This is a genomic window from Frankia sp. QA3 (genome assembly GCF_000262465.1).
GTDB lineage: Bacteria > Actinomycetota > Actinomycetes > Frankiales > Frankiaceae > Frankia.
In genome coordinates this window covers 6,301,028-6,358,698 of the sequence record NZ_CM001489.1, presented here as the reverse complement: position 1 = coordinate 6,358,698, position 57,671 = coordinate 6,301,028, and the positions used below count along the sequence as shown (strand labels likewise).

47 protein-coding genes (1 of these 47 cut by a window edge) are annotated in these 57,671 nt (G+C 72.5%); 26 read left to right on the top strand and 21 right to left on the bottom strand.

Annotation, left to right across the window (positions count from 1 at the left end):
• Positions 1-76 precede the first annotated feature (76 nt).
• Positions 77-1,153: a redox-regulated ATPase YchF gene (ychF, locus tag FRAQA3DRAFT_RS26050; RefSeq protein ID WP_009742041.1), complete on the bottom strand. Its 1,077-nt coding sequence runs from the start codon at positions 1,151-1,153 to the stop codon at positions 77-79.
• A 130-nt stretch (positions 1,154-1,283) separates the two neighbouring features.
• Between ychF and FRAQA3DRAFT_RS26045 the strand changes: the two genes are divergently transcribed.
• From FRAQA3DRAFT_RS26045 to FRAQA3DRAFT_RS26035, 3 genes are all read left to right on the top strand, one after another.
• Entirely contained in the window at positions 1,284-2,813 is a 1,530-nt protein-coding gene (locus FRAQA3DRAFT_RS26045; protein ID WP_009742040.1) for a DNA recombination protein RmuC, read from the top strand.
• A complete protein-coding gene (locus FRAQA3DRAFT_RS26040) occupies positions 2,813-3,439 on the top strand; it encodes a DUF6542 domain-containing protein (RefSeq protein WP_009742039.1) in 627 nt (208 codons plus the stop codon). Before FRAQA3DRAFT_RS26045 ends, FRAQA3DRAFT_RS26040 begins: the two co-directional genes overlap by 1 nt.
• Before the next feature lie 1,101 nt (positions 3,440-4,540).
• Positions 4,541-5,554 carry a polysaccharide deacetylase family protein gene (locus FRAQA3DRAFT_RS26035; RefSeq protein WP_009742038.1) on the top strand — a complete coding sequence of 338 codons (1,014 nt, stop codon included), beginning with the start codon at positions 4,541-4,543 and terminating at the stop codon, positions 5,552-5,554.
• Here FRAQA3DRAFT_RS26035 and FRAQA3DRAFT_RS26030 read toward each other — a convergent pair.
• Together FRAQA3DRAFT_RS26030 and glpX are read right to left on the bottom strand one after the other, a co-directional pair.
• Positions 5,551-6,267: a sterol desaturase family protein gene (locus tag FRAQA3DRAFT_RS26030; RefSeq protein ID WP_009742037.1), complete on the bottom strand. Its 717-nt coding sequence runs from the start codon at positions 6,265-6,267 to the stop codon at positions 5,551-5,553. The two genes, FRAQA3DRAFT_RS26035 and FRAQA3DRAFT_RS26030, sit on opposite strands and share 4 nt — an antisense overlap.
• A gap of 23 nt (positions 6,268-6,290) precedes the next feature.
• Complete coding sequence (gene glpX, locus FRAQA3DRAFT_RS26025; protein WP_009742036.1) at positions 6,291-7,346, bottom strand: class II fructose-bisphosphatase; 1,056 nt, start codon at positions 7,344-7,346, stop codon at positions 6,291-6,293.
• 408 nt (positions 7,347-7,754) lie between these two features.
• On the opposite strand from glpX, the gene FRAQA3DRAFT_RS26020 reads away from it, so the two are divergent.
• Positions 7,755-8,303: a DUF4245 domain-containing protein gene (locus FRAQA3DRAFT_RS26020; protein WP_035921538.1), complete on the top strand. Its 549-nt coding sequence runs from the start codon at positions 7,755-7,757 to the stop codon at positions 8,301-8,303.
• Between the two features lie 319 nt (positions 8,304-8,622).
• Here the strand turns inward: FRAQA3DRAFT_RS26020 and FRAQA3DRAFT_RS26015 are convergent, their stop codons facing one another.
• The gene (locus FRAQA3DRAFT_RS26015; protein WP_009742034.1) at positions 8,623-8,964 is read right to left on the bottom strand and encodes a hypothetical protein; all 342 of its coding nucleotides are present in this window, start codon (positions 8,962-8,964) and stop codon (positions 8,623-8,625) included.
• A 350-nt stretch (positions 8,965-9,314) separates the two neighbouring features.
• Between FRAQA3DRAFT_RS26015 and FRAQA3DRAFT_RS38975 the strand changes: the two genes are divergently transcribed.
• Positions 9,315-9,656, top strand: a complete 342-nt coding sequence (locus FRAQA3DRAFT_RS38975; RefSeq protein WP_009742033.1) for an exodeoxyribonuclease VII small subunit — start codon at positions 9,315-9,317, stop codon at positions 9,654-9,656.
• A 127-nt stretch (positions 9,657-9,783) separates the two neighbouring features.
• Here the strand turns inward: FRAQA3DRAFT_RS38975 and xseA are convergent, their stop codons facing one another.
• Entirely contained in the window at positions 9,784-10,998 is a 1,215-nt protein-coding gene (xseA, locus tag FRAQA3DRAFT_RS26005) for an exodeoxyribonuclease VII large subunit (protein ID WP_009742032.1), read from the bottom strand.
• 142 nt (positions 10,999-11,140) lie between these two features.
• Here xseA and FRAQA3DRAFT_RS26000 point away from each other — a divergent pair, with 142 nt between their 5' ends.
• The 3 genes from FRAQA3DRAFT_RS26000 (at position 11,141) to sthA (ending at position 16,063) form a co-directional block, all read left to right on the top strand.
• The gene (locus FRAQA3DRAFT_RS26000) at positions 11,141-12,106 is read left to right on the top strand and encodes a 4-hydroxy-3-methylbut-2-enyl diphosphate reductase (protein WP_009742031.1); all 966 of its coding nucleotides are present in this window, start codon (positions 11,141-11,143) and stop codon (positions 12,104-12,106) included.
• Between the two features lie 493 nt (positions 12,107-12,599).
• The gene (locus FRAQA3DRAFT_RS25995) at positions 12,600-13,991 is read left to right on the top strand and encodes a class II fumarate hydratase (RefSeq protein ID WP_009742030.1); all 1,392 of its coding nucleotides are present in this window, start codon (positions 12,600-12,602) and stop codon (positions 13,989-13,991) included.
• A 662-nt stretch (positions 13,992-14,653) separates the two neighbouring features.
• Positions 14,654-16,063: a Si-specific NAD(P)(+) transhydrogenase gene (gene sthA, locus FRAQA3DRAFT_RS25990; protein WP_009742029.1), complete on the top strand. Its 1,410-nt coding sequence runs from the start codon at positions 14,654-14,656 to the stop codon at positions 16,061-16,063.
• A gap of 123 nt (positions 16,064-16,186) precedes the next feature.
• Here the strand turns inward: sthA and FRAQA3DRAFT_RS25985 are convergent, their stop codons facing one another.
• Entirely contained in the window at positions 16,187-17,206 is a 1,020-nt protein-coding gene (locus FRAQA3DRAFT_RS25985; protein ID WP_232291769.1) for a serine hydrolase, read from the bottom strand.
• A gap of 304 nt (positions 17,207-17,510) precedes the next feature.
• Between FRAQA3DRAFT_RS25985 and FRAQA3DRAFT_RS25980 the strand changes: the two genes are divergently transcribed.
• Positions 17,511-18,461 (top strand): PfkB family carbohydrate kinase, encoded by a 951-nt coding sequence (locus tag FRAQA3DRAFT_RS25980; RefSeq protein WP_009742027.1) that lies wholly within the window; start codon positions 17,511-17,513, stop codon positions 18,459-18,461.
• A gap of 44 nt (positions 18,462-18,505) precedes the next feature.
• On the opposite strand, the gene FRAQA3DRAFT_RS25975 is transcribed toward FRAQA3DRAFT_RS25980, so the two are convergent.
• The 3 genes from FRAQA3DRAFT_RS25975 to FRAQA3DRAFT_RS25965 are packed head-to-tail and all read right to left on the bottom strand — an operon-like array spanning position 18,506 to position 20,061.
• Positions 18,506-19,204, bottom strand: coding sequence for a nucleoside/nucleotide kinase family protein (locus tag FRAQA3DRAFT_RS25975; protein WP_009742026.1), 699 nt, complete (start codon positions 19,202-19,204; stop codon positions 18,506-18,508).
• A 30-nt stretch (positions 19,205-19,234) separates the two neighbouring features.
• Positions 19,235-19,417 carry a hypothetical protein gene (locus FRAQA3DRAFT_RS25970; RefSeq protein WP_009742025.1) on the bottom strand — a complete coding sequence of 61 codons (183 nt, stop codon included), beginning with the start codon at positions 19,415-19,417 and terminating at the stop codon, positions 19,235-19,237.
• 38 nt (positions 19,418-19,455) lie between these two features.
• Positions 19,456-20,061, bottom strand: coding sequence for a TetR/AcrR family transcriptional regulator (locus FRAQA3DRAFT_RS25965; protein ID WP_009742024.1), 606 nt, complete (start codon positions 20,059-20,061; stop codon positions 19,456-19,458).
• A 377-nt stretch (positions 20,062-20,438) separates the two neighbouring features.
• Here FRAQA3DRAFT_RS25965 and FRAQA3DRAFT_RS25960 point away from each other — a divergent pair, with 377 nt between their 5' ends.
• On the top strand, positions 20,439-21,275 hold the full coding sequence (locus tag FRAQA3DRAFT_RS25960) for an MBL fold metallo-hydrolase (RefSeq protein WP_009742023.1): 837 nt from the start codon (positions 20,439-20,441) through the stop codon (positions 21,273-21,275).
• A 137-nt stretch (positions 21,276-21,412) separates the two neighbouring features.
• Positions 21,413-22,843: a serine/threonine-protein kinase gene (locus tag FRAQA3DRAFT_RS31830; protein ID WP_009742022.1), complete on the top strand. Its 1,431-nt coding sequence runs from the start codon at positions 21,413-21,415 to the stop codon at positions 22,841-22,843.
• 27 nt (positions 22,844-22,870) lie between these two features.
• Here the strand turns inward: FRAQA3DRAFT_RS31830 and FRAQA3DRAFT_RS25950 are convergent, their stop codons facing one another.
• Positions 22,871-23,407, bottom strand: a complete 537-nt coding sequence (locus tag FRAQA3DRAFT_RS25950; RefSeq protein WP_035923521.1) for an NUDIX domain-containing protein — start codon at positions 23,405-23,407, stop codon at positions 22,871-22,873.
• Between the two features lie 825 nt (positions 23,408-24,232).
• On the opposite strand from FRAQA3DRAFT_RS25950, the gene FRAQA3DRAFT_RS25945 reads away from it, so the two are divergent.
• Positions 24,233-24,841, top strand: a complete 609-nt coding sequence (locus FRAQA3DRAFT_RS25945) for a hypothetical protein (RefSeq protein ID WP_009742020.1) — start codon at positions 24,233-24,235, stop codon at positions 24,839-24,841.
• A 44-nt stretch (positions 24,842-24,885) separates the two neighbouring features.
• Here the strand turns inward: FRAQA3DRAFT_RS25945 and FRAQA3DRAFT_RS25940 are convergent, their stop codons facing one another.
• On the bottom strand, positions 24,886-25,542 hold the full coding sequence (locus FRAQA3DRAFT_RS25940) for a nucleoside monophosphate kinase (protein WP_009742019.1): 657 nt from the start codon (positions 25,540-25,542) through the stop codon (positions 24,886-24,888).
• A gap of 379 nt (positions 25,543-25,921) precedes the next feature.
• Positions 25,922-26,896 (bottom strand): polyphosphate kinase 2, encoded by a 975-nt coding sequence (ppk2, locus tag FRAQA3DRAFT_RS25935; RefSeq protein ID WP_009742018.1) that lies wholly within the window; start codon positions 26,894-26,896, stop codon positions 25,922-25,924.
• A gap of 286 nt (positions 26,897-27,182) precedes the next feature.
• On the opposite strand from ppk2, the gene FRAQA3DRAFT_RS25930 reads away from it, so the two are divergent.
• Positions 27,183-28,664, top strand: a complete 1,482-nt coding sequence (locus tag FRAQA3DRAFT_RS25930; RefSeq protein ID WP_035921532.1) for a hypothetical protein — start codon at positions 27,183-27,185, stop codon at positions 28,662-28,664.
• A 249-nt stretch (positions 28,665-28,913) separates the two neighbouring features.
• Here FRAQA3DRAFT_RS25930 and FRAQA3DRAFT_RS25925 read toward each other — a convergent pair whose 3' ends face one another.
• Both FRAQA3DRAFT_RS25925 and FRAQA3DRAFT_RS25920 read right to left on the bottom strand, forming a co-directional pair.
• On the bottom strand, positions 28,914-29,636 hold the full coding sequence (locus tag FRAQA3DRAFT_RS25925) for a maleylpyruvate isomerase family mycothiol-dependent enzyme (RefSeq protein WP_035921530.1): 723 nt from the start codon (positions 29,634-29,636) through the stop codon (positions 28,914-28,916).
• A 147-nt stretch (positions 29,637-29,783) separates the two neighbouring features.
• Positions 29,784-30,344, bottom strand: a complete 561-nt coding sequence (locus FRAQA3DRAFT_RS25920) for a hypothetical protein (protein WP_009742015.1) — start codon at positions 30,342-30,344, stop codon at positions 29,784-29,786.
• Between the two features lie 609 nt (positions 30,345-30,953).
• Here FRAQA3DRAFT_RS25920 and FRAQA3DRAFT_RS25915 point away from each other — a divergent pair.
• The 4 genes from FRAQA3DRAFT_RS25915 to FRAQA3DRAFT_RS25900 all read left to right on the top strand — a co-directional run bounded on the left by FRAQA3DRAFT_RS25915 (position 30,954) and on the right by FRAQA3DRAFT_RS25900 (position 34,483).
• Positions 30,954-31,211, top strand: coding sequence for a hypothetical protein (locus tag FRAQA3DRAFT_RS25915; RefSeq protein ID WP_009742014.1), 258 nt, complete (start codon positions 30,954-30,956; stop codon positions 31,209-31,211).
• A gap of 64 nt (positions 31,212-31,275) precedes the next feature.
• A complete protein-coding gene (locus FRAQA3DRAFT_RS25910; protein WP_035921525.1) occupies positions 31,276-32,148 on the top strand; it encodes an HAD-IIA family hydrolase in 873 nt (290 codons plus the stop codon).
• Between the two features lie 392 nt (positions 32,149-32,540).
• Positions 32,541-33,161 carry a SigE family RNA polymerase sigma factor gene (locus tag FRAQA3DRAFT_RS25905; protein ID WP_009742012.1) on the top strand — a complete coding sequence of 207 codons (621 nt, stop codon included), beginning with the start codon at positions 32,541-32,543 and terminating at the stop codon, positions 33,159-33,161.
• Positions 33,158-34,483 (top strand): hypothetical protein, encoded by a 1,326-nt coding sequence (locus FRAQA3DRAFT_RS25900; protein ID WP_009742011.1) that lies wholly within the window; start codon positions 33,158-33,160, stop codon positions 34,481-34,483. Before FRAQA3DRAFT_RS25905 ends, FRAQA3DRAFT_RS25900 begins: the two co-directional genes overlap by 4 nt.
• 101 nt (positions 34,484-34,584) lie before the next feature.
• Here FRAQA3DRAFT_RS25900 and msrA read toward each other — a convergent pair whose 3' ends face one another.
• The 3 genes from msrA to FRAQA3DRAFT_RS25885 all read right to left on the bottom strand — a co-directional run bounded on the left by msrA (position 34,585) and on the right by FRAQA3DRAFT_RS25885 (position 40,395).
• Positions 34,585-35,250, bottom strand: a complete 666-nt coding sequence (msrA, locus tag FRAQA3DRAFT_RS25895; protein WP_009742010.1) for a peptide-methionine (S)-S-oxide reductase MsrA — start codon at positions 35,248-35,250, stop codon at positions 34,585-34,587.
• Positions 35,251-35,473: 223 nt separating this feature from the next.
• Positions 35,474-36,766 (bottom strand): PhoH family protein, encoded by a 1,293-nt coding sequence (locus tag FRAQA3DRAFT_RS25890; RefSeq protein WP_009742009.1) that lies wholly within the window; start codon positions 36,764-36,766, stop codon positions 35,474-35,476.
• 1,805 nt (positions 36,767-38,571) lie between these two features.
• The gene (locus FRAQA3DRAFT_RS25885) at positions 38,572-40,395 is read right to left on the bottom strand and encodes a phosphoenolpyruvate carboxykinase (GTP) (protein ID WP_009742007.1); all 1,824 of its coding nucleotides are present in this window, start codon (positions 40,393-40,395) and stop codon (positions 38,572-38,574) included.
• 234 nt (positions 40,396-40,629) lie between these two features.
• Between FRAQA3DRAFT_RS25885 and FRAQA3DRAFT_RS25880 the strand changes: the two genes are divergently transcribed.
• Entirely contained in the window at positions 40,630-41,373 is a 744-nt protein-coding gene (locus FRAQA3DRAFT_RS25880; RefSeq protein WP_009742006.1) for a hemolysin III family protein, read from the top strand.
• 480 nt (positions 41,374-41,853) lie between these two features.
• Here FRAQA3DRAFT_RS25880 and FRAQA3DRAFT_RS25870 read toward each other — a convergent pair whose 3' ends face one another.
• Both FRAQA3DRAFT_RS25870 and FRAQA3DRAFT_RS25865 read right to left on the bottom strand, forming a co-directional pair.
• Entirely contained in the window at positions 41,854-42,471 is a 618-nt protein-coding gene (locus FRAQA3DRAFT_RS25870; protein ID WP_009742004.1) for a hypothetical protein, read from the bottom strand.
• 147 nt (positions 42,472-42,618) lie between these two features.
• Positions 42,619-44,649, bottom strand: coding sequence for a thioredoxin domain-containing protein (locus FRAQA3DRAFT_RS25865; RefSeq protein WP_009742003.1), 2,031 nt, complete (start codon positions 44,647-44,649; stop codon positions 42,619-42,621).
• Positions 44,650-45,171: 522 nt separating this feature from the next.
• Between FRAQA3DRAFT_RS25865 and FRAQA3DRAFT_RS25860 the strand changes: the two genes are divergently transcribed.
• The 6 genes from FRAQA3DRAFT_RS25860 to FRAQA3DRAFT_RS25835 all read left to right on the top strand — a co-directional run bounded on the left by FRAQA3DRAFT_RS25860 (position 45,172) and on the right by FRAQA3DRAFT_RS25835 (position 54,630).
• Positions 45,172-46,269, top strand: a complete 1,098-nt coding sequence (locus tag FRAQA3DRAFT_RS25860) for an ROK family protein (RefSeq protein ID WP_009742002.1) — start codon at positions 45,172-45,174, stop codon at positions 46,267-46,269.
• Positions 46,270-46,312: 43 nt separating this feature from the next.
• Entirely contained in the window at positions 46,313-47,119 is an 807-nt protein-coding gene (locus FRAQA3DRAFT_RS25855; RefSeq protein ID WP_009742001.1) for a carbohydrate deacetylase, read from the top strand.
• 5 nt (positions 47,120-47,124) lie between these two features.
• Positions 47,125-48,387, top strand: a complete 1,263-nt coding sequence (locus FRAQA3DRAFT_RS31825; RefSeq protein WP_009742000.1) for a pentapeptide repeat-containing protein — start codon at positions 47,125-47,127, stop codon at positions 48,385-48,387.
• Between the two features lie 183 nt (positions 48,388-48,570).
• A complete protein-coding gene (locus FRAQA3DRAFT_RS31820) occupies positions 48,571-49,572 on the top strand; it encodes an ROK family protein (protein WP_157467676.1) in 1,002 nt (333 codons plus the stop codon).
• 79 nt (positions 49,573-49,651) lie between these two features.
• Positions 49,652-51,223: an alpha-amylase family glycosyl hydrolase gene (locus tag FRAQA3DRAFT_RS25840; protein ID WP_009741998.1), complete on the top strand. Its 1,572-nt coding sequence runs from the start codon at positions 49,652-49,654 to the stop codon at positions 51,221-51,223.
• Positions 51,224-51,396: 173 nt separating this feature from the next.
• Positions 51,397-54,630, top strand: coding sequence for a leucine--tRNA ligase (locus FRAQA3DRAFT_RS25835; protein ID WP_009741997.1), 3,234 nt, complete (start codon positions 51,397-51,399; stop codon positions 54,628-54,630).
• Positions 54,631-54,776: 146 nt separating this feature from the next.
• Here FRAQA3DRAFT_RS25835 and FRAQA3DRAFT_RS25830 read toward each other — a convergent pair whose 3' ends face one another.
• Positions 54,777-55,136, bottom strand: coding sequence for a hypothetical protein (locus tag FRAQA3DRAFT_RS25830; protein ID WP_009741996.1), 360 nt, complete (start codon positions 55,134-55,136; stop codon positions 54,777-54,779).
• 203 nt (positions 55,137-55,339) lie between these two features.
• Positions 55,340-56,233 (bottom strand): mycothiol conjugate amidase Mca, encoded by an 894-nt coding sequence (gene mca, locus FRAQA3DRAFT_RS25825; RefSeq protein WP_035921519.1) that lies wholly within the window; start codon positions 56,231-56,233, stop codon positions 55,340-55,342.
• Between the two features lie 445 nt (positions 56,234-56,678).
• Between mca and greA the strand changes: the two genes are divergently transcribed.
• Together greA and FRAQA3DRAFT_RS25815 are read left to right on the top strand one after the other, a co-directional pair.
• The gene (greA, locus tag FRAQA3DRAFT_RS25820; RefSeq protein ID WP_009741994.1) at positions 56,679-57,161 is read left to right on the top strand and encodes a transcription elongation factor GreA; all 483 of its coding nucleotides are present in this window, start codon (positions 56,679-56,681) and stop codon (positions 57,159-57,161) included.
• A 252-nt stretch (positions 57,162-57,413) separates the two neighbouring features.
• On the top strand, positions 57,414-57,671 hold the start of the coding sequence (locus FRAQA3DRAFT_RS25815) for a magnesium chelatase (protein WP_009741993.1). 1,194 nt of this gene lie beyond the right edge of the window; only the first 258 of its 1,452 coding nucleotides appear in the window; its start codon is at positions 57,414-57,416; the stop codon falls past the right edge of the window.

Below are 57,671 nucleotides of genomic sequence, written 5' to 3'. Positions count from 1 at the left end.
CGCAGTCCCCGCGGTCAGCGTCGGGAGGAGGTTGACTCAGGGGGGTCGGCCGTCGACCTGCAGAAGGACCGACCGGTCAGACGTTGAAGCGGAACTCGACGACGTCGCCGTCGGCCATGACGTAGTCCTTGCCCTCCATGCGGACCTTGCCGGCGGCGCGGGCGGCGACCATCGAACCGGCGGCGATGAGCGCGCCGAAGGAGACGATCTCGGCCTTGATGAAGCCGCGCTGGAAGTCGGTGTGGATGGCGCCGGCGGCCTCGGGGGCGGTCGCGCCGGCCCTGATCGTCCAGGCGCGCGATTCCTTCGGCCCGGCGGTGAGGAAGGTCTGCAGGCCGAGGGTGTGGAAGCCGATCCGGGCGAGCTGGGCCAGGCCGCTCTCCCCCTGGCCGAGGGAGGCCAGCAGCTCGGCGGCGTCGGCGTCGTCCAGCTCGGCGAGCTCGGCCTCGACCTTGGCGCACAGCACGATCGCGTCCGCGGGCGCGACCGACTCGACGAGCTCCTTGTGCCGGCCGGGGTCGGCGAGGACGTCCTCGTCGACGTTGAACACGTACAGGAACGGCTTGGCGGTGAGCAGGAACAGCTCGCGCAGCGCGTCGCGGTCGATCTTCGGCTCGGAGGAGATGGTGCGGCCGGCGTCGAGGACCTCGCGGGCGGCCTTCACCGCGGCGAGCAGCGGCTGCTTCGCCTTGTCCGCGCGGGCCTCCTTCTCCAGCTTGGGCAGCCGGGCGTCGAGGGTCTGCAGGTCGGCGAGGATCAGCTCGGTGTTGATCGTCTCGATGTCGTCAGCCGGGTCGACCTTGCCCTCGACGTGCACGACGTCGGGGTCGGAGAACACCCGGACGACCTGGCAGACCGCGTCGGACTCGCGGATGTTCGCGAGGAAGCGGTTACCGAGGCCCTGGCCCTCCGACGCGCCGCGGACGAGGCCGGCGATGTCGACGAAGCTGACCGTCGCCGGCACCACGCGGGCGCTGTCGTACAGCTTCGCCAGCTCGTCGAGCCGCGGGTCGGGGACGCCGACGACGCCGACGTTCGGCTCGATCGTCGCGAACGGGTAGTTCGCGGCGAGCACCTCGTTGTGTGTCAGGGCGTTGAACAACGTGGACTTGCCGACGTTGGGCAGCCCGACGATACCGATCGACAAGCCCATGGCGGATCAGTCTACGGGCCGGCGCCGGAGCGGCCCGCCGCGCCCGGGACCCGGACCGGGTCGGCCGGGGCGCCACGCCGCCGACCGACTTGCCGCGAAACTGTCGGAGGGTCGTGATTGCCTTCGCGCTGTGGACACCACCAGCGCGTTGCTGACTCTCCTCGGGCTGGCTGTCGGGGCCGTGGGCGGCCTGTTCGCCGCCCGCCGGCTGGCCGATCCGCGCTATGCGGCGCTCGCGGCCGCGCATGCGACGGCCCAGCGCGAGCGGGACTCCGCCCGCGCGGCCGCCGCGGCGAGCGCCGAGCGCGCCCAGCTCGCCGAGTCGGACGTCTCCGGCCTGCGCACGGCGCTGGAGTACGAGCGCCGCGCCGCCGCCGAGCGGGTCGCCCTGGTCGAGCAGAGCCAGGAGCGGCTCGCCGAGAGCTTCCGGGCGCTGTCCGCGCAGGCGCTGGAGGGGGCGAGCCGCCAGCTCGTGGAGCTGGCCACCGCCCGGTTGGACGAGGCCGGCGCCCGCGCCCGCGGCGATCTCGACGCCCGCCGCGCGGCGGTGGAGGGCATCGTCACCCCGCTGCGCGACGCCCTGGGGCGGATGGAGAGCCGCCTGAACGAGCTGGAGACGGCCCGCACGGAGGCGTATGCGGCGCTCGTCGAGCAGGTGCGCTTCGCCCGCGAGGCGTCGGAGAGCCTGCGGTCCCAGACGGCGGCGCTGGTCACGGTCCTGCGCCGCCCGCAGGCCCGCGGGGCGTGGGGGGAGATGCAGCTACGCCGGGTCGCCGAGGTGGCCGGCATGCTCAACCGCTGCGACTTCACCGAGCAGATGACCGTCCAGGGCGACGACGGCCCGCTGCGGCCCGACATGGTGGTCCACCTCGCCGGCGGGCGCAACGTCGTCGTCGACGCGAAGGTCCCGCTGGCCGCCTTCCTCGACGCCGCCGAGAGCACCGACGAGGCCTACCGCGCCGGTCGGATGGCCGCCCACGCCCGGCACCTGCGCGCCCACGTCGACGGGCTCGGCGCCAAGTCGTACTGGCGGCGGCTGCCGTCCTCGCCGGAGTTCGTGGTGCTGTTCGTGCCCGCCGAGGCGTTCCTCGCCCCGGCGCTCGACCACGACCCGGGCCTGCTCGAGCACGCCGCCGCAAGGAAGGTCATCATCGCCACCCCGACCACGCTGATCGCGATGCTGCGGACCATCGCGCATGCCTGGACCCAGGAGGCGTTGACCGCACGGACCCGGGAGATCTTCGAGCTCGGCCGGGATCTCTACACACGCCTGGGCACGCTCGGCGAGCACGTCGACCGGCTCGGCCGCTCGCTGGGCCGGGCGGTCGGGGACTTCAACGCGACCGTCGGCTCGCTGGAGAGCCGGGTGCTCACCCCCGCCCGCCGGCTCGCGGCGATGGAGGTCGTCGAGGCGGCGCTGCCGAGCCCTACGCCCGTGCAGACCGGCGTGCGCCCGCTGTCCGCGGCCGAACTACTGGCCCGGCCCGAGCCGGCCGCGGCGACGGCGCCCGGCGGGCCGGGGGATGTCGGATATCGGACCTGGCCGGAAGTGGATGCGAGGACATCGGGGTCAAACAACCAGAAAGACAATGACTGGACGACGCAAAGCAGTGGTTCGACCACCGAAGGTTCCGACACGGGGGCCGATGCCGCGGTCTGATGCATCGTCCTGACGCATTCGAAATCCCCGGGCGGTACCTTGCGTTCGTGAGTGTGCCGCCACATCGGCAGTCAGCCGGGCCGCCGGGCAGATCCGCGCGCGCCGACAGGTTCGACGACCCGTATGTCCGCGGCTCGCGTGGCCGGACGAGTGCACCGCCGCCCACGCTGTTCACCGGGAGCAGGCGGGGCCTCACCGCGCTCGGCACCGGGATCATCGTGCTGGTTATCGGCGGCGTCGGCGCCCTCGTCGACTCCGTCGCCTTCGGCTCGCTGAAGTACGCGTTCGGCACGCTGTTCATCGGCGCCTGCGTGCTCGTCGCGGTACGGGTCCACACCGACGACCTGATCGGTGTCGTGATCATGCCGCCGCTGGTGTACGCGCTCGTCACGATCGGCGTCGGCTATCTTGATCCCTCCACCGGCGATGGCAGTTCCGGGCTGCGGAACAAGGCGATCGACATCGGCTCGGAGATGATCCTGCACGCGCCGATCCTGCTGGCGGCCTTCCTGCTGGTCGCCCTCATCGCGGTTTTCCGTGGCCGGCGCGCGCAGATCGCCCGGCGGGAGCGGCAGCGCTCCCTCGCGCAGTCGGGCGCCGAGCGCCGCCGGCGTCCCGGCCACTAGCCACCCCGGCATCCGCAAAGGCTGCCAGCGTCACGAGAACACGCCCGGCGAGTTCGCGCGGACTGCCCGCCGAAGAGCTCCCCAGCGGCCGCGCACCGGCCCTCTGCCGGGTCCCCGGCGGCGTCCCGCCAGCAGCCACAAGCGGCAGCCACAAGCGGCGTCCACAAGCGGCTTCGACCAACGGCGTCGACCAACGGCTGGGGTGCTGGTCCCGGCGCCGCGGCCACCACGGACCACAGCGCCTGATCGTGTACAGGTAGTGTCACAGGACGGTAACGTTGACGAAGGGAGGCTCCATGGGAGCGATCTCTTCGTGGTGGGATCGGTGCCGCTGCGGCCATAGCCGCGACCTGCACCGGCACTATCGCAAGGGCCATGACTGCGCGCGCTGCGACTGCCGGGCCTTCACCCGGATCCGGCCTCGCCGCTCCGGCGGCGACCCCACGTCCTGACCTTCCCGGAGTCCCCATCCGGCGTCAGGAGACATCCCGGGCGGAAACCGGCGGGCCGCGCCACCCCGACAGCCCGGGCCCGCGACACGGAAACCCGAACCGCGGCACGGCGGCCCGAACCCCGTCGCGCAAGCCCGAAACGCCGCCGCCCAAGCCCAGAATCACAGCGCGGCAGTCGGGACCCACAGCGCAGGAGTCCGCAACCGGGCGCGGTAGTCCGAACCCATCGCGTGGCGGCCACGCCGACCAGCCTCTGGCCCGCTGGCGGCCCGCACCAGGCCTGGCGCGGGCCGCGCCAGGCGGTCACCGGATGCCCCAGTCGCAACTCCCGCACCACATCCGCGCCCCCGGCGATCCACTGATTGCGCGACGACACCTCGCGGAAAAGTTCTGTTTTCTTAATCAGCACAATGATGACGAACGCTGACAGCCGGCCGGCAAGGTACTCGCGTTCCGGGTTCGCCGGCTATTGGGGCCACTCGTGCTACATTCCATGCCGCATCACGGACTCACTCCTCGGACGCACTTCCGCGCAATTACCCGATGCCGCGGTCCATGCCCGCGGCGTTCGCAGGGAGGCCCGCTTGTCGTTCGCTCCGCCCGAACCGCTCGGCGAGCGGGACGCGCGCGGCGCCGTGCTCGGACCGCGATGACGCTCGGTCTACGGACAGCCCGGCGCGGGCAGATGATCCCGGTCCTGCGCTACCGCTCGCTCGACCCCCACACCACCCGGGGCGCACCGCGCCGGCCCATGCCGTTCCCGACCTTCGCGCGGCACTGCCGCCTGATCGCCGCGTCCGGCCGCCACCCGATGACGGTGTCCGGGTACGTCGCCTCCCTCGGCGTCGCCTCCGTCCCGAAGAATCCGGTCGTCATCACCTTTGACGACGGCGGCGCGGTAACAATGAACGCGCTGCGCCGCCTGGCCGAGTGGGGGCTGACGGCAACGGTGTTCGTGACCAGTTCACGCGTCGGCGATCCGGGCTATTTCAATCGGGCTGACCTACATCGCATCCGCGGTCTGGGAATCGAGATCGGCGGGTCCGGACACACCGGTCGACCGCTCAACGAGCTGGCCCGCATGGACGTGATCGCGGAGCTGACCCTGTCCCGGCGCCGCCTCGCCGTCGCGATCGGGGACGAGCCGCGCACGTTCGCCTACCCCGGCGGCGGCTACGACCTGTCCGTCCGCCAGTTGGTGATCTCCGCCGGGTACAGCTCGGCCTGCGCGGTGCGCGACGAGCTGTCCCATCCCACCGACGACCGCTTCGCCCTGGCCCGTCTGACGGTCGACGCGACGACGCCGGACAGCCGGCTGCTCGCCTGGCTGGAGGGGGTCGGCCGGTCGGAGCCGCATCCGGTGCTGCCGCGGGACCGTGCCTTCCGGTTTCGCCGCGTGGCCCGCTCATCCGGCCCGTTCCGCCCCCGCCTCGGACGCTCCGAGCCCCGGCCACCCGGCCCCGCCGCGGGCCCGGGCCCCGGCGGGCCAGGGGGTGGGAGGAGCACCGCCGACGCCGCCACGGCCGGTGTCGGTGCCGAGGCCCAGGCGGTCCCGTCGGCAACGACGCGGGAGGGCGAAACGTCGTCGAGGCCGGTTCCGCCCACGGCGCAGCCCAGCACTGCGCTCACGACGCCGACCGGGCCACCGGACTTGCTCGTCTAATCGCGGGCCGCGGAGGCGGTGGGACCGGTGGCGGCGAGGCCGCGGGCAGTCGGGGAGAGCTCCACGGCGTCCCGCGGCGGGTCCGTGCGCAGGGCCAGATCCCCGAGGGGGCTGGTCACGCCGAGCCAGTAGCGCTCGTTGCGGTAGTGGTGCAGCCGGTGGCCGCGCCACAGCCGCCGGTAGTACGCCGTCCGCGGCGGGACCCGGGTGTGAATGAGGAAGTGCGTCCAGTCGTAGGCGAGCACGCCGACGCCCGCGCACAGCGCCGCAGTCGCCGCCGAGGGCGGTCCGAGCAGCGCCGGCAGGGCCGCCACGGCCGTCCCGGTGATGACCTCGCGGGGGCGCAGGAACATCGTGTCGAGGTCGGTCGGGTCACGGTGGTGCTGCTCGTGGCCGTACCCGGCGAGCTGGTAGCCGACGGCGCCCAGCCGGCTGGCCGGGCGGGCGTGCAGCAGCAGGCGGTGCACGCCCCATTCGACGAATGGCTGGGCGACGGCGGCGGCGACGGCCACGCGGGTGTCCCGCGCCCGCCACGGCCCGCGGGCCGCGCGCACGGCGGCGAGCGTCCCCACACAGCCGAGCAGGACGGGCGGGCGGGGATGGGCGAGGAACCGGCGCGCGGCCGCCGCCAGCGTGCGGACCTCCGCCGCGCTGCCATGCGGCCCAGGCCGGTCGAGCCGGACGAACAACGCCGCGGGAGACAGCCGCGCCACGCGATCGCCTCCCCGCAGTGAGATCAGAACGGAACGGTGGAGTACGCCTGCAGCTTGGTGAGCTGGTGCTGGCTGTCGACCCGGCGGATCGTGCCCGAGCGGGACCGCATCACCAGCGACGACGTGTTGGCACCGCCTGGGCGGTACCGTACCCCTGCCAGCAGCTCACCATCTGTGATCCCGGTCGCGACGAAGAAGACGTTGTCGCTGGCCACCAGGTCCCGCGTGGACAGCACCCGGTCCGGGTCGTGCCCAAGCGCGACGACCTTGTTCCGCTCGGCCTCGTCCTTCGGCCACAGCCGGCCCTGGATCACCCCACCGAGACAGGTCACCGCGCAGGCGGTGATGATCCCCTCCGGCGTGCCGCCGACGCCGAGGAGCAGGTCGACGCCGGTGTCGGCGGACGCGGCCATCACGGCGCCGGCGACGTCACCGTCGGAGATGAGCTTCACCCGAGCGCCGGCGGCGCGGATCTGCTCGACGAGCTCGGCGTGCCGCGGGCGGTCCAGGACGACCACGGTGACGTCGCGCGGGTGGATCGCCTTCGCCTTCGCCACGGCCCGGATGTTGTCCTCGACGGAGGCGGTGATGTCGACGACGCCGGCCGCCTCCGGCCCGGTGACCAGCTTCTCCATGTAGAAGCAGGCGCTCGCGTCGTACATCGAGCCGCGCTCGCTGACCGCCATGACGGACACGGCGTTGTTCATGCCCTTGGAGGTGAGGGTGGTGCCGTCGACGGGGTCGACGGCGACGTCGCACTCCGGACCCTCACCCGAGCCGACCTGCTCCCCGTTGAACAGCATCGGGGCCTCGTCCTTCTCCCCCTCGCCGATGACGACGACGCCGCGCATCGACACGGTGCCGACGAGCCGGCGCATCGCGTCGACGGCGGCCCCGTCGGCGCCGTTCTTGTCGCCGCGGCCGACCCAGCGCGCCGCGGCGAGCGCCGCGGCCTCGGTCACGCGGACGAGTTCGAGGGCGAGGTTGCGGTCCGGGGCCTGCCCCTGCACGGCCAGCGTGTCGGGCACAGCCGAGGAGTCGGAGGACCTGGCGGCGAAGGCATCGGGAGCGGAAGGCACGGCCGTGAGCCTAGTTCGGCTACCCCGCAGGCGCCCGAGATACGCGGCCGGGTGACGGGCTAGGTACACCCCTGCCAACGTAGCCCGGAGCATCGATCATCGTCAGGCAAATCGACGCACCCGGACTGTCGTGCGCCTGACAGGCGAGAAGTCGAAAACTTGCGCGCAACCTTCCGGTGCATGCACGCGTCAAACGCTTCGATCGGGCGGCCGTCACGCGGAGGGGGCGTGACGGCCGCCCGACGACGTTCCGCCCCGTCCGCGGCACCCACTGTGGGCGAGATCCCGACCACACCGGTGCCGTAAGGGGCCGCCCGAACCGGTCCCGGCCCGTCATCGAGCCGCCGAGACCTGGAAGATGGGGGCGTGGCACAACGACAGCGACGCGGCCAGGAAACGATCAGGGACATGATCCTCTCCCTCGCCGTGGTCACGGCGGGCGTCTTGGTCTTCGTCATCTTCGGGATGCCGCGCGGCAGCGACGAGACGGCGGTCAAGGTCGTCGCGACGGCCGAGCCGATGGCGGCCTTCGCCCGGCAGACGCCCTACACCCCGCTCGCTCCCGCCGGGCTGCCCGGGTACTGGAAGTCGACCTCGCTGCGGCTGACCGGCCCCACCGGCAGCTCCGACGGCGGTGACATCGCCGAGGCGACGATCGGATACGTCGTCGACCGGCCCGACCACCGCACGTACGCCCGGCTGCGGGAGAGCAACGCGCCGAACGCGGTGCAGAAGCTGCTCGGCAACCGGCCGGCGCGCGCAACGGTGAACGTCAACGGGGTCCCCTGGGAGCAGCGCCCGGACGACGACGGCCATCTCGCGATCAGCCGGACCGACGAGGGCGTCACGGTGGTCATCGACGACGGCGGCGGGAAGGGCGGCGCGGCCCAGGCGGATCTGGTCGCCCTCGCCGAGTCGCTCCAGCCGGTCCAACCGGTCCAGCCCAGCGGCACCTGACGACCCGCGGGACCGTCCGCGCGGGAGACCGAGCGCAACGCCGAGAGCGATGCGGACTCCGAGGATCCCGACCGACGGCCCCTGCCGGCGCGCGACAAAATAACCGAAAGCGCCTAAATCGCCAAACGCGGGAAGCGCGTCCCGAATTCCGTACCGAAAGGCCCATAGTCCGGGGCGAAATGCCCGAAATTGGCGCCAAATGACCCGAAGTCGGCGCCAGGCGGGACCCGCTCCACGGTGCTGGCTACCCGGACCCGTGGGCCCGGGTAGCCAGCACCGCCGAAATGATCGCCGCGGCGGCGGCCGGACCTCGGCTACCTCAGTGCTGGCTGGCGCCGGCGGCGACGGGAGGCCGCCCGGGCGGCGCGGGATGGCCGCCGTGGGATCCGTGCGAGCCATCCCAGGCGGTGGCCGCCGGGATGAGCACCGCCAGACCGAGGATGAGACCGGCCGCGCGCCGCAGCAGCGGCCCGCCGGCCGGGGTGCGCCGGTTGACCCGGCCACCCCGGCCGCCCTGATCTGTGGGGCTGGCACCGCGAGACGCCGTGCCGGCGAGGTCGTGCCGCAGCAGGACAGGACCTCCCGGGGAGGCGGGGGGAACCCGCTCCCGGGAGCGACCACCGACGGCCGGGCGTCGGAGCGACGGACGTGCGCCGGGCATGTGGTGTACCTCCGGACCGCCCGAAGCGGACGGGCGGTCAGCCGAGTGGGGCCCGCGCATTCGCGGACCACCACCAATCTGGAACGTCCTGCAGCGACCTTGTACTATGGATCTCCGCCAAGCCAACCCGCTTCGGCGACGATTGTCGCCTGATTGATATCACGTCGTGCTGACGGAGTGCGGCATTTCCGGCTCCGCGTGGCGCCCGGCGCGGCGCCGGATCCGGTCGGGAATACTTGTGACACGCCGCGTTGAATTGCGCCTGAGTCGCGCGCGGGCACGAGGCGTCACGATCGGGCCATGGCAGCGCATTGGCCGGAAATTGGGTGAGCGGGGGCGCGGAGGTGGCGATGTCTGAAAGTCCTGGATCCACGACGTTCGGCGACTCTCCCGGCAACGGGCGGGCCGCGCGACCGAGCCCGAACGCACCGGAACCGCCGGCCCTCCCCGGCCCGCCGGCCGCGGGCGGCAAGCGGTCCGGCGGCGGCCCGCCGGCAGGGCCGACGGTCAGCTACGAGACCGCCCGCGCCGAGCTGGAGGAGGTCGTCCGCCAGCTCGAGGCGGGCGGGGTGACGCTGGAGCAGTCGCTGGCGCTGTGGGAGCGCGGCGAGGAGCTGGCCCGAACCTGCCAGGCCCTGCTCGACGGCGCTCGCGCCCGGCTCGCCGCCGCCGACTCCACCCGCCCCGCCTGACGCCCGCACCGGCCGCCCGCACCGGCCGCCGGGCCGAACGTCGTCCCGCCGGACACCTCTGCCGGGTGCGTCCGCGGGCCGAACGTCGTCCCGCCGGGTAGCGGACCGTCCGCCGGGCGGAGGCGGTTCAGTCCTCGGTGACCGCGGCCCCGAGCGAACCGCCCGCCACCCGGATGGCGAGCAGCTCGCCCTTTCCGACCTCCGCGGGGTCGCGCACGACCGCGCCGTCCGCCGCGCGCTGCACGACGGCATACCCGCGGTCGAGGGTCGCTGCCGGGGACAGTGCCCGCACCCGGGCGCGGGTGGCGACCAGATCGCGCGCCGTCACGTCCAGCGCGTGGTGCACGCAGCGCCGGGAGCGGGCCAGCAGGGCGGCGACGTCGTCCGCGCGCCGGGCGAGGTCGCGGGCGGGCGCCGCGAGGACCGGGCGGCCCCGCATGTCCGCGAGCCGGCGCTCCTCCCGGTCGAGCCGGTGCTCGACGACTCGGCGCGCGCGGGCCCGCAGCTGGGCGACCGCGACCGTCTGCTCGCCGACGTCGGGCACCACCCGCTTGGCGGCGTCCGTCGGGGTCGAGGCGCGCACGTCGGCGACGAAGTCGAGCAGCGGCGCGTCCTGCTCGTGTCCGATCGCCGACACGACCGGGGTGCGCGCGGCCACCACGGCGCGCAGCAGCGCCTCGTCGGAGAAGGGCAGCAGGTCCTCCAGCGACCCGCCGCCGCGGGCGATGACGATCACCTCGACCTCGGTCCTGCCGTCGAGCTCGCGCAGCGCGTCGATGACCTGGGACACCGCCAGGGGGCCTTGGACGGCCACCTCCCGCAGCACGATCCGCACCGCCGGCCAGCGTCGCCGCGCGTTCTCGACGACGTCACGCTCCGCGGCGCTGGCCCGCCCGGTGATCAACCCGACGGCCGCCGGCAGGAACGGCGGGCGCCGCTTGCGGGACGCCGCGAACAGGCCCTCCGCGGCCAGCGTGGCCTTGAGCTGCTCCAGCCGGGCCAGCAGGGCGCCGGCGCCGAGCGGGCGGATCTCCACCACCGCGAGGGCGAGGGTGCCGCGGCCGGGGTGGAAGGACGGCTTGCCCCACACGACGACCCGCGCGCCGTCCACGAGCGCGGGGCCGACGGCGTCACAGACCGCTCGCGGACAGGTGACCCGCAGCGACACGTCGGCGACGGGGTCCCTGAGGGTGAGGAAAACAGTGCCCATTCCGGGCCGGCGAACAAGCTGCGTGACCTGTCCCTCAACCCACACCCGGCCGAGCCGGTGGACCCAGTCGCCGAGGGCGCGCGAGACCGTGCGAACCGGCAAGGGCTGTTCGGGAGTCGAGGTCAGGGCCATTCGGGCACCGTAGCCGGCCCGTCCGACAGGGCTGGAACAGTCCGCGCGCCCGTGGCGGGAGCCGGACCGGGCGATGTCGCCAACAGGTGATGCATCGCCCGCGGCTCTTCCAGCAGGCCCCTCACCGCGTAGACTGCCCAGCATGGGCCGGGTCCTTCTTGCCAAGCCGCGCGGCTACTGCGCCGGTGTCGATCGAGCTGTCGTGACCGTGGAGAAGGCGCTGGAGCTCTACGGATCGCCGGTCTACGTACGCAAGCAGATCGTGCACAACCTCCACGTCGTACGGACGCTGGAGGCCAAGGGCGCGATCTTCGTTGACGAGACCGACGAGGTACCACAGGGCGCCACCGTGGTCTTCTCAGCGCACGGGGTCGCGCCGACCGTGCACGAGGAGGCCTCCTCGCGTCAACTGCGCACCATTGACGCAACCTGTCCGCTCGTCAGCAAGGTGCATTCCGAGGCGCGTCGGTTTGCCCGCGAGGATTACGACATCCTGCTCATCGGCCATGAGGGCCACGAGGAGGTCGTCGGCACCACTGGCCAGGCGCCTGACCGCATTCACCTGGTGGACGGTCCCGAGGATGCGGCCAAGGTGAAGGTGCGCGACCCGGAGCACGTCGCCTTCCTCTCCCAGACCACCCTCTCCGTCGACGAGACGCAGACGACCGTCAAGGCCCTGCGTGAGCGCTTCCCGCACCTGCAGGGTCCGCCGAGCGACGACATCTGCTACGCGACGCAGAACCGTCAGGTGGCCGTCAAGGAAATCTCCAGCGCCGTCGACCTCGTCATCGTCGTCGGCTCGCCGAACTCCTCGAACTCGGTGCGCCTCGTCGAGGTCGCGCTCGACGCCGGCGCCCCCGCCGCCCACCTCGTCGACGACTCCACCGAAGTCGACGCGAGCTGGCTCGAAGGCGTCGAGACCGTCGGCGTGACCAGCGGTGCCTCGGTCCCCGAGGAGCTCGTCACCGGCGTCATGGCCTGGCTCGCCGAGCGAGGCTTCAACGACGTCGAGGAGGTCACCTCCGCCGACGAGCACCTCCTGTTCGCCCTCCCGCCCGAGCTGCGCCGCGACATCCGCGCCCGCGAGCGCGAGACCGCCGCTTCCTGACCCACCGCGCCGCCCAGCAACGACGCCCACTGCCCCGCCCCGTGGCACCGACGCCACGCGGCAGGGTAGTGGGCGTCTCTCATTGCTGAAACTCGCACGGACCCCGACGCGGACGACCACCTCGGCCACCGTCCCCAGGAAAGCTCGCCGAAGGCGAGCTGACCGAGACCCGCACGGCGCCCAAGACCAGGCAGCGCCATGGACGCGGACGACCACCTCGGCCACCGTCCCCAGGAAAGCTCGCCGAAGGCGAGCTGACCGAGACCCGCACGGCGCCCAAGACCAGGGGCCCCATGAAGTGCCGAAGGCACTTCATGGGGAAAGGTGTGAGAGCTCCCATGCGCCAGTGCGGCGCGGGCACCAGTAGCCCGACATGTCCTAGGGTCGGCCCTGGGGCCGCTGTCCAGACGGCCTCTCGCCGGGCGGTGGGCACCGGCGTGCGGTGCTGGTCAGATGCAGGTCAACGGCGACGGAACATCGGGAGAACGGGCGCATGAGCGAGCAGGAATACCGCATCGAGCACGACAGCATGGGCGACGTCCGGGTGCCGGCATCGGCCCGGTGGCGGGCCCAGACGCAGCGGGCGGTGGAGAACTTTCCCGTCTCCGGCCAGCGGATCTCCCGCGCGCACATCCAGGCGCTCGCGCGGATCAAGGCGGCGGCGGCGACGGTGAACGCCAAGCTCGGGGTGCTCGACGCCGACATCGCCGAGGCGATCGCGGACGCGGCGGCCGAGGTGGCACGCGGCGACTGGGACGACCAGTTCCCCCTGGACGTGTTCCAGACCGGCAGCGGCACGTCGTCGAACATGAACACCAACGAGGTACTGGCGTCGCTGGCGTCCGAGCGGCTCGGCCGGGCGGTGCACCCGAACGACCACGTGAACGCGTCGCAGTCGTCGAACGACGTCTTCCCGTCGTCGATCCACGTGGCCGCGACCCAGGGGATCGTGCAGGAGCTGATCCCGGCGCTGGAGCACCTCGCCGCCTCGCTCGGCCGCAAGGAGACCGAGTTCGCGGATGTGGTGAAGTCCGGGCGGACGCACCTGATGGACGCGACTCCGGTGACGCTCGGTCAGGAGTTCGGCGGCTACGCCGCGGCGGTCCGCCTCGGCGTCGAGCGCCTGAACGTGGCCCTGCCGCGGGTCGGCGAGCTGCCGCTGGGCGGCACGGCCGTCGGCACCGGCATCAACACCCCGCCCGGCTTCTCCGCCGCGGTGATCGAGGAACTGGCCGCCAGCACGGGTCTGCCGCTGACCGAGGCGCGTAACCACTTCGAGGCGCAGGCGTCGCGCGACGGCCTGGTCGAGGCGTCCGGGGTGCTGCGGGTCGTCGCCATCTCGCTCTACAAGATTGCCAACGACCTGCGCTGGGCCTCATCGGGGCCGCGGGCCGGCCTCGGCGAGATTCACCTGCCGGACCTGCAGCCCGGCTCGTCGATCATGCCCGGCAAGGTGAACCCGGTCATCCCGGAAGCGGTCTGCCAGGTCGTCGCGCAGGTCGTCGGGAACGACGCGGCGGTCGCCTTCGGCGGTTCGGCCGGGAACTTCGAGCTCAACGTGATGCTGCCGGTGATCGCGCGCAACCTGCTGGAGTCGATCCACATCCTGTCCACGATCAGCCGGCTGCTCGCGGACCGCTGCGTCGACGGGATCGTCGCCAACGTCGAGCGCTGCCGCCGCTACGCCGAGTCCTCGCCGTCCATCGTGACGCCGCTGAACAAGTACATCGGGTACGAGGAGGCGGCCAAGGTGGCGAAGCTGTCCCTCGCCGAGGAGAAGACGATCCGCGAGGTGGTGATCGAGCGTGGCTACATCGAGGCCGGCAAGCTCACCGAGGCCCAGCTCGACGCCGCCCTCGACGTGCTCTCGATGACCCACCCGTAGGCGATCCACCCGGTAGGCGATCCACCCGGTAGGCGGCCCACCCGGTAGGCGGCCCACCCGGTAGGCGGCCCACCGGCGCCGGGCGGTGACGGCTCGGACCGCCGCCGGGGCCGGCCGGGCGGAGCTGTCGGTCTTCGGCCGGACCGGCCGGCTCCGGAGGGTCACTCCGGAGCCGGCGTCCGGCGCCACTCCCCCCGCCCGTCACCGCTCCCAGCGCACCTCCCGTAGCGGGTGGGCGTCCGTCCCGACAGCGGTGACGCAGCGGTGGCGCGGCGGGGGTCGTGGAAGACCCCCCAGACAGCCTCCACGACCCCCGCATGAGATCTAACGAGACGGCAGCCCGTTCGTTACGGGTGGCGGCGGCACGAATTTAGGACGGTCCCGCGGAGACCATCCGACTCCGCTACGCGCCCGACCCGCCGGGGCCCTGCACGGCAACGGCTCGGCTCGGCCCGGCCCGGGAGGGCCAGCCGCCGGCACGTCTCGGTTATCACGGACGGATCGCAACCGTCTACTGGCCGTGATATCGCGTGGCTGAAACCCTCGGGGGAAAGCACGGAGAAGAAATAAACGTAACAAGACCGTGCAACATGCCGATCCACCCGCTCCAGCCAGATAGCCTCTGCTTCACCGGGAGCCGGAAAGAATGCGGGGAGGTGACGGTGTTCGACTATGACGTCCTCGTCATCGGGTCCGGACCCGGCGGGCAGAAGGCTGCGATCGCGGCAGCCAAGCTCGGCCGGCGGGTCGCGATCGTGGACAAGCGGGAGATGATCGGCGGTGTCAGCATCAACACTGGCACGATCCCGTCCAAGACGCTTCGGGAGGCCGTTCTCTATCTGACCGGCATGTCGCAGCGCGAGCTGTACGGGTCGAGCTACCGGGTCAAAGACGACATCACCGTGGGTGACCTGTCGGCCCGGACCAGACATGTCATCAGCCGAGAGATCGACGTCATCCGCAACCAGCTCAGCCGCAACCACGTCACGCTGCTGACGGGTCTGGCGAGCTTCATCGACCCGCACACGGTGAGCGTGCGGGCGGCCGGCGACATCGAGGACCGGCGGGTCTCGGCCGAGCGGATCATCATCGCCACCGGCACCCGGCCCGCGCGGCCGGACACGGTCGACTTCGACGGTCGGACGGTGGTCGACAGCGACCAGATCCTGGCCCTGGAACGGCTGCCGCGGTCGATGGTCGTCGTCGGCGCCGGGGTGATCGGCATCGAGTACGCCTCGATGTTCGCCGCGCTCGGCACCAAGGTGACGGTCGTCGAGCGGCGGGACCGCATGCTGGACTTCTGCGACGTCGAGATCGTCGAGGCCCTGAAGTACCAGTTGCGGGACCTGGCGGTGACGTTCCGTTTCCGCGAGTCGGTGGTGTCGGTCGAGCGGCACAACGGCGGGACGCTCACCCTGCTGGAGAGCGGCAAGAAGCTGCCTGCGGACACGGTGATGTACTCGGCCGGACGCCAGGGGCTCACCGACATCCTCAACCTGCCGGCGGCGGGGCTGTCCGCGGACAACCGCGGCCGGATCAAGGTCGGCTCCGACTTCCGCACCGAGGTCGAGCACATCTACGCCGTGGGCGACGTGATCGGTTTCCCGGCGCTCGCCGCGACCTCGATGGAGCAGGGCCGGTTGGCGGCCTACGCCGCGTGCGGCGAGAACGTCAACGCGATGCGGGCGGAGCTCATGCCGATCGGGATCTACACGATCCCGGAGATCTCCTACGTCGGGCGGACCGAGGACGAGCTCACCGAGCTCGCGATCCCGTTCGAGGTGGGCATCGCCCGGTACCGGGAGCTGGCCCGCGGCGCGATCCTGGGCGACTCGTACGGGATGCTGAAACTGCTGGTCAGCCCGGAGGACCGGCACCTGCTCGGGGTGCACGTCTTCGGGACCGGCGCCACGGAGCTGATCCACATCGGCCAGACCGTGATGGGCTGCGACGGCACCATCGACTACCTGGTCGACAGCGTGTTCAACTACCCGACGCTGGCCGAGTCCTACAAGGTCGCGGCGCTCGACGCGATGAACAAGATGCGGGCCGTCGCCCGCTTCAGCGGCTGATCTCGGGCCGCCGCAGCGGGGACCCACCGCATCCGCAGTACGCACGCACCCCCGTCGCGGGCCGAGGTACAGCTCCCGGTCCGGAGCACGCGACGGGGGGACGAGGCCGCTATCCGACGGCCGCTATCCGACGGCCGCGGAGGCCCTCGCCGCCTGCCAGGCCAGCGCGGACAGCCCCTGCACCGTGGTGATGCCCGACCGCATGGTCGGGCCGTTCTTCGTGTAGACGGCCATGACGTAGTCGCGTCCGGCGCCGCGGACATGCGCCAGGCTGGTGATCACCCAGCCGCTGGTGCGGGGCAGCCAGCCGTTCTTCAGCTCCACCCGGACCCCCGCCGGCACGCCGCCGGTCAGGCCCCACCGCTGCGCCGGGATCACGGTCTTCAGCAGGCCGCTCACCACGGCGCGCCCGGCGGCCGACAGGGTGCCCGGGTAGGAGAGAGCGCGCAGCACGGCGAGCTGGTCGGCCCCGGTGGTCCGGGTCAGCCCCCACTTGCCGCCCGGGCCCGCCGTCGTCGCGTGCATGCCGAGACGGGCGAAGAACGCGTTCATCGCGGGCGCGCCGCCGACGTCGGCCCACAGGGCGCTCGCCGCCGCGTTGTCGCTGACCGAGATCATCCGCCGGGCGAGCGCCTGCTCGCGGGCCGTGAGCCGCCCCGATGCGCCCGCCCGCTGCACGAGCGCCGTGAGGATGTCGAGCTTGACCGAACTCGCCGTCTCGTAGCCGGCGACGGCCGGGTCGGTGTAGACGGCCGTGGTGCCGGCGACCGCGTCGTACATGGCGACGCTGACGTGACCCGGCCGGCCCGCGAGGTAGCGGCGGAACCTCGCCGCCAGGCCGGTCGACGCGGCGCCACGCGCCGCCGCGATCGGCTCGACGACGGTGCGCGGCTCGGGCACGGCGAGCGCCGTGGGCCGCAGCGCCGTGCCGAGCACCGATGACGGCGCCTGCGTCCCCGCAGCCTCCACCCGGCGGCGCACCAGCGCCGGGCTGATCGGCTCGAGGTCTCCCGCCGCCGTGGCCGACACCGTGGCAGGCACGCCGGCAGCTACAGAGCCACCCGCCCCCGCCGACCCCGTGGCCTCACCGGCCGGCCAGTACATCGCGCCACCGGCCACGCTGGTGACGGTCAGCAACACCACGCTCGCGCCCCATCGGCGCGCCATTCGTACCCGCACGCCGCCTGTCTAACTAAGCCGGACCTTTAGCAGAAGAGGACGGACAAAACGACATCCACCTTTTACCGCTACGACAAGGAGACCAGAAAAACCGACAACGATGTTTCCGTCACGATGAACGGACAAGACCTTGAAGCACCGTATTAGAACCGGCTCGGCTGGGTGACATCTTTGCGCCGAACCGCAGTTATCTGAATACTCAGGACGGTGGTACCGAATCCTGCCCGGCGCAGCCCGGATCGGATCCGGGTCGGTGATGGGAGGGCGCATGGCGAAGCAGAGTGCCGAGGCTGGGGCCCGGCCGATTCGGGACGGGGCCGCCCGGCCGGCCGGACTGTTCGTCGGCCTCACGACCCTCGACACGATCTACCTGGTCCGACGCCCACCCGAACCCGACGAGAAGATCGTCGCCGAGGATCTGGTGGTCGCCGCGGGCGGCCCGGCGACGGGCGCGGCCGTGGCCTTCGCCCATCTCGGGGGACGGGCCACGCTCGTCAGCGCGGTCGGGTCCGGGCCGCTGGCCGCCGCGGCCCAGGAGGATCTCGCCACGCTCGGGATCCGACATCACGATCTACGGCCGGGGGAACCGATCCTGCCGGTATCCGCGATCATGGTCAACGCGGCGGGCGGGGAGCGGGCGGTGGTGTCCGCGCACGGCGCGCTGCCGGGTGCCGCGCCGGCGGCCGCGGGCGCCGCGCGGGCCCTGCTCGCCGGGGCGGATGTCGTCCTCGTCGACGGCCACCAGCTCGACGTCGCCGTCGACGTCCTGGGCTCGGCCGGGCGGGCGCCCGTGGTGTTCGACGGCGGCTCCTGGAAGCCGGGCACCGAGCGGCTGCTCCCCCACGTCGATGTGGCGCTCTGCGGAAACGCCTTCCGGCCGCCGGGAGTCGGCGGCGGCGACCCGGACGGGGTGCTGCGCTATCTGCTGGCGCGCGGTCCCTCGTTCGCCGCGGTGACCCACGGTCCCGGCCCGATCCGGTGGGCGACCGCCCACGCCGGCGGGGAGATCCGGCCCCCCGCCGTCCGCGCGGTGGACACCCTCGGCGCCGGCGACGTGTTCCACGGCGCGTTCGCCTGGTCGATCGCGGTCCTGCCCCGGCTCACCACCGCCGGGATGGTGGCCGCACTCGCCGCGGCATCGCAGGTCGCGGCCCGGTCGGTGACACGCTTCGGCACGCGCTCATGGCTGGCCCAGGACGTCGAGACGCCTACGTCCTGAAGGACCGGCGGCTCAGGGGACGGGCGGCTCAGGGGACGGGCGGCTCAGGGGACGGGCGTCCCCGGTTCGTCCGGGGCCAGCCGGACCAGGTAATCGGCACGCATCGCCGTGCGGTCCACCAGGCGCAGATTTTCGAGATCGTTTTCCGCGACCCGTTTCCGGGCCGCCGGTCCGCCGCGCCCGCCGGTTGTGTGCCGGGCGATCAGACGGGTCCGGGCGATCTCCTCGTCGACCTGGAGAAACCACGTCTCGTCGCAGCATCCGCGCACCTGCGCCCATGCCTCGGTGTCCAGCAGCAGATAGTTCCCCTCACAGATCACCAGCCGCACGGTGGCCGGAATCCGGTGCCCTCCCGGGACCGGTGCGTCGTGCACGCGGCTGAACGAGGGCGCGCACACCTCCTCCGGCCCGCCGGCGCGTAACCGGGCCAGCAGCGACGCGTAGCCGGCGACGTCGAAGGTCTCGGGGGCGCCCTTGCGGTCGGCGAGGCCGAGCCGGGCGAGCGTGTCGTTCGGCAGGTGGAAGCCGTCCATCGGCGCCTGCGCGACGAGCCTCGGGCTCGTGCCATGGCGCGCGTCGAGCTCCGCCGCGAGCCAGTCAGCGAGGGAGCTCTTCCCCGCGCCCGGCGGCCCGGCGATCCCGAGCAGGAAGCGACCGCCACCGGCCAAGAGCGCCTGTGCCCTCGCCAGCACGGCCGCCCGGCCGATCAGCACGCCGGGCCGGGCCGGCGGACAGGGGTCCATGCGTTGATGGTGTCACCGGCCCGCGGCGGGTCAGAAGGACAGGCCGGTGGCGATCGCGGCCGGCACCGCTGGGGAGCCGGTCTCGCCGAGGCCGTGGATGCGCGCCCCTCGGGGCCGCCCGGGTCCTCGGTCATCCCGACGCTGAAGGGTGCGGCCGACGGTGGCGAGCACCGCGACCAGCGGTTTCAACCGCGGGTAGATCTTCGCCCACACGCCCCGCCGACGTCCAGATGTCGGCTGACCCCCGCCGGTCAGGTCGGGCGCAGCAGTCGGCGCAGCAGCTCGTCGACGGCGGCGCGGGCGTGGCGGATCGCGGCACGCTGGTTGTCGGCCCGGGCTACGAGCAGGGCGATTTCGTTCATGGAGGCGAGCAGCACGTGCGCGAACAGGTCGACCATCGAGGCGTCGAACACGCCTTCCCGGCCGAGTTCCGCGACCGTCTGCTTGATCTTGCCGAAGGCGTGCCGCTCGTCCAGTTCCCGCCAGCGCGCCCAGCCGAGGACCCCCGGCGCGTCGATGAGCAGGATGCGCTGCACGACGGGGTCGCCCGCGATGCCGATCCAGGCCATGCAGCCCAGGCGCAGCGCGGTGGCGGGGTCGCCCCCGCTGTCGGTGCCGACCGCGGCCACCAGCCGGCGGCCCACGTCCAGCTCGACCGCCTCCAGCACCGCGTCGAACAGTGCGTCCTTGCCCTTGAAGTGGTGGTAGAGCGAACCGCGGCTGACCCCGGTCTCGGTGAGGACGGCGTCGATCGAGGTGCCCTCGTAGCCTCGCTCGGCGAACAGCCGGGTGGCGACGCCGAGCAGGTGCTCCCGGGTCGCGGCACCCCGTTCGACGTTCCTGCTGGATGGGTTCATGGGTACCTCGTGACTCGGAGTCGACATCCCATTGTCGGGCCGCGGCCGAGCCATCCACCCCCGCAAAGCGCCATCGATGTGGCTAAAGCCGCAAAATGTAGTAAAGCGAAAGGAACCCGCAGGCCGCGGCGGGCCGCGGACTCGGCGGCGGCGCTGGAGTGCGAGCTCGTGCGGGAGGTCGCGCCCGGCGACCATCTCTCATCGCCCTGCTACGCGTTCATGCGCTCAGCTCGGACACGAGCGTGGCACCGTTGGTGTTCCACCACAGCCGGTTCCGCCAGCTCGTGGCCCACTGACCAGCCGTCGAGTCCAGCCGTCGAGTCCAGCCACCGAGTCCAGCCACCGAGTCCAGCCACCGACCCGCCCCGGGGGTGCCCGTGCCGTTCCGACTTCCCGACCTCGATCTCGACCTGCCGATCTGTCTGACCTGCGGGGTGCAGTACGGCGCCGCGCGGGTCGACTGCCCGGTCTGCGAGGACGAGCGGCAGTACGTCGGCTGGGAGGGACAGCGGTGGACGTCGCTGGCCCGGCTGCGCGCCGACGGCTACCACGGCGTGCTGCGCCCGGAGGGTGAGCGGGTGACCGGCGTCGGCGCCGAACCGAAGATCTCCATCGGGCAGCGGGCGTTACTCGTCCAGACCGACGCGGGCAACATCCTCTGGGACTGCGTGCCCTTCCTCGACGACGACCTCGCCGGCCGGGTCGCCGAGCTCGGCGGCGTCACCGCCATCGCGATCAGCCACCCGCACTTCTACGGGGCGATGGTCGACTGGAGCCGGGCCTTCGGCGGTGCCCCGATCTACCTCCACGCCGCGGACGCCGAATGGATCGGCCGACCGGACGATGCCGTCGAGCTGTGGTCCGGCGATGCGCTGCGGATCGGCGACGGGCTGACCCTGATCAACGGCGGGGTGCACTTCGCCGGCGGCACGGTCCTGCACTGGGCGCAGGGCGAGGGCGGGCGGGGGGCACTGTTCTCCGGCGACATCCTGCAGGTGGTCCTCGACCGCCGGTGGGTGAGCTTCATGTACAGCTACCCGAACTACATCCCGGAGCGGCCCAGCGTCGTCCGTCGGGCGCTGGCCCTGCTCGAACCGTTCGATTTCGACGCCGTCTACGGCGCGTTCTGGCAGACCGTGGTCCACGCCGACGGCCAGGCCGCCGTGCGCCGCTCCGCCGACCGCTACCTCCGCTTCGTCACCGACACCCCCTAGCCCGACCCCTGTACCTGCTTGTCCAGAGGGATGAATCGGACACCGAAGCCTCCGGACAAGCAGGGGAGTGGGCCGCTCCGAGGTGGCCTGCGAGACTTCTGCCCGACGGCTGGACCGGCGCGACTCCCGGAGGTCCGATGGCGCAGCACGACCCTCTCCGCGAGGACGACCCCCGGCAGGTCGGGCCGTACACGCTGTTGGAACGCATCGGCGCCGGCGGCATGGGCGTCGTCTACCTGGCGCGCGACCCCGGCGGTCGGCGGGTCGCGCTGAAGATCCCGAGCAGCCCCGGCCACGGCCACCAGATTCCCCAGGCGGACGAGCGCTTCGTCGACGAGGTGGCGACCCACCGGATGCTGACGAGCGAACGGGTCGTCCGCTTCCTCGACGCCGATGTCGGCGCTCGCCCACCCTGGGTGGCGCTCGAGTACGTCCAGGGCGCCAACCTGGGCCAGGTCGTGGCGCAGGCCGGCGTCTTCCGGGACCGCTTCCTGCTGGCCCTCGCCGCCGAGCTCGCCGAGGCGGTGGCGGACATCCACGCGCACGGCATCGTCCACCGCGATCTGCACCCCGCAAACGTCATCTGCCTGCCGAACGGCATCAAGGTCATCGACTTCGGTCTGGCCCGCGTCCAGGCGGACGACGAGAGCCTCACCACCCAGGGGCCGCCCATCGGCGTCCCGGCCTTCATGGCGCCGGAGCGGTTCGCGGGAGTCGTCACCCGGGCGTGCGACGTCTTCGCCTGGGGGTGCTGCGTGGCCTACGCCGCCGCCGGGACACCACCGTTCCCGAACGCGACGCCCCGCGACGCCTACGCCGCCGTCGCGGGCTCCCCACCGGTACTGACGAACCTGCCCGGCGACCTCGCCGACCTGGTCGGCCGGGCGCTGGCGAAAAGGCCGGCGGACCGGCCGACCGCGTCCCGGGTGGCCGCCGAGCTGCAGGGGCTCGGAGTTCCGGTGACCCGACCGGCCGCCGTGCCCTGGCCCGCGCGGGCGCTCCCGCTGATCAGCCAGGCCGTCCCCGTTCCGTACACGGGTGGGTCAGACCCGGTCACCACACCGAGCCATCCAGGCTACCCAGGCCACCAGAGCCACTCAGGCCACCAGAGCCACCAGAGCCACCCGGGCCATCAGAGCCACCCGGGCCCCGGTGAGTCGGCGCCGATCGATCGCCACGGCCCTGGCGCCGTCCTGGGGGCGGCGGTCGGGGCGGCGCTGTGCCTGCTCGGCCTCGCGCTGGCGGCGGGGGGATACGCCGCGGGCGACGTCACCGGGCCGGTCGGCGCCGGTCTGGTGGCCGCCGCGGCGGGCGTGCTGGCGTTCGTCCGGATCGGCTCAGCCACCCGGTTCGCCCCGGTGGGCGTACCCGGGTGGCTCGTCCTGATGACAGTCGCCGCCGGCGGCGTCGCGGGCGGCCTGTTCGGACTGCTTCTCGCCCGCGAGCTGTGGGCTGGCAGCCCGCGGGCGGCCGCGGCGTCGGAGCTCGCCCTGGCCTGCTGCTTCGCGGCGGCGTTCGCGCTGTTCCTGCGAGGTCCGGCCGCGACGCGGCCGGACCCCACCCGGTAGGCGGGGCACCTGGCCCGCGGTCGGGGATCAGGGCACCAGGCGGGAGTGGCGGGACGTCTCCGTGAGCTTCGTGCCGAGCTGGCCGGCGACCTGCTCGGGCTCGACCCAGCGAACGCGGGTGCTGACGGAGTCGGGCACGGCGAGGCTACGGTCCTCGACGTGGAACAGGTAGGTCATGTCGTAGTGGACGTGTTCCGGTTCCCCGCGCTCCGGCGCGGCCTCGACGATCCTCGCCTCGACGTCGAAGGGGATGATCCCGTCGGGGATGACCATGTTCGTCTCCACCCCGGCGCGGCGGGCGGCGAGCCCCAGCGCCGCGCCGAGCAGGGATGAATCGCCCGCGGCGACGTGGCCGCCCGGCAGGTGCCAGGTGGACGTCGACGTGTCCATGATCTCAAGAACTCGCCAGTCGGGGGACACGATCGCGGCGCGGCAGGTGACGTGAGCCGGGGTCGTGCTACGGGCTGTGATAGCAGGCCCGTGCAGGGCAAGCACGACCAAGGACCGTATGAGGTCCATCTCGTCCGGGTTCGCCTCGATGTAGCCGAGGGCCACACCGATCACCGCGTTGTTGGTGACCGCCACGCTCAGAGAACGTACAGGTGTCGGGTGCTCAACACGGAACACCGGGGCGGGACACTCCGAAGTTGGTACTGCACACATACCCTCACTTACAGTGTCGACAAACCTGGCTATATCGGAAGAAATCGGAATGCCAGTTCGGCATAGTCCTGGACTTCCTCGTCCAGTCGCGCTGGCCCGCGGGATGAGGTGCGTGACGCTCGGCCACGCTCGACGCGGCGCACCCCTCCCCCTCGGCAACTCACCAGACCGCCCCGGTACTGCGACGGAGAGTGACAGTTGGTCATGCTTCGCGGCACGCCGGCCGAAACCTCTACGGCATCCCGCACGTCGATCGACCCTTCCCGAGATCGGGTGAAGCGGACAAACAGGGCAAGTACCCGCCTGCCGGGTACCCGGCTCCTACCATCGCCAAACCTCCTTCGTGCCGCAAATCCGAAATTTTGCTCTGCCTTCAGTCGAGGGGTGGCCTCGCCCCCAGGTCAGCGGGGATGCGGGCGGCCCTGGGCGGCGGGGTGCCCGGACGACGAACGCGCGGGCAATCGGCACCTGTGGGCGCCCGTTCGGGGGGCCTCGCACCGGTCGCGGTACCCCCGCCACCAGCGGTCGTGACGGCCAGCCGACACCTCGAGCAGGCGGCAGCCGACCACGACTAGGGTCGGCGGGAACGCATCGGCACAATGCCGACACCGGGCCGCCATCCATCGCCAGCCAGGCAAGCCGCCACCAGGTACGCCCTCACCGGGTACCTGGAGCGATGCGGCGGGTGGGCCCGGTCCACCGCGGGATCGAGCGGGAGGACCCACCGTGCCCGACAGCCAGGCTCTCGACGCGACGCGCCCGGGGCACCGTCAGGTCCGCCGGGCCACGGTGCTCCTCGCCGGGCTCGCCCTGACCGGGTTCGTCGGTCTGACGGCGGGCTGCGGCTCGGACGGCGTCGACCTGCCGAACCCGAGCGCCAGCGTGAGCCTGCCGACCGCGCTGCCCACGGCCCTGCCGACCGCGCTGCCGAGCGGCCTACCCACGGCCCTGCCGAGTGGCCTGCCGACGGCCCTGCCCAGTTCGCTGTCGACGTCCATCCCGGGGGTAGGGAAGATCGACACGGTGACCGGCCCGGCGGCGCTGCGCGGTACCAACGTCCCCGCGGACTTCCCCGTGCCGCCCGGGGCCGGCGTGAAGGTCGGCACGACCACCGGGAAGACCTCGACGGTGACGCTGTCGGGGGTGTCCAGCGACCGGGTGGCGACCTTCTACCGCACGGCGCTGCCGCAGGCCGGCTACCGGATCACCTCGGACGTCGGCATCCCCGGCGTCGCCCGCGCGCTGGCGTTCAACGGGCACGGCGTCACCGGGAGCATCGGCGCCGCGGGCCTCGGCCAGTCCAACGCGATCGCCGTCGTGTTCACGAAGCATTGACGCGGCGGGCGGACCGCCGGTCGCCCGGGCGCCGACGGGTGGGCTCACACCGGCGCGGGCGCCAGGTCCGGCAGGTTGAAATACCCGCGGATCTCCGTCTGGACGGCCCGCGGCTCGCGGCGGGCATCGACCACGGCCACGAACTCCTTGCGCTGGAAGATCTCCATCACCGGCTGGGTCTTCTCGTGGTAGTCACGTAGCCGCACCGCCAACGCCTGCGGATTGTCGTCGGCGCGCTTGCGCAGCGGTGCTCCGCAGACGTCGCAGGTGTCCGGCATGAGCGGCCGGCTCGCTATCAGGTTGTAGTCCAGGCCGCAGCGGGAGCACAGCCGGCGGGCCAGCACCCGCCGGTAGACCTCATCGTCCGGGAGATCCAGGTAGATGACCCCGTCGATGTCGTAGCTCTCCAGAAAGAACTCCGCCTGCCGCGCGTTGCGGGGGAATCCGTCGATGATGAACCCGTAGTTCCAGTCGTGGTCGGCCAGCCGGGTGCGTACCACCGATTCAACGAGATCGTCACCGACCAGATGGCCGGCGGCGACCGTCCGCTTCACCTGGGCGCCCAGCTTCGTGTGATTCTGTACGTTCCAGCGGAAGACGTCACCGACGCTTATGTGGACGAGGTCGAAATCCCGTGCCAGCATCGTCGCCTGGGTTCCCTTGCCGCTGCCCTGTACTCCCATGATGACGAACTTGCGCACGAAATCCCTCTCCCGCTCGAATCGCAGGTTTCACAGGTGGTCGGCTGCGGACCGTCGTCCGGTCATTCCCTGCCGGGTACCGTATCCGCTGAACGAATGGGCCGGCCGGGAACCCACCCGCGTGAATGCGGCGTGGGCAACGACACATGTCCTGGTCAACGGCGTGACGGCCGGCGGGTGGACGCCGGAGAACCGCGGGCAGCGGGAGGTGACGGCCATTGCCGGCACGACCCCTCCGCGCGGCGGCACCACCCCGCGGATGGCCGTCACCGGCACGGAAAGGGCGGTCGCGCGAGGGCGGCCTCACCCGCACCGGGTGGCACCGACGCGCCACCCGCAGCGGCCGGCCTGGCGGATCCGGCCGGCGGGCGGCCCCCGCTCAGCCCCGCACGTAGCGGCGCGGCACCCAGGTCTGGCTGTCGATCGGGGGCCGTTTGTAGGCCTTCTGCTGCCGTGGGGGCAGCACGACGCGCTCATGCGGCACGTCGCCGTACGGGACGACCGACAGCAGATGGCTGATCAGGTTGAGCCGAGCCGTGCGCTTGTCGTCGGCGTCCACCACGTGCCAGGGCGCCTCGCGAATGTCGGTGTAGGCGAACATCTCGTCCTTGGCCGCCGCGAAGTCCACCCATCTGGCCCGTGCCTGCAGGTCCATCACCGACAGCTTCCACTGCTTTCCGGGATTGTCGATACGGTCCTGGAAGCGACGTTCCTGCTCCTCGTCTCTGAGCGACAGCCAGTATTTCACCAGGACGATTCCGGAGCGGACCAGCGCCCGCTCGATCTGCGGGCAGGTGCGCAGGAAGTCGTCGTATTCGTCATCGGTGCAGAAACCCATCACCCGCTCGACCCCGGCCCGGTTGTACCAGCTCCGGTCGAACAGCACGATCTCGCCGGCGGCGGGCAGGTGCGCCAGGTAGCGCTGGAAGTACCACTGGGTGCGTTCCCGCTCGGTCGGCGTGCCCAGAGCGACGACCCGGCACTGGCGGGCGTTGAGCCGGTCGAGGATGCGTTTGATGGTGCCGCCCTTGCCCGCGGTGTCCCGCCCCTCGAAGATCACCACCAGCCGGAATCCGGTATGCCTGACCCATTCCTGCAGGCGGACCAGCTCGGTCTGCAGGCGGGCGAGTTCCTTCTCATACTCCTTCCTGGAGACCCTGCGCGCAGTGATCCCCGCCGCGAGGGCCGCCGCGGTCGAGGGATCGACCGCCCCCGTCCCGGCGGGTCCGGCGGGTCCGGCGGCGTCCGGCGACCCGGCGGCGCCTCGGGCCACCCCACCACCGTCATCGGCCCTGTCCCCCGCCCGCCCGCCGTGCCGCCCCTGCGCCCTGTCCCCCATGTCCGTGTCCCCCATGTCCCTCCTGCTCTCCCTGCTCTCCCTGCCACCGCTCCTGGCACCGCTCCTGGCACCGCTCCTGACACCGACAGCTCTTCCCGACGCCGGGCTTGCGCACCGCCGCGGCGGGCCCGCCGGCCACCATCGACCGCCGCCGCGACCAGGCGCGGGGGCCACCCGTCCGACGCAGGCCCTACCGGTGCAGGATGACAAATCATTAAAGAGCAGGATGTGGATGGGAATCGGGGACGTGGGAAACGGCCGCGCGGGTGGCGACCTCCCGGATTCCAGGGAGGAAACGCGGGTGTCGAGGGGACTGCGGCGGGCAGTCGGTGCGGCTCTGGCCGCGGCCGCACTGACGGTCGGGCTCGGGGCGTGCGGCTCCGGCGACGAGGCGCCGGCACCGCCGGCCGAGGTCGTGCTGAACCGGGGGCAGGACTCCTCGATGCCGTTCCGGACCGACGCCGAGGGTGAGGTCCTGCTCGACGTCACCACCGCCGCGCCCGGCGTGTCGTGGGGTTCGCCGGGCAGCGAGTCGGCCGTGGTGTCCCTGTTCGTCGACAACACCTACGCCACCGACGTCGTCATCCCCGCCTCGTTCCCGATCAAGCGGAGCCTGGCGCTGGGCCACCTCGCCGCCGGCGACCACACCCTGCGGGCGCAGTTCGCCGCCGACCGCTCCCCACAGGCGGCGGCCTCGGCCCGCCTGACCGGTTTCACCTTCCGGACGGTGACGCCGCAGGACAACGGCTACCAGGCGCTGGCGCACGCCCCGGTGGTGTACGGCCGCACGACGCCGCTTTCCGCGGCCACCGCCGGCGGCGCGGGCGCGGCGGCCGCCGCGGACCCGCTGGCCGGCGGACCGTTCCAGAACGCGATCACGGACACGCCGCTGCTGGCCTTCCACTCCGAGGCGCCGACCGCGATCTCCGGGCACCGGCTGCTGACCTACTCGATGGTGTGGAGCAACGAGGACAGCGGCACGTCCACCCCGGCGCTGATGGCCCAGTGGGGCCGCACCACCGACATCGAGTGGACCTACCAGGTGGAGATCGATGCCGCGGGCAACGCGATCCCCGGCAGCGCGGTGATCCAGGGGCCGGACCACGCGACGCAGCCCTTCACCGGCCGCTACGAGGGCGGCCATCCGGTGCTCGGGACCTGCACGCTGAACAACGGCATGTGCCAGAACCCGGACGGCCCGATGCGGTTCGCCCTGTCCGCCGCCGACACCCTCGACCCGAGCGCCGACGCCCGCGAGCGGGAGATGGACCGCAACCCGTGGACCTACTGGGTGATGTCGCAGGAGGTCGCGCGCGAGGGCAAGGTCGACGAGGACAAGACGCCGAACTCCATCACGAAGATCAGCGACCCGCGCAACTACCTCTACCTGATCATTCGTAAGAGCACTGTGGGGCCGCCGAACACGGAGAACAGCTGGGTCGGCCTGTCGGTCGGCGTGCGGCTGTCCGGCAACGGCGAGACCTACCGGTCGAACAAGATCTACCCACTCTGGGCAATCGCACGGGACACGCCCGCCGCGACCGCCGTCGAGCTCCCGCCCGGCACGGTCGCCGAGGACATCTCGACGATCGAAGCCACCCGGGTCGTCGGGGCGGGCGTCGACCGGGGCGCCCGTATCAAGGTCGACTCGATCGAGCGGGCGTTCCTGCTCGGACCGGACGGCCAGCCGCAGCAGTCGTTCCTGTTCACCCCGGCGAAGGCGACCCTGAGCCAGGCCGCGCCGACCGCGACCCTGTTCCGCCGCCCGCAGGGCGGTTCCTGACGCTGCGGCCCCGCCGCCGCACCCGCTCGCCCGCCCCGCCCCTCCCCGCCGCAGCCCCCCGGCACCGCGGTGCGGGGCCGGGGCACCACGGCGGGGGCGGCACGTGAGTGCCGGCACCGCGGTGCCGTCCCGTCGACGCCCCCGCCATCCCGCTACCGCCATCCGGCGGTGCACCTGAGTGGCACCACCGTGGTGCTGCCCCGCCCGGCCACGCTGCTCGGGGGACCAGCCGCTCGGGGGACCGGCCGGTCAGACGCCGGTGCGCAGCGCCGAGAGCAGAGCCACGTCACCGAAGGCGGCCAGGTCGGGATGGTCGAACGGCAGGCGCCCCCACAGGGCGAGCAGCACGCGGGCGGCGGGGCCGCGCAGGGCGGCGTCCCCCTTGGCATGCTCCCGGGTCACGGTGACGTCGTTGCCGGCCAGCGCGACCAGCCACTCCCCCTCGACGTCGGTGAGATGGACGTGGACGCCGCCGTGCGCCAGCCCGGTGGTCGCGCGGGCGCGCTCACCGGGCAGCAGGATGGTCAGCAGCTCGTCCACGCCGTCCGCGGCCACCTCCGCCGCGGGCGGGCGGGCGGTGCCGATCGCGTTGTCGGCGTCCCAGCGGTGCACGGTGAGTTCCTGCGCGAGTCGGCGGCGCCAGAACCCGGCGACGGGCGGCGCGACCCCGGTGTGGTTCCAGGCCGGCAGGGCGGGATCGGTCTCCCGCAGCACGCGCAGCAGGTCGTCGAGGGAGCGCCGGTAGTAGGCGATCAGCCCGTCGTCGTCGGTGGGCGCGGGCGGGTTCGGTGGCGGCGGGTCGGTGGTGCCCCGCGGCACGACGACGCTGACGCTGTGCAGTAGGCGGCCGACGTGCCGCAGCAGGCGGCGCGAACTCCAGCCCGGGCAGGTCGGTACGGGACTGTCGAGATGCTCGCTGGTCGCCGCCAGCAGCGCGACGCCCTCGGCCTCGATGAGCGCGAGATGGTCCACCGGCCCGAGTCTGGCAGGACGCCGCGTCCACCGTCGTCCCATCCGGGCAGCTCAGGATGCGCCCCGCGGCGGACCGCTCGGTCCTGGCTGGTGCCGGGAGCAGGAACGTCCGCCCGGCGCCCCCGGCGGACGTTCGCGGCCCACGCGTTAGTTCGCCGGAACGATCTGAGCGGGTGCGCCGATCTGGGCGGCCAGCCTCGTCCAGTGGCCGTCGGCCGTGTTGAGGGCGTCGGTCGTGCGCTGGAGCAGGACCGGCGGCGGCAGGGCGGTGCCGTCGAAGAGGTTCCCGCAGGTGGTGACGGCCTGGGCGTAGGCGGCGGCGCCGTCGGTCCAGGTCTGGCTGGCGGTGGCGACGGGCGGCACGCCGAGCACGGCGATCCGGTCCACGGCCTGACCGAGCTGGACGCACGCCGGCCTCAGCGCCGTGCCGTCGGCCGCCTGGATGTCCGCCCGCACCGTGTTGACGGACGTGACGATCTCGTCGCGGATCCCGGCGGTGGCGGCGTACCAGGTGGCTAGCTGGGCCTTCACATCGATGGTCGGCGGGACCGCCGCGCCGGCCTCGGCCTGCGTGCCACCGCCGCCCACGACCAGGTACACCGCCGTCACCGCGCCGGCGCCGGCCACGCCCAGGATCGCGAGGCCCCGGCGGCGCTCCTGGCGGGACAGCTCTTCCCAGCTGCGGTAGTCGTTACGGCGCCGGCGCACGGATCCCCCACATCGCGAGAAGTAACCGACAGAACAGACGCCTGAATCAACCCGGACGTTGCGCCCGGATCGCGGCCGGCCGGACCCGAGCCTCCCCGACCAGGCCCACATCCTCGCCGGACCGTCCTGCACCCCCGCCGGACCGTCCTGCACCCCCGCCGAGCCCTCGCCCGACCATCCTGCGCCCCTGCCGAGCCCGCGCCGGACACCACCGCCGCGCCACCCCGCGGTGGGCCGCCGGAGCACCCGACGACGTTTGTCACATTCTCGATTCGGCCGTGCCCGGAGCGCCTCGAACGTATGCCAGGTGAGAACGGCCGTGCACCAGCCAATGCAGACGCGCGTTCCGCGGGCCGCGCGCCGGACGCGCCGAGAAAATTCGGCCGTTTCGGTGGACGAGACGCCGGGAAAGCGCACGATATCGGAGGGGGCCATCCACGGCGTCGGCGTGCATCGTGGCGCATCGCCGGCCCGGCCGGAGGGATCAGGCGACGATCATTTCGGTAGCGGCATCCGGCAGCGCGAATTTCCGCGCCCGGCACGGTGCCCGACCGAACCATGTGTCGCCGCCATGGGTGACCGCTGAAAAACGTGCACAAGGGGGCGTGAATGGTCGAGGGTGTGCCGTGCTGGTGGGAATCTGCTTCCTTGCCGGACGGGGCGGCGGACGACGACGCCGCGGCCTGGGCCGTGGTCGTGCTGGGTGGCACGGGCGGGCGGATCCGCGGGGTGGTCGGCCCGTTCCGCACCCCGGGCTACGCGCACAAGTACGCCCACGATGAGGGATTGCGCGAATGGCTCGTCGTCCCCGCCCTGTGTCTGACGCTGCCGGCCAGCCAGCAGGCCGCCGGGGTCGCGGTGCTGTGAGACGCCGCTCCCAGTGACCGCCCCTGCCCGCCGTCCGGCCGGGCGGCAGGCAGAATCAGTGGCCATGTCGGAACGGATCATCGAGAACTATCTCATCGACATGGACGGCGTTCTCGTCCACGAGGAACACCCGATTGCCGGGGCGGACGCGTTTATTGCCGGCATCATCGCCGCGGGCCTCGGCTTTCTGGTGCTGACGAACAACTCGATCTACACGGCCCGCGATCTGTCGGCGCGACTGTCCCGCTCCGGTCTCACGATCCCGCCCGAGCGAATCTGGACCTCGGCGCTCGCCACCGCGCTGTTCCTGCACACGCAGCGGCCGGGCGGCTCGGCGTATGTCGTCGGCGAGGCGGGGCTCACCACCGCCCTGCACGAGATCGGATATGTGCTCAGCGACAGCTCGCCCGATTACGTGGTACTCGGGGAAACCCGGACCTACAGCTTCGAGGCGATCACCCGAGCGGTCCGCCTGGTGCGCGGCGGCGCCCGCTTCATCGCGACGAACCCCGACCCGACCGGGCCGTCGGTCGAGGGCCTGCTCCCGGCGACCGGCGCCGTCGCCGCCATGATCACGAAGGCGACCGGCGTCACCCCGTACTTCGTCGGCAAGCCGAACCCGCTGATGATGCGCAGCGCCCTGAACACCCTGTCCGCGCACAGCGAGACGACGGTGGTGATCGGCGACCGGATGGACACCGACGTGGTCGCGGGCCTGGAGGCCGGGATGGACACCGTGCTCGTGCTCTCCGGCATCACGACACACGCCGACGTCGAGCGGTTCCCCTACCGGCCGACCGCGGTCGTGGACAGCATCGCCCGGGTCCCGGTCGGGCGGGACGTCCACACCATCGACGGGACGCTCACCGCGCCGACCCGCCGCCCGGCGCCCGCGGCCCCCGACGACGCGGCACCACGGCACGCCACCCAGGACTGACCTCGCGACGACACGCCACCGCGAGCTGACCTCGCGGCGACACGCGACCCCGGGCCGCTGGCTGCTCGCCCGGCGCCCGCAACGACCGGCCGGCGGCCCGACCGCCGGCCGGGAGACGCGGACTAGGGGGCAGGCCACGCCCGCGGAACCCTCACGGTCCGCACCGACCCCTCGGCCGGGCAGGACAGACCCGTACCTGCCGGTATGCGGTTATGTGACCCATCGCCGCGCCGGTGAGCGTGCGGCGCTGCCACAGGCGAATCCGGGCGAAGTCCGTACGTCAGACGGCCTGGACCGCCCGACACCGCCGTCTTCTGGTCCTCCAGGCATCGCGGGCCGGGTCGGATGCGTACGGAACGGGGCGGTGTCGGACGTTCCCAGGGAGACGAGGCATGCAGGCCGATGATGATGCCAGCTTTGAACAGTTCGTCGCCGAATGCACCGACCGGCTGCTACTGAGCGCCGTGCTGCTCGTCGGCGGCGACTGGGCCGCGGGCGAGGACCTGCTGCAGGGGGCGTTCGAACGCACCTATCGACGCTGGGGCCGGATGAACGACCCAAGGCCAGAGGCCTACGTGCGCCGAGTACTGGTCAACGCGGCCACTTCACGCTGGCGCAGGCTGCGGGCGCGGGTCGGCGAGGTGCCGCTGCTCTTCGACGGTGACTGGACCCTCGACCCCGCCGAGCACGGCGCCGACCCGGCCGACCGGCTTGCCGCGCACGAGGCCCTCATCCGGGCGCTGCGTGCCCTTCCACCCCGGCAACGGGCCGTCCTGGTGCTGCGTTACTTCGACGACCTGCCCGAGGCCGACGTCGCCGCCGCCCTCGGCTGCACGGTCGGCACGGTCCGTTCCCAGGCCTCCCGCGGCCTGGCAAAGCTGCGTGACAGTCACCAGCTACGCGGCTTCGCCCCACCGGGCCGCGCACCGACATCCTCCGTCGGCCCGCGGGCCGACATCCTGACCAACGAGACCGGGGAGACCACCGTCTCCGCTGCAGGGGAGGCGCAGTGACCGCCACCGACCGCACCCCGACCGACGGCGATCTGGCCGCTGGCATCCGCGCGCTGCGCGGCCCGCTCGCCCGGCGCGGCCCCGTCGAGCCGGTCGCGTTCACCGCCGATGTTCGTGCCCGCGCTCGCCGTCACCGCGCCCGGGTTCTCACCGGTCTCGCCACCGCCCTCGCCGTCCTCGTCGCCGCCGGCGTCACCATCCCCCTGCGCCTGCTCAGCGCCGAGCCCGCCAGCACCGTCGTCCCCGCGACCAGCCTGTCGCCGCCCGCCCCCGGGGCGCCGTACACCTACGGTGGCGTCACCGTCGGCTGGCTGCCCACCGCAATGACCCATCGCGGGGACACGGCCGCCACAGTCCAGGCCGCTCCGGGCGGGCACGAGCCGAACGACCTGCTCTTCAACGTCGAGGGCCTTGGCGGCGACCTGCCCTGGCTGACCCAGGAGGCCGATCTGTTCGGCCCCTTCACCTACATCAGCCAGTTCGCGACGCCCGGCGCCACCGCGTCGGCCACCGCGGACCAGCCCGGTTCCACCGCGCCGGCCGCCGGCCTGGCGCCGCCAGCACTGCTCTGGGTGACCGCCACCTGGGATCCCCGCGCCCCGCGGGATCTCACCGCCATCTCCGCCAAGCTGGCCGGCAAGTACCTGACCACCTCGCTGATCGGGAGGGTCGAGGCCACCACGACGACCGTCGCCGACCAGCCGGCCCTCCTGGTCCGCACCGACTCCAACACCGCCAAGCGGCGCCCGTCCGCCGACCACCGTTACCGGGCGGCGCTGATGTGGAGGGCACCGGACGGCACCCAGCTCGCCGTCGAGGCAGTCGGCCCGAGCCCGGTCGACCCTGCCGTCCTCGCGCGCGTCGCCGGCGGGCTCACGCTCGTCGGGCAGCCGGCCCCACCGGCGGCACCGGACGAGACGACGAGGGCGGCGATCCTCGCCGCGTTCCACGATGCCTTCGCCCCCGGCGTCCCCGACGACCGGTGGGCCGCCGCGGTGCAGGACGGCCCGACGCTCGCCTCGCTGCGCAAGGAGGTCGTGACCCGGTATCCGTGGTTCGCCGCGACCCTGTCGGTGCGGGTCGACCACCTGCTGGTCCTGGCTGCGGACACCGTCTCCGCCGGGCTGTCGTACTCGTTCACCAAACCGGCGCCCCTGCCCGGCCGACCGGCGTCCTCGTCCATGGGCGGCTCCGGTGAGGCGGTGCGCACCGCGGCCGGCTGGCAGGTCAGCCGGAGCACCTACTGCAACGTGATCGGCCTCCCGCCGGGGGACTACGACGGCCTCCCCCTCGTCGCCCCCGAGCTGCGCTGCCCGTTCTGACCTGGCCGGCGCCGGCCCGCACCATCACGCTCGCCCGCGCGGGGGCGCGGGGGCGAGGACTGGGACGGTCCGAGACCGCCCCAGCCGGGACCTGCTGCGGCTCAGGCCTGCGCGGTCGCAACACCTACCGGGCAGGAGACCCCGGTACCGCCGAGGCCGCAGTAGCCGTAGGGGTTCTTGGCATCCGACAGGTACTGCTGGTGGTACTCCTCGGCGAGGTAGAACTCCCCCGCCGGGGCGATCTCGGTGGTGATCGGGCCGAAGCCCGCCTCCCGCAGGATCTTCTCGAACCCGTCGCGGCTCGCGCCGGCCGCCGCCGCCTGCGCGTCGGACGTGGTGTAGATCGCCGAACGGTACTGGGTGCCGACGTCGTTGCCCTGGCGCATGCCCTGGGTCGGGTCGTGCCCCTCCCAGAACGCCTTCAGCAACTCGGCGTAGGAGACCTTCGCCGGGTCGAACACGACCAGGACCGCCTCGGTGTGCCCGGTCTGGCCGGAGCACACCTCCTCGTACGTCGGGTTCGGAGTGGACCCGCCGGCGTAGCCGACCGCGGTCGTGTACACGCCGGGTACCCGCCAGAACGCGCGCTCCGCGCCCCAGAAACAACCCAGACCGAACACGGCCGTCTCCAGCCCGTCCGGAAACGGCCCGGTGAACGAGGTGCCGAGGACGGTGTGCCGGGAGTCGCCCGCGAAAACCGGGCGGTCCCGGCCCGGGAGCGCCTCCTCGGGCGTGGGCAGCGTGGTCTTATGGCGACCGAAGAACATCTGTGCCACCTCCGGTGAGTGTCTCCTCTGACAACCACCCAGAGCGGCCGGGCGTTCCCGGAGCCCGCCGGGTCACGGCAGGGTCCCGGCCGCGGTTGGACCCCGGACCGGGCCACCGAGCGGGCCCGGTCCGGGTGCAGCCCGGTCCGGCACAACCTGATCCGGCACAGCCCGGTCCGGCACAGCCTGATCCGCCTGCGGCGGCCGGTCCTGGGACGTCCGGTCAGATGACCAGGTCCTCCAGCATCGTCGTCACGAGCGCCGCGATCGGCGAACGCTCCGAGCGGGTGAGCGTGACATGCGCGAACAGCGGGTGGCCCTTGAGGGTCTCGATGACCGACGCGACCCCGTCATGCCGACCGACCCGCAGGTTGTCGCGCTGCGCCACGTCGTGCGTGAGCACCACCCGGGAGCCCTGCCCCAGTCGGGACAGCACGGTGAGCAGTACTCCACGCTCCAGCGACTGCGCCTCATCGACGATCACGAAGGCGTCGTGCAGGGACCGCCCGCGGATGTGGGTGAGCGGGAGCACCTCCAGCATCCCCCGGTCGACGACCTCCTCGATCACCTCCTGGGAGACCAGGGCACCGAGCGTGTCGAACACGGCCTGCGCCCAGGGCGCCATCTTCTCGTTCTCGCTGCCCGGCAGGTAGCCGAGCTCCTGCCCGCCGACGGCGTAGAGCGGCCGGAAGACGACGACCCGCCGGTGGGCCCGGCGCTCCATCACCGCCTCCAGACCCGCGCACAGGGCCAGCGCCGACTTGCCGGTGCCGGCCCGACCGCCGAGCGAGACGATGCCGACATCCGGGTCGAGCAGCAGGTCGAGCGCTACCCGCTGCTCCGCGGAACGCCCGTGCAGCCCGAATGCGTCCCGGTCACCGCGCACCAGCCGGACCTGCTTGTCGGCCGTCACCCGGCCGAGCGCCGAGGCGCTGCCCCCCGCCGTGGTGAGCACCAGGCCGGTGTGGCACGGCAGGTCGGCGGCCTCCAGGATCTCCGTGTACTCGCGGGAGTAGAGCCGGTCGAGATCCTCCTGGGCGACGGTGAGCTCCGCCATGCCCGAGAAGCCGGTGTCCACCGGCGACAGCGCCTGGTACTCCTCCGCCGGCAGCCCCAGCACCGACGCCTTGACCCGCAGCGGGAGGTCCTTGGTGACCAGCACGACGTCCGCGCCCTCGCGGGAGAGGTTCATCGCGACACACAGGATCCGCGAGTCGTTCGTGTCCACCCGGAACCCCGGTGGAAGCACCGCCGCGTCGGTGTGATTGAGTTCCACCCGAAGCGTTCCCCCACCCGCCAGCGGGATGGGCTGGTCGAGGCGACCGTGCCGAATGCGCAGGTCGTCCAGCAGGCGCAGGGCCTCCCGGGCGAACCAGCCCAGCTCCGGGTGGTTCCTCTTGCCCTCCAGCTCCCCTATGACGACGAGGGGGAGCACGACATTGTGCTCCGCGAACCGCAGCAGCGCGCCAGGATCAGAAAGCAGCACGCTTGTGTCGACGACATGCGTTCGTGGCACACGCCCACCCGCTTACTCGGAGGTAGTCCGGGACCGACCCCTCCAGGAGCCGGGCACCGGCCTCCTGGTGTAGTCGCGCTTGCGGCACCGAGGGGCCTCCCGAGAGGTCCGGCACCACGCCGGACCACGGCTTGAGACGCTAGGGCTCTCACGGTAGCCGCCACCTCCCAGGATGGCGACCCACTTCGGGCAACACGTTGCGTTAAGAACGGGAAACGTTTTGCCTCCTCGGGTGGCTGCCGTGTCCCTTTCGGTGACATTCCGCCCCGATCATGACGCCCCGCGGCAGCACCCTTCCCAGGGCGTCAGCCAGCACCCATCGACGTTCCCACGCGTCACATCCCCCCCGACCCCCGAGATCAACCCAACCCCAGCCATGCAATCCCGTCACGCGCGCGATCCGCCTCGTCACCCCCGCGACACCTCGCCATCCCCGCGACACCTCGCCATCCCCGCGACACCTCGCCACTCCCGCGACACCTCGCCACTCCCGCGACACCTCGCCACTCCCGCGACAGCAGTCAGCCCCGCACCCCCAAAGGCCCTTTTCAAGCAAACCGCCTGCCGCGCCTTCACCAGAGATGATCGGCTCTCCACCTCGGAGACGCCCGCAAGACGCAGCACCCGCCGCAGCCCTCCCGTGATGATCGATAACTGGCCGGATCCCGTTCCTGCCCATGCGCCGCGGGCCGCGAGTAGACCACCGACGCCGGACCGCGCCGCTACCACCCGCCGGCCCAGCCCCCGTCTTCCCGGTCAGATAGCGGCCAGATCGTGCCGAGGCCCAAGCACGGTTTCGGGCCGAAAAACCGTCCCTAGACCTCGGCACGATTCTGCACTCGAACAGTGACGGACAGTGCGGGCCGGGGCTCGGGCACCTCGCGGCGCCGGCGAGCTGGAGCAGCGCTGCGGCCGCCACCGGGATCCAGCAGGGCCGCCGGCGGGCCGGGCGGCGGAGACGATAGCGAGGCGAGGGCCGTCGCTCGGGCGAGGGGTGGAAAGGGCTCGGGGAGAGAGGAATTCCGGGGAAAGGGAGCGGAGGGGACCGCGGGGAACAAGGCGGGCGACAAGGTTGGGCGTCGGCCGCTCCGGAGGGGATGGCATGGTCCCGAGGAGACCAGGAAAGGTTAGGAGTACCTAACGGGCCCGAGGCGCTCAGGACATGTGCTGTGGGGCCGTGATCGGCAACCCGCGCGGCGGCCGGGATCGGGGCGGGACCCAGAGCAAGGAATCGGGCCGCTCCGGATCGGACCCAGGTAACGTGAGCGCCCATCCGGCCGCGTACGGGGTAGCCGGAAGTCTTTCGGAAACATGGTCGGCCGGCCCGGCAACATCGGGAAATCTGGATGGAACGCCCCGGGCAGGATGGATCGGACGGCACGGGGCCGGACGGACCGCGTTTTCCGGCGGGCGGGCGGGCCGTCGGGGTCGGATTCCCCTGCGGAGCACCGCCCACGCCCTCTTGACGGAAATCTGCCGACCAGTCGCGGACGTTGCAGGAAATCCCCGGGACGACACGCGCCGGTGCCCGTGGAACATGCGGGCTGCCGGCGGAGCCGGCTGGAAGCGGACCCGTTTCCGGGCGAATGCGGGCCCGCCGGGCCCGTCATTGCGGGCGCTTGGACACGTCCGCCGCACACGGAAACCGTAACGGAGCGCAACCGATCGACGGGAACCGGCCGGGAGCGGACGTGCGGCGGGAACCGGGCGCGGACGTGCGGCGGGAACCGGGCGCGGACATGCGACGGCCCGCGTCGGGCGGGGGAACCGCCCGGCGCGGGCCGGGGTGAAGCTGGTGTCGCGGGTCAGCCCTCGAGGCGGCTGACCAGGGCCTCGTGCTCGGCCCAGAGCGCGGCGGGGAGCCGGTCGCCGAACGTCTGGTAGTGCTCGGGGATCAGCTCGGCCTCCTGCTTCCAGACGTCGACGTCGACCGTGAGCAGGGCGTCCAGGTCGGCGCCGTCGATCTCCAGGCCCTCGGTCGGCAGGGCGTCCTTCGTGGGCAGGACGCCGAGAGGGGTCTCCACGCCATCGGCGTGGCCCTCGAGGCGGCCGACGATCCAGGCGAGGACGCGGCTGTTCTCGCCGAAGCCGGGCCAGAGGAACTTGCCCTGCGGGCTCTTGCGGAACCAGTTCACGTAGTAGATCCGGGGCAGCTTCGCCTGGTCGGCCTTCTGGCCGACCTCCAGCCAGTGGGCGAAGTAGTCGGCCATGTTGTAGCCGCAGAACGGGAGCATCGCGAAGGGGTCGCGGCGCAGCTTGCCGATCGCGCCGGCCTGCGCCGCGGTCGTCTCGGAGGCGACGATGGAGCCGAAGAAGACCCCGCGCCGCCAGTCGGGCGCCTCGGTGACCAGCGGAACCGCGGTCGCCCGGCGGCCGCCGAACAGGATCGCCGAGATCGGCACGCCCTTCGGGTCCTGCCACTCGTCGGCGATGGTCGGGCACTGCCCGGCGGGGACGGTGAAGCGGGCGTTGGGGTGCGCGGCGGGCTCGGTGGACTCGGGGGTCCAGTCGCGGCCCTTCCAGTCGGTGAGGTGCGCCGGGGCCTGCTTGGTCAGCCCCTCCCACCAGATGTCGCCGTCGTCGGTGCGGGCCACGTTGGTGAAGACCGTGTTGCCCCACAGCGTCTTGATCGCGTTCGGGTTGGTCTGCTCGCCCGTGCCGGGGGCGACACCGAAGAAGCCGGCCTCGGGGTTGACGGCGTAGAGCCGGCCGTCCTCACCGAACCGCATCCACGCGATGTCGTCACCGACAGTCTCCGCCTTCCACCCGGGAAGGGTGGGAATGAGCATCGCCAGGTTGGTCTTCCCGCACGCCGACGGAAAGGCCGCGGCAATGTAGTGGACCTTCCCCGCGGGCGACGTCAGCTTGAGGATGAGCATGTGCTCGGCGAGCCAGCCCTCGTCGCGCGCCATGACGGACGCGATGCGCAGCGCATAGCATTTCTTGCCGAGCAGTGCGTTGCCGCCGTAACCCGATCCATAGGACCAGATTTCGCGGGTCTCCGGGAAATGGGTGATGTACTTCGTCGAGTTGCACGGCCACGGAACGTCGGCCGCACCGGCTTCCAGCGGAGCGCCCAGAGAATGCACCGCCGGAACAAAGAAGCCGTCTTCACCGAGCTGTTCGAGCGCGTCGGCACCCATACGGGTCATAGTACGCATCGAAATAACAACGTAGGGCGAGTCAGTGATTTCGACTCCGAGTGCCGAGATATGCGATCCAAGCGGACCCATGCAAAATGGCACGACATACATCGTGCGACCGCGCATGGAGCCCTCGAACAGGCCCTGGAGCTTGACCCGCATCTCCGCCGGGTCCATCCAGTTGTTCGTGGGGCCGGCGTCCTCGGCCTTGTCGGAGCAGATGTAGGTGCGGTCCTCGACCCGGGCCACGTCGCTGGGGTCAGAGGCGGCGTAAAAGCTGTTGGGACGCTTTTCGTCGTTCAGCCGGACCAGGGTCCCCTTCTCGATCAGGAGACTGGTCAGCCGGTCGAACTCGGCCTCCGATCCGTCGCACCACTCAACCCGTTCCGGCTGGGTGAGTTCGGCGATCTCACGCACCCAGGCGACCAGCCTGGCGTGCTTCGTGGGGGCCGCTTCCAGCCCCGGAATCTGTGCCGCGGTCGTCACAGCTCACACCTCCGGTCGAGTCGAACCCGCCGCGTTCTCGCCCCGTATGCAGGTGCCCACTTCAGTACTCGAACGTACTCGTTCACGCGCTGACAAAACCCGCGGTACAGGGGCAGTTCGAGGCCGCGTTCAGGATCATTAGACTGTACCGCGCGTTCCCCCCGCAGTCGCGCGATAGCGAGTGGACAGAAGCGTCGGATCCATCACGCACCGGTACGGACGGACCGCCGCAGGGTGACTCCGTCTCGTGGCAGTGGGAAGCCCCGGGTTATCGTCCTCGGCGTGGCTTCCCTCACGCAGCAGCCCGCCGGGCCTCCGCAGGCGGACGGCCCCTCCCACCCCCGTGACCTGGTGCGACCACGCATGCGGGGATGGCTACATGCCGGGGCATTCCCCGTAAGCCTTGCACTGGGCGTCCTAGCCGTGGCACTGGCCACCACGCTCCGTGCCCGACTCGGGATCGCGGTTTATGCGCTGAGCATTGCGGCGCTGTTCGGAACGAGTGCGCTCTACCACCGCACGATGTGGTCGACATCACGCGCACGGGCACGCATGAAACGCCTCGACCATTCAATGATCTTTGTTTTCATCGCCGGCACGTACACCCCATTTGCCCTCCTTGCCATGCCGGAGCGGACGGCTCGCGTGGTCCTGGCGGTGGTATGGGGCGGGGCAGCGCTCGGCGTGACCATTCGGATGCTGTGGCTGCACTCCCCGCGGTACCTGACCGTGCCGCTGTACATCGCCCTCGGCTGGGTCGCCATCTTCGTCATCCCGGAGCTCGCTCACCGGGCCGGGATCGCCTCGATGGTCCTGCTGCTGGTCGGGGGTGTCTGCTACAGCCTCGGCGCCGTCGTCTACGCCGCGCGGCGGCCGGACCCGGCCCCGGCGACCTTCGGCTATCACGAGGTGTTCCACGCCTTCACCCTCGTCGCCGCGACCTGCCACTACCTCGCCCTGATGTTCGCGATCTACTAGGCGGGTGGGTCCCGGGTCACCGATCGTCGGCAATCGTCGGGGAGCTGGCGCTAGACGGTGACTCTTGGGGCGACAGCCGCTGGATCAGCGACTCGACGCCGGTGCCGTGCGGGATGTCGGGTCTGACGGTGCGCCGGGCGAACCTCAGGCTCGGGGAGCGGGATGTGTGCTGGCCGCGATGCTCGACCCCGACGCGCATCTGATCGCCGGCTGGGAACGGATCCTCCGTGTCGCGGCGACGGCGTGGGTCAGATCGGGGCGGGATCGACACGGGCCGAGGATCCGCCCGCGCACGGGGCCCGGTTCCGCGGAACACCACGATCGACGGGGTTGGGATCGAAGCCTGCACGCGGGGCCCGGTTCCGCGGAACACGATGATCGCTGGGGCTGGGGCTGGGGCTGGGGCCTGGGCTGGGACGCGTGGCGCGGTTCCGCGCTCGCCACGCTGATGCCCGGCTGAGCAGATTAGGACTCGCCCGTCTAGCGGCCGGGGCCCTCGGAACGGATCTTCTCGACCTGTTCGAGGGCCTCGCGAAGCTGGCGAAGCCAGGTGTCGGAGTTCTCCCCGACCAGCCGCACGCACCAGGCCAGCGCCTCGCTGCGGCTGCGCGCCACCCCGGATTCGACGAGTGTGTCCAGCACCTGGCGCTCCGGCTGGCGCAGCCGCGTCATCACCGGCACCGACAGCACGGTGAACAGCTCGCTGGTCCCGCCGACCGTCACCCCCCACGCGACCTTGCGCCCATAGCGCCGCTCGGCCTCGGCGGCGATGGCGATCCGCTCGTCGCGGGTGCGCTCGCGGAACCGGCGAATCCGGGCGGCGGCGTCCATGTCACGCCCGGCCGACAATGCCACCCCCTCGGAGTGAGGGGTGCCGGACTGAGGGGTGCCGGACTGGGGAGTGCCGGGGCGGAGGGGATCCTCGGTGTGGAGCTCCCCGACGACGGTGATCTCGTCTCGGTCGACGACCACGGCAGGTGGGCCGGTGAACCAGCCGGCGGGGACATGGGCCGCGAACCAGTCCGGCGCGTCCTGCGCCGGCACCGTCTCCGCCCGGTCCCCCGGCCTGCCATAACCACGCCCACGCGGACCGGACATGACGAGTCTCCTCAGGTCCCCCGGCCGGGCCCGCGGGCGGGCCCGGCCTGCCGAACTGGTCCGGAGCCGTGGCCCCGCCGGGGTGCGCCGGCACACCCCGCCGACGATTACACGCTTACCGGGTCACGAGTGAAAGTGGCCCAGGCGTCAGGTGGCGACCTTCACGCCGAGCTGACGCCGGACCTCCTCGGCGGTATGCACGGGTAGCTCGCAGACGAAGTCCCGGCAGACGTACACCCCCGGGGCCCCCCGACCGGTGACCAGCGGCCCGCTGGTCACCACGACGGCGCCCGGCGCGGTGCCCAGCCGGGCGAGCCGCTCCAGGGCCGGGCTGTCCACGACGGCGACCTCGGCCGGCCCGGCGAGCAGCGCCTCGGCGACCGCCCCGGCCCAGCCGGCGAACCGGGCGTCGCGGGACAGCAGCGGCGCGAACCGGGCCACGGTTTCCTCGGCGGCGCGCCGGTGCTCGGCCGAGCCGGTCAGGGCCGCGTAGGTCAGCAGGGCACCCGCCACCGCCGCCTGGCCCGACGGCGTCGCCGAGTCCGAGTCGTCGCGGGGGCGGCGCAGCAGCGCCTCGGCGTCGTCCGCGGTGTCGAAGAAGCCGCCGTCCGGCGCGGCGAACCGGGCCCGGACCACGTCGAGCAGCTCGCCGGCCAGGGTCAGCCACTCCGGATCGCCGGTGACCTGGTGCAGGGTGAGCAGCCCCTCGGCGACGTCGCCGTAGTCCTCCAGCACGCCCGCGTTCGTCCCGACCCGGCCGTCCCGACTGGTGCGCCGCAGCCGGCCCGCCACGAGATGGACGTCGCGCAGCAGCACGGCCGCGTCCTCGGCGGCGCGGATCCAGGCCGGCTCGTCGAGCAGCGCGCCGGCCTCGGCGAGGGCGGCGATGGCCAGCCCGTTCCACGCGGCGACCACCTTGTCGTCCCGGGCGGGCTGCGGACGGTCGGCCCGGGCGGCGGCGAGGGCCGCGCGCACCGCCGCGAAGCGCGCCGCGTCGGGCGGGTCCGCCGGAAGCTGCAGCACGGACGTCCCGTGCTCGAACGTGCCCTCCGCGGTGACGCCGAAGATCTCCGCTGCCCAGGCACCGTCGTCCGCGCCGAGGGCGGCGCGCAGGCCGGCGGGCGTCCACGAGTAGCTCGCACCCTCCTCGGGCTGCGCGTGGGCCGCCGGGACGCCGGCCGGGACCGCGTCCGCGTCGAGCGCCGAGGCGAACCCGCCCTGCGGGGTGCGCAGGTCGGCGAGCAGGAACGCCGCGGTCTGGCGCACCACCCGCTGGGCCAGCGGCGAGCCGGTGGCGCGCCACAGGTGCAGGTACACCCGCAGCAGCTGGGCGTTGTCGTAGAGCATCTTCTCGAAGTGCGGGACGGTCCACGTCGCGTCGACGCTGTAGCGGGCGAAGCCGCCGGCGAGCTGGTCGTACATGCCGCCGCGGGCGATGCGCTCGCAGGTGAGCGCCACCATCTCCAGGCTGTGCTCGTCGCCGGTGCGGGCGGCGTGGCGCAGCAGCATCTCCGCGACCATGGACGGGGGGAACTTGGGCGCCCCGCCGAATCCGCCGTGGCGCGCGTCGAACCGGGCGGACAGCCCCGCGACGGCGGTGTCCAGCAGCTGCGGGGTCAGCTCGTCGGCGACGCCGGACGTGGGGCTCGCGGCGAGCCCGGCCACCGGGCCGCGGGCCGCCGCCTCGGCCAGCCGGCGGGCGATGTCCGCCCCCGACTCCTCGATCTCCGCCCGCCTGGTCTGCCAGGCGGCGACCACGGCCTCCAGGACCTGACGGAACGAGCCCATGCCCGGCCGGGGCCGGGGCGGGAAGTAGGTGCCGGCGAAGAACGGCTCGGCGGTCGGGGTGAGGAAGACCGTCATCGGCCAGCCGCCGTGGCCGGTCAGGGCGACCGTGACGTCCATGTAGACGGAGTCGACGTCCGGCCGCTCCTCCCGGTCCACCTTGATGTTGACGAAGTGGTCGTTCATGTAGGCGGCGGTGACCACGTCCTCGAACGACTCGTGCGCCATGACGTGGCACCAGTGGCAGGATGCGTAGCCCACCGAGAGCAGCACGGGCACCCCGCGGCGGGCCGCGTCCGCGAACGCCTCCGGGCACCACGGCCACCAGTCGACCGGGTTGTCCGCATGCTGGAGCAGGTACGGAGACGTCTGCTCCGCCAGCTTGTTCGGCACCGGGCAACTCCTCAGGGTCTGGCGTCGCCCGGGTCCCTCGAGCCCCCGGGTCACTGGCTATGCAACCAAAGCGGCGGGCGGCTATGCCCTCACCCGTGCCCCGGCGCGCCGACTGTGGCCCGGCACACCCCGACGGCCACGCCCTCGCGCCGGAACCGACGGCGGCCACTTGCGGCTCAGGTCGCGGTCGTGGCATCGGAGTTCACTGGTTGAGGCCGAAACATCCGTCATTTGTTCCGGTTCGGTGACACGTTTGAAACGACGGCTGGACGGTCCCACCATGCCTGCGGAACAATCATCACCGCCTGCGATGGATGGGGGGGCATTCAGCGTGGTGATATCCCGGTCGACAACCGCCCGCGCGGCGAACGGGGACGCGGATTCCCGGCCGCCGTCAGCCGGCTCGGCGCTGGCTCGCGCCGCTGTTCGGAGTCTCCTGGCGGATGGCCGTCCCCATGAGTTCGACGCTCCGGCGGGAATGTCGCCCGCCCGGCCGCGCCAGCCGCGCCGAGCACGCACGTCATGAGTGCGACCGGGACGGGAGAGCCGTTCACCGGCGCCGTCGTCGCGCTGGAGGCGACGCACGCCCGCCATCAACTGCTCCGATTCCGCGACGGCAGCATCGACCCGATCCCGACCGGCCCGGCCACCTGGGACGTGGGTTCCTTCCTGACCGACCCGGGCGGCACGAGGCTCGTCGAGGAGCTGGTGCGCCGGCTGCGCCGCCTCGCCCGCGAGACCGGCGAGGACATCGACCGGGTCGCCCTCACGCTGCCCGGCACCCTGGCCGGCCACACGACCGTGATGCGGTCGACGCGGCTGGGAATCCTCGAGCCGAGCAATGTCGCCGAACAGTTCGCCGGCCATGGCGCGCCGCCCTGCCGGCTGTACCACGACGCCGAGTGCCTGGCCGTCGGCGAGGCCCGCTGGGGCTGCCTGCGCGGCGAGGGCGACGATCCGCCGCGGGCCAAGAATTTCGCGTATGTCCTGGTGGACGAGGGTGTGGGCTCCTCGCTTTTCGTCAACGGCGAGGTGCTGCGGGGGGCGGGCTCGGCCGGTCACCTCGGCCGGCTGGTCGTCGAGCCGCGGGGCTCCTACAACCGCACCTTCGCCTCCCGCGGCCCGTTGGAGGTCTTCGCCAGCCGGCCGTGGGTCAGCCACAACATCGTCGGCGAGTACCTCTCCGAACACGGGAAGAACGCCGCGGACCCCGCGGACGACTCGCCCGGGACTCCGACCGCCTCGGCCTTCCGGGCCGCCGTTGCCGCCGCGGCGCAACGGGACTGGACCGCGCTGCGCATCGACCAGATCGCGGCCGGCCTCACCGACCGCGACCCGATCGCGGTGACCGTCCTGGACGACGCCGCCCGGTACGTCGGCCTGAGCATCAATGCCATCATCGCCGTCGCGAATCCCCCGGACATCGTGCTCGGGGGCGACCTGATCAGCGGCCTGCCCGGATTCTTCGAGATGACGGCGTCCTATGCCCGGCGTTTTGCCTGGAGCCTCGCCTGGGAACGGACGACCCTGCGCCGGGCCGCACTTGGCCGCCGCGCCCAGATTCTGGGCGCGGCGGAACTCCTGCGCGGACATTTCCGACACGAACCGGCCGGGTCATGACCACCGCCTTCCCGCGGTCATGACGGCCGACGGGAGGCGGCCGATGCGGGACGTCGTCATCAACGCCGACGATTACGGGCTCAGCGACGGAATCTGCGAAACCATTCTCGACCTGCTGGCGGCCGGCGCCGTCTCGAACACCACGGTCATGTCCGCCGCGCCCGGGTCACTGCGGCGGTGCCGGGCCCTCGGCGCCGGCCGGCTCGCGGGGCTCGCCGGCGTGCACCTGCAACTGTCCGGCGGCAGGCCGCTGTCGCCCCCCTCGGAGGTGCCGAGCCTCGTCGACCGCTTCTCCGGCGCGTTCCGCCCCCGCGACGCGCTGACCGGCGCCCATCCGGACCAGGTACGCCGCGAGTGGCGCCGGCAGATCGAGGCCGTCGCCGACCTGCTGGGTGCCGCGCCGACCCATCTGGACAGCCACCACGGCGCCCACCGGTTCCCGTCCTGCGCCGAGGTCTACCTGGAGCTCTCCGCCGACTACGGGCTGCCGGTCCGCGGCGGCCTCACCACGCGCTTCGCCGCCCGGATGGCCGCGCGGGGGGTGCGGGGCAGTTCCGTCGTCCTGCGCGACTGGACGGGCCGTGGGCTCGGCGTCCACGAGCTCCTCACGATGCTGCGCGCGCTCGCCGGGACCGGTGACGGTGTCCTCGAGGTCGTCGCCCATCCGGGTCGCAGCGACGCGCACCTGCGCCGCGTCTCCAGCCTGTCCGACGCCCGCGAGGGCGACGCGCGGGCACTGCGCGAGCTGCACCGCGATGGTCGGCTCGCCGCTCACGGCTACCGCCTGGTGCGCTATCCGGAGCTGTCCGACGGCCCGGACGCCCGCGCTGGACGGACCACGGGGAGCTGAGGCCGATGCCGTCGCTGGAGGCCGTCGAGTGTCTGACGTCGGGCGCGGACGCCTGGGCCGAGTACCGCGCGGGTCGCAGCGGAGCCGTGGATCTGTCCTTCTGCGACCTGCGGGGGCGGGACCTGCGCCGGCGCCAGCTCGTCGACTGCGACTTCACCGGCGCCCGGCTGGACTACGCGGACCTCGACGGCGCGGCCCTCGTCGGGTGCACGTTCGCTGCGGCCACGCTCGCCGACGCCAGCCTCGTCGGCTGCCACCTCGAGCGGACGACCTTCACCGACTGCGAGCTCGGCGGGGCGGTGCTGCGCGGCTGCACGATGGCGGACGTCGAGGTCCGCGCGAGCACGGCGGACGGCGCCCGGATCGAGGGGTGCCGGGTGGAACGGTCGACGTTCACCGCGGTCCGGCTCGCCGGGGCGTCACTCACCGACCTGGAACTCGCCGGCTGCGTGGCGAGCGGCGGCCGGTCACCCGGGCTGCGCCTCACCGATCTGCGCATCAACGGAAGCCGAATACACGATATTTCTCTACCCGATTCCACCATCACTCGGTTACACGCACACGACTCGACCATCCGTAGGCTGTTGATCGGCGGACATCTGACCGATTGCCTTTTTGTTGATTCGACTGTCGAGGCAATCGATTGCGGCTCCGCGGTGGTGGCCGGTCTCGATCTGAGCCGAAGTACCATTCGGCGATGCCACGTCGGCGAGCTCGGCCCCCGTTCCGCGGTTCTGCTCGACACGTCGCTCATCGAGTGCACGTGGCCGCAGCAGCGTGGGAAGGTTACCTGGACCGGTCGTCACATCCCCGCCCCGCTGCTTCTGCACCACCCGGTCCAGGACGTCAAGGGGCTCCCTCCCGTCCTGCGCAGGGAGATTGCCGACGAACAGTTCCTCGAGTTCAAGCTCACCTCCGCGCGGTCCCGTCCGGCTCGCCTGATGCTGCGCCTGTGGGGCCTGGCCGCCGGGTACGGGCAGAGCCTGAGCCGGCTGACGGTGTGCTCGGCGATCGTCGTCCTCCTGCATGCCGCCGCGGTTCTCGCGGTCCGCGAGGCCCGCTCCGGCGACGCGCCGACGGCACGGCTCGCCTGGGAGGTGCTGGTGGATGTGCTGCTCGCCTTCCTCGGCATCGGCCGCGCGCCGTTGGCGGACGCGGGGCCGGCACAACGGGCCCTGCTGGCCAGCGTGCGCATCGCCGGATTCATCGGCCTCGGCGTCTGGGTGGGGATTGCGGCGCAACGACTCGGCCGGCTCTCCCGCGAGTGACGTGGACAGCCCGTTGACCAGCGTCCTTCCGAATGGCACTTCCGACCCTTGATCCCGGCCCCGGCGGAATCCGCAACCTACGATCACGACCGACCATACGTCCGTTTCTCGACGCATGACGGGATCCTTAGCTGAGGCAGGAGTCAGATGCGAGTGTACGCCTTTGATATCGGGGCATCCTCGGTGAAGCACGCTATTGTCGAGACAAACGAGGCCCCGCACATCAGTTCAGGCTTCCCGTCGCTGCGTCTTCCCGCACTCACCTTCCAGGCCGTGCGGGAGAGCGTGTTCTCGGCGTTGGCGAAAAACTTCGCCACCCCGGCCGCGGACATCGCCGCGGTCGCCATCAGCACGAAAGGGTCGGTCGACCCCACCGGGCGGGTCCTGCGGGCCGGGCTGTTCCGCGACTACGCGGGCGTGGACTGGGCCGCGCTCATCTCCGACCGTTTCCCGCACGTTCCCAAGGTGCTCACCGTCAACGACGGCCGCGCGTCGACCTGGGCCGAGTACCGCCGCCACGGCGAGCATGTCGCCTCGTTCGCGCACTTCGTCGTCGGAACCGGCGTCGGCGGCGGGATCGTGCTCGCTCACCGGCTGATGCCCGGCGCCCACGGGGCCGCGGGCGGCCTGGGGCACATCAAGGTGCAGCCCGACAGCACGGTGCGGTGTAGCTGTACCCGCACCGGCTGCGTCGAGACACTGGCCTCGGCCCCCGCGGTCGTCCGCCGTTTCCACCAGCTGCGCCTGGGCGCCGGCGCGGACGTAGGCGACGGGCCCGGCCGGCACGCCGGGTCGGGGCGCGCGGCGGCGGGCGAGGGCACGCTCGGCGACGAGATCATCCGGGGCGGCGAGATCACGCTCGACGATGTGGTGCGGGCCGCCCGCGACGGGGACGAGCCGGCCCTGCGCGCCTTCCGGGACGCCGGGCGCTGGCTCGGGGCGGCCATCAGCGACGTCATGAACGTCCTGGACCCCGACGCCATCACCATCGGCGGCGGCCTGCTGCAGGCGGCGAGCGTGGCGGCGGCCGGCGGCGCCCACGAGAGCTACCTCGCCGCGGCGGAACGCGCCGCCCGCGACCTCGCCGTCGCGCGCATCGCCGACCGCACGGTCATCGCGCCCGCCGCCTACGGCAACGACGGCGGCCTCATCGGCGCCGCGCTGCTGGCCTCCACCGGCCCCTGACCCCGCCGCCGGCCCCTGACCCCGCCGCCGGCACGGGGGCGGCCCGCAGCACCGGCAGGTCCGAAGGATCGGGGGATTCATGATCGTCGTGGGCGCATATCCGCACTCGGTGCAGGGCAACGACGAACGATCACCCCTGCGCGGGCTGCTCGACCTGCTGACGGAGCTGACCCCGCCGGGCGTCGCCGTCCACCTGCTGCCGTTCTACACGAGCTCCGGCGACTGGGGTTTCGCCCCGGACGACTGGTTCACCGTCGCCGCGGAGTACGGCGCCTGGTCCGACGTCCACGCGCTCGCGCGCGCCCGCCGGCTCATCGTCGACGGCATCTACAACCACGTCGGCCTGGGGCACGAGTACGTGCGGGCCTTCTTCGCCGCCCCCACCGGCGGCCACGACATCGTGCGCGCCTATCCGGTCCCGCCCGGCGGTCCCGGCGTGGTGCCGAGATCGCCGCGCGGCGGTCCCGTGCTCCGGCCGCATCGCATCGACGGCCGGGAATGGCTGCTGTGGCAGACCTTCTCCGACTCCGCGGTCGACATCTCGCTGGACAGCGGGGTGGTGCGGGCCGATGTCGGCCGGCATCTGGACCTGCTGCGCGACACGGGCGTGTGGGGGATCCGGCTGGACGCGCCGGCGTACTTCTCCCGGCTGCTCGGCGCCGTGCACCGGCATCATCCCGACTCCTACCGGCTGGCCCGGGCCGTGGCCCGGATGGCCTCCCGGCGCGGCCTGCGGGTCCTCGCCCAGCTCGACTGCGACGATCGCGGGCTGCGGTACTTCGGCGAGGTGGCCGGGCCGGACATCCCCATCATCGACTACGCCTATTCGGCGCACCTGACGACCGCGCTGCTCACCGGCCGGCCCGACGCCCTGGTCTCGCACCTGCGCGACACCTGGGACCTGGGCGTGCCGCTGCTGCGCCCGCCCCGCACCCACGACGGGGTGCTGCTGCGCTCCCGCCGGCTCGGCGCCGACACCCGCACGCGGCTGGTCAGCCGGCTCGCCGAGTTCGGCGTGGCCGCGCGGACCATCGACGACTCCCCCTACGAGTTCAACGCGTCGCTGCCGTTCCTGTACTCACTCGGCGGCGGCGAACAGGGAATGTGGGACCGCATCGAGCTGGCCGTCGCCTTCTCCTGCGTCGTGCCCGGCATCTGTTACCTGTACCTTCCCGCGCTGCTCGGATACCGCCCGGAGGACGGCCCGCCGCGGCGCGACGAGCGCGAGCCCCGCGCGCTCAACCGCTATCCGGTCAGCGCCGACCATCTGGACTCCGCCCGCCGGTCGGGCTGGCTGGCCAACGTGCGCCGGCTGCTGCAGGGGTTGGACCGGCTGCTGACCGGCACCACCGGACGCGGCGGGCCGCTGCTCGCCGACTCGGTCACCGACCGCGGCGGCGGTCTCGTCACCGTTCACCGCGCGGACGCGCGGCTATGGGCGGCGTTCAACTTCAACGCCCTGCGGCCGCTGCCCCTCCCCCCACCACCGGACGATCCACGGCCGGCACAGGACCTTCGGCCGGCACAGGACTTACGGCCGGCAGGAGACCTTCGGTCGGCCGGGGACCTTCGGCTGGCGTCGACGACAGTGAGCCGGCGGGCGGGACGCGGGCGGCTCGCCCCGCACGGGTTCGCCGTCTGGCGGTACTGATCGCCGCTGCCCGCCACCAGGACCGCCGCAACCGCCGCGGCCGCGGTCTCGCACCACCGGATAGTCTTCTAAGACCGCGCCTTCACGCCGTCCGCTCGCTGCGACCGCCGCCCGTCGGGTCGCCGTCCCCGCCGAGAGCATGGCGGGAAGGTCGACGCACCAACGAGTTTGGGATGGCACGAGCGATGAGTGAGACGGCCGAGCCCGGCACCGACGCCGCGGACCGCGCGGTGGCCTCGACCAGCGCGTCCGAGGCGGCCGCGACCACCGACGCCGCGGCGGCGCGACCCGCCGCGGGCGACGAGCCCGGATTCCGCTACGACGCCCGGCTTGCCGCGGACATCGAGCGCCGCTGGCAGCGCCGGTGGGCCGACGAGGGCACGTTCAACTCCCCGAACCCGGTCGGGCCGCTCGCCGCGGGCTTCGACGAGGTCGCGGGGCGCGAGCCGTTCTACATCATGGACATGTTTCCCTACCCCAGCGGCACCGGCCTGCACGTCGGCCACCCGCTCGGGTACATCGGCACCGACGTGTTCGCCCGCTACCTGCGGATGTCCGGCCGCCACGTGCTGCACCCGTTCGGCTACGACGCCTTCGGCCTGCCCGCCGAGCAGTACGCCATCAACACCGGCCAGCACCCGCGCACGACCACCGACGCCAACATCGCCAACATGCGCCGGCAGCTGTCCCGGCTGGGGCTCGGCCACGACACCCGCCGCGAGATCGCCACGACCGACGTCGGGTACTACCGCTGGACCCAGTGGATCTTCCAGCAGATCTTCAACGCCTGGTACGACCCGCAGGCCGGCCGGGCGCGGCCGATCGCCGAGCTGATCGCCGAGTTCGAGGCCGGCACCCGCTCGCCGGTGGCCGGCCCCGCCGCCGGCGCCACCGCCGTGTCGGTCGACGCCGTCCGCGCCGCGAACCCGGCGGGCCTGCCCTGGGCCGAGCTGGACCGGGTCGCCCGCCGCCGGGTCGTCGACGCCCACCGGCTGGCCTACATCTCCGAGCAGCTCGTCAACTGGTGCCCCGGGCTCGGCACCGTGCTGGCGAATGAGGAGGTCACCCCAGAGGGCCGCAGCGACATCGGGAACTACCCGGTGTTCCGCCGGCCGCTGCGGCAGTGGGTGCTGCGGATCACCGCCTACGCCGAGCGGCTGGTCGCCGACCTCGACCTGGTCGACTGGTCGGATTCGATCAAGCAGATGCAGCGCAACTGGATCAGTCCGAGCGACGGCGCCAGCGTCGAATTCGCCCTCGTCCCCCCCGGCACGACCGACGCGACCGGCACGGCCGGCACGACTGACGCGACCGGCACGGACGCGCCCTCCCCCGCGCCGCGCATCGAGGTCTACACGACCCGCCCGGACACCCTCGCCGGGGCGACCTTCCTGGTGCTCGCGCCCGAGCATCCGCAGGTCGACGCGCTGGTCGCCGACGCCTGGCCGGCGGGCACCCCGGCCGCCTGGCGCTTCCCGGCCGGCCGCGGCACCCCCGTCGCGGACGCCGCGGGGACGGCCGAGCCCGAGGCAGCCACCGACGCCACTGCGAGCACCGACACCGCCGAGGCCGCCGCCGCGGACCCGGCTTGGACGCCGCGCGCCGCGATCGAGGCATACCGGGCCTTCGCGGCGCAGCGCAACGACCGCCAGCGCGGCGAGGAGATCGACCGCACCGGCGTGTTCACCGGCGCCTACGTCCGCAACCCGGTGGGCGGCGCGAAGATCCCGGTCTTCCTCGCCGACTATGTGCTCGTCGGCTACGGCACCGGCGCGATCATGGCCGTGCCGGCGCACGACAGCCGGGACTTCAGCTTCGCGCGCGCCTTCGGCCTGCCGATCCCGGCGGTTCTGGCGCCCGACGAGCAGTGGTGCGCCGAGCGCGACGTGTCGCCCGGCGCCCCACCGGCGGCGTGGCCGGAGGCGTTCAGCGGCGAGGGCGCCTACCTGCCCGCCCCGGCCGGCGCCCCGGTGCTCACCGGCCTCGGCAAGACCGATGCGATCAAGACGACCGTCGCCTGGCTGGAGGAGATCGGCGCAGGCCGGGCGGCCCGGTCCTACCGGCTGCGGGACTGGCTGTTCTCCCGGCAGCGCTACTGGGGCGAGCCGTTCCCGATCGTCTTCGACGACGACGGCCTGCCGCACGCCGTCCCGGATGAGCTGCTGCCCGTCGAGCTGCCCGAGATGACCGACTTCCGGCCGACGGCGATGGCCGAGGACGACGCGAGCGACCCGGTGCCGCCGCTGGCCCGCGTCGCCGACTGGGCGAGCGTCACCCTCGATCTCGGCGACGGCCCGAAGCGCTACCGGCGCGAGACGAACACGATGCCGCAGTGGGCCGGTTCCTGCTGGTACCACCTGCGTTACCTGGACCCGACCAACACCGAGCGGTTCGTCGACGAGACCGTCGAGCGGTACTGGCTGGCCAAGCCGGGCGCGGCGGCCGGCGACGGCGGCGTCGACCTGTACGTCGGCGGCGTCGAGCACGCGGTGCTGCACCTGCTCTACGCCCGGTTCTGGCAGAAGATCCTCTACGACCTGGGGTACGTCTCGTCCAAGGAGCCGTTCAAGCGGCTGTTCAACCAGGGCTACATCCAGGCCGACGCGTTCACCGACGCCCGCGGGATGTACGTCCCGGCGGCCGAGGTGGAGGCGAGCGGCGACGGCCGGTTCACCCACCAGGGGGCGCCGGTCGACCGTCGCTCCGGGAAGATGGGCAAGAGCCTGAAGAACAGCGTCAGCCCGGACGAGATGTACGACCGGTTCGGCGCCGACACGCTGCGGGTCTACGAGATGGCGATGGGTCCGCTCGACGCCGACCGGCCCTGGCACACCGACGACATCGTCGGCTCGCACCGATTCCTGCAGCGCCTGTGGCGCGCGGTCGTCGACGAGGGCAGCGGGACGGTCGCCGTCTCCGACGAGAAGCTGGACGCCGAGGCCACCCGCGTCCTGCACCGGACGATCATCACGTTGGCCGCGGAGTACGCGGGCCTGCGGTTCAACACGGCCGTCGCCCGGCTCATCGAGCTGACGAACTTCGTCTCGAAGCGGTACGGCCAGGCCGCGACCCCCCGGGCCCTCGCCGAGCCGCTGGTCCTGATGGTGGCGCCGCTGGCCCCGCACATCGCCGAGGAGCTGTGGACCCGGCTCGGGCACAGCGGATCGGTGAGCCGCGCGGCCTTCCCCGTGGGTGACCCGGCGCTGGCCGCCGAGTCCGAGCGGACCATCCCGGTCCAGGTCAACGGGAAGGTGCGGTTCACCCTCCAGGTGCCCGACGGTGCCGCGGAGCCCGTGATCCGCGAGTTGCTCACCGCGCACCCCGACTACGCGCGCCAGATCGAGGGCCGGACGATCAAGAAGATCATCGTCGTCCCCGGCCGCATCGTCAACATCGCCCTGGGCTGACCGCTCCGCCACCCTGCTTATCCGGAGGGATAAATCGGACACGAAACTCTCCGGATAAGCAGGAAACCCGGAAGCGACCGAGGGGAAGCTGCTCAGCGACGGGCCGCAAGGCCGCGCGCTCGGCGACGGGCCGGGCGGAAGGCTGCTCAGCGGCCGCCGGGACCCGGGGGGCCGGGCTGGGCGGGCAGGTCCAGCCCGTCGCCGGCGCCCCCGGCGGCCCTGGCGTCGCCGACGACCTCGCCGTCGATCACCGGGGCCTTGCCGGTCACCCGGCCCGACCGGCGGCGGATCGCCTGGCGGGGATCGACCGGGCCGGTGGGCCGGTCGGGATCGACCCCGAGGAACTCACCGTTCGCCACGTTCGAGCGCATCCGGCGCAGGCTCTTCGAAAGCATGAAGAACAGCCCGGCGGAGACCACGATCAGCCCCACGACGATGAGCAGACCGACAGCGCCCGCGCTGGACTCCTGCTCGGCCAGCACGGAACCGGCGAAGATCTCGTTCACGGTGACGTCCTCACACCCGGGTCCATCTCTGCGGTCATCACCCGCCGCTGCGCCGCGCGAGCGCGCGGCCGGCTCCGCCCCCTGCGGGCGGTGCGCCGTGGGCTCCCGGCGGTACCCACCCTCGACACTACGCCGCGCCGGACCGCCGGCGGCAGGCGCCGATCAGCCCCCGCCGGCCGGCCGGCCACCTGCCGCGCAGGCGATCAGACGCCGTTGAACAGGTCGTCCTCGGGCAGCGTGCCGACCTCGATCAGCGAGCGGGCGAGCTGGTAGTCCTCGGTGGGCCAGGCCTCCCGCTGGACATCGAGCGGAACTCGGAACCACCATCCGGTGGGGTCGACCTGGGTGGCGTGCGCGATGAGGGCGCGATCGCGGGTCTCGAACCAGTCCGCGCACGGCACCCGGGTGGTCAGCCGGCCCGCGTCCGCCGCCCGGTCGGCCCACTCGTCGAGGTGCTCGGCGTAGGGGGACTCCAGGCCGCGGGCCAGCAGCGCCTGGTGCAGCGCGAGGATGCGCTCCTTGTGGAAGGTGAGGTGGTAGTACAGCTTGAGCGGCTGCCAGGGGTCGAGCCCGGCGTCGACCCCGACCTCGGGATAGCGCTCGGGGTCGCCGGCCGCCTCGAACGCCTCGATGCTGATCTCGTGCGTCATGATGTGGTCGGGGTGCGGATAGCCGCCGGACTCGTCGTAGGTCGTGATGACCTGCGGCCGGAAGGTGCGGATCAGCCTGACCAGGGGCTGGGCCGCCGTGGTGAGCGGCGTGGTGGAGAAGCGCCCCGGCGGCACGGGCGGCTTCGGGTCGCCCTCGGGCAGGCCGGAGTCGACGAAGCCGAGCCACTCCTGGCGGACGCCGAGGATGCGCCGGGCGTTCTCCATCTCCTCGCGGCGGATCTCGGTGATGCGCTCGGCGACGCCGGGCAGGTCCATCGCCGCGTTGAGGATGCTGCCCTCCTCACCACCGGTACACGTCACGACCAGCACGTCCACGCCCTCGCTCGCGTAACGCGCCATCGTGGCCGCGCCCTTGCTGGACTCGTCATCGGGGTGGGCATGGATGGCCATGAGACGCAGGCCATGCCGCTCGTCGACCGAAGGCATGACACCATTGTCGCTGACGGCCGGGCTGGACTGCGGCCATCGACCTGGGTGGCCGTGACGTGACCGCCGTGCTACACCACTGTGCGGAACCATGGAGCCCGCCTCCACGTTTGATCTGGAAAAGTCACCCAACGCCGTGGCACAATGCACCGTCCGCGCATGCGGCGACGGGTGTGACGTCGCCGGCCGGCGTACCGACATCGGTGTCGGTCCGGCCCCGGGGGACCGATGGAGTGCGGCACCCGTCCGCCGCGCTCCCGCTCCGGAGCCGTGCGGTCATGGTCGAAACCACGGACTGACGGCTCACCCGCGAGGGTAGAACCGCTGGTCCGGGGTCTCCCGGCGGTCGAGAAGCCGCCGCCGGAGTCAGCGGGCTCGACCCAGAATTCCTTGATTCATTTTGATATCGTGACCCTTTTGATGTTCACCGAGGAGCGTGACCCGCGTGACGCAGCAGACTTGGCTCACTCAGGAGGCATACAACCGGCTCCGCTCCGAGCTCGACTACCTCACCGGCCCCTGGCGCACGGAGATCGCGACCAAGATCGAGGCGGCCCGCGAGGAGGGTGACCTCAAGGAGAACGGTGGCTATCACGCCGCCAAGGAGGAGCAGGGCAAGCAGGAGGCCCGGATCCGCCAGCTCATGGACCTGCTGCGCGACGCGCAGGTCGGCGAGGCTTCCAACACGACCGGGGAGGCCGGTCCGGGCACGGTCGTCGAGGTGCGCTTCCCCGGGGAGCAGGAGACCGAGAAGTTCCTCATCGGCTCCCGCGAGGACCACAGCACGCCCATCGACGTCTTCTCCCCTGCCTCCCCGCTCGGTGGTGCCGTGACCGGCCACAAGGCCGGCGAGACCGTCAGCTACACGCTCCCCAACGGCCGCTCCGCGAAGGTCGAGATCGTCTCCGTCGCACCTTACGGCTCCTGACGGCGCCCCGGCCTGGCCCGGCCATGCCAGTCCGGCCGGGCCGGGGGTCACCCATCGTGGCTGGGACGCCGGCACCTAGGAGCCAGTCCGCCGGACGAGCCGGGCGGCCCGGGCGGGGGGCTCCTTCGGGCGGGGCGGGCGGCGGTACCCCGACTACGCCTGCAGCGGACGGCAGCCGCCATGGCTGCGCCGCGGGCGGTGTCGACGTACCGTCGACGCGTGGAGGATCTGCCGGCACCGCCCCGTCATTCCATGCCACCGACCGCGACATCCCCGGCCACCGCGCCGGCGGGTGCCGCTCCGCCGTATGCCACGGTGGGTGAGCTTCGCCGCAACGGGCACGTTCACCGGCCCGTGCGCGTGGAGCTGCGCGACAACCTCGTCGCCCTGATGAAGGGTGAGGCTCCCCGTTTCCCGGGCATCGTCGGGTTCGACGAGACCGTCCTGCCGCAGGTCGAGCGCGCCATCCTGGCCGGCCACGACATCGTCTTCCTGGGCGAACGCGGGCAG

Coding starts and splice junctions, on each gene's coding strand:
- ychF (WP_009742041.1), bottom strand. CDS start 1,153: ATGGGCTTGTCGATCGGTATCGTCGGGCTGCCCAACGTCGGCAAGTCC.
- FRAQA3DRAFT_RS26040 (WP_009742039.1), top strand. CDS start 2,813: ATGCATCGTCCTGACGCATTCGAAATCCCCGGGCGGTACCTTGCGTTC.
- FRAQA3DRAFT_RS26035 (WP_009742038.1), top strand. CDS start 4,541: ATGACGCTCGGTCTACGGACAGCCCGGCGCGGGCAGATGATCCCGGTC.
- FRAQA3DRAFT_RS26020 (WP_035921538.1), top strand. CDS start 7,755: ATGATCCTCTCCCTCGCCGTGGTCACGGCGGGCGTCTTGGTCTTCGTC.
- FRAQA3DRAFT_RS26015 (WP_009742034.1), bottom strand. CDS start 8,964: ATGCCCGGCGCACGTCCGTCGCTCCGACGCCCGGCCGTCGGTGGTCGC.
- FRAQA3DRAFT_RS38975 (WP_009742033.1), top strand. CDS start 9,315: ATGTCTGAAAGTCCTGGATCCACGACGTTCGGCGACTCTCCCGGCAAC.
- xseA (WP_009742032.1), bottom strand. CDS start 10,998: ATGGCCCTGACCTCGACTCCCGAACAGCCCTTGCCGGTTCGCACGGTC.
- FRAQA3DRAFT_RS26000 (WP_009742031.1), top strand. CDS start 11,141: ATGGGCCGGGTCCTTCTTGCCAAGCCGCGCGGCTACTGCGCCGGTGTC.
- FRAQA3DRAFT_RS25995 (WP_009742030.1), top strand. CDS start 12,600: ATGAGCGAGCAGGAATACCGCATCGAGCACGACAGCATGGGCGACGTC.
- FRAQA3DRAFT_RS25980 (WP_009742027.1), top strand. CDS start 17,511: ATGGCGAAGCAGAGTGCCGAGGCTGGGGCCCGGCCGATTCGGGACGGG.
- FRAQA3DRAFT_RS25975 (WP_009742026.1), bottom strand. CDS start 19,204: ATGGACCCCTGTCCGCCGGCCCGGCCCGGCGTGCTGATCGGCCGGGCG.
- FRAQA3DRAFT_RS25965 (WP_009742024.1), bottom strand. CDS start 20,061: ATGAACCCATCCAGCAGGAACGTCGAACGGGGTGCCGCGACCCGGGAG.
- FRAQA3DRAFT_RS31830 (WP_009742022.1), top strand. CDS start 21,413: ATGGCGCAGCACGACCCTCTCCGCGAGGACGACCCCCGGCAGGTCGGG.
- ppk2 (WP_009742018.1), bottom strand. CDS start 26,896: ATGGGGGACACGGACATGGGGGACAGGGCGCAGGGGCGGCACGGCGGG.
- FRAQA3DRAFT_RS25915 (WP_009742014.1), top strand. CDS start 30,954: ATGGTCGAGGGTGTGCCGTGCTGGTGGGAATCTGCTTCCTTGCCGGAC.
- FRAQA3DRAFT_RS25910 (WP_035921525.1), top strand. CDS start 31,276: ATGTCGGAACGGATCATCGAGAACTATCTCATCGACATGGACGGCGTT.
- FRAQA3DRAFT_RS25905 (WP_009742012.1), top strand. CDS start 32,541: ATGCAGGCCGATGATGATGCCAGCTTTGAACAGTTCGTCGCCGAATGC.
- msrA (WP_009742010.1), bottom strand. CDS start 35,250: ATGTTCTTCGGTCGCCATAAGACCACGCTGCCCACGCCCGAGGAGGCG.
- FRAQA3DRAFT_RS25870 (WP_009742004.1), bottom strand. CDS start 42,471: ATGTCCGGTCCGCGTGGGCGTGGTTATGGCAGGCCGGGGGACCGGGCG.
- FRAQA3DRAFT_RS25860 (WP_009742002.1), top strand. CDS start 45,172: ATGAGTGCGACCGGGACGGGAGAGCCGTTCACCGGCGCCGTCGTCGCG.
- FRAQA3DRAFT_RS25855 (WP_009742001.1), top strand. CDS start 46,313: ATGCGGGACGTCGTCATCAACGCCGACGATTACGGGCTCAGCGACGGA.
- FRAQA3DRAFT_RS31825 (WP_009742000.1), top strand. CDS start 47,125: ATGCCGTCGCTGGAGGCCGTCGAGTGTCTGACGTCGGGCGCGGACGCC.
- FRAQA3DRAFT_RS25840 (WP_009741998.1), top strand. CDS start 49,652: ATGATCGTCGTGGGCGCATATCCGCACTCGGTGCAGGGCAACGACGAA.
- FRAQA3DRAFT_RS25835 (WP_009741997.1), top strand. CDS start 51,397: ATGGCACGAGCGATGAGTGAGACGGCCGAGCCCGGCACCGACGCCGCG.
- mca (WP_035921519.1), bottom strand. CDS start 56,233: ATGCCTTCGGTCGACGAGCGGCATGGCCTGCGTCTCATGGCCATCCAT.